The following is a 57,671-nucleotide window of genomic DNA, read 5'->3' as shown; positions in this document are numbered from 1 at the left end:
TTATTTTACTATTTCACCGGCAAGCATTTCGGTAGGCTTTCCGTCACAAGCCAGTCCGTTTACACAAGATTTTTGCTTTACACCCAATGGAAACCATTCAGATGTAGAGATAACAATAATCCCTATCACACCGGCACGACCAGGTTTTGATGCCGATTATAAAATCGTTTATAAAAACAAAGGAAACCAATTAGAAAACGGCACGGTTACTTTTTCAATATATAACCCAGAAGTTGTAGATTTTATTTCGAGTATACCAAATTTTGATTTACAAACAAATGCACCAAATATTGAGACTTTTACTTGGAGTTATAGTAATTTATTACCTTTTGAAACAAGAGATATCAATATTGTTCTAAACTTAAATTCCCCACAAGAAACTCCTGCTTTAAATGGTGGAGAAATTTTAGAATTCATAGCCATAGTTGATCCACTTTCGGGAGATGAAATGCCATCAGATAATACATCAACATTGAATCAGGAAGTCGTTAATTCCTACGATCCAAACGATAAAACCTGTTTAGAAGGTTCAGTGGTGAGTACAGAATTAATTGGTCAATACGTTCACTATGTTATCCGTTTTGAAAATACGGGAACATTCTTCGCTCAAAATGTTGTGGTTAAAGACGAAATCGATCTGTCCAAATTTGATTTGAATAGCTTGATTGTGTTAAATGCAAGTCACCAACAATGGACCAGAATCAATGGCAACAAAGTGGAATTTATTTTTGAAAATATCCAATTGCCTTTTCCACCTTCGGAAGACAGACATGGTTATGTTGCTTTCAAAATTAAGCTGAAGAATAACTTAACTGTTGGCGATACCTTCTCCAATTTTGCGAGCATTTATTTTGATTATAATTTCCCGATTATCACTGAACCGGCTACCACAACAATTGAAGCATTAAGTAATCCCGATTTTGAGTTTTCCAATTTTGTGAAATTATATCCTAATCCGGCCAGTTCAACAATTACAATTGAAAGTCAAAGAATCAATTTAAAATCAGTTGAAATTTTCAATAGTTTAGGTCAGTTGGTTCAAGCAATTCCTAACGAGAATAATCAATTAAATATTGATGTTTCGAATTTACAAACCGGAACGTATTTTGTAAAAGTGTATTCGGATAAAGGAGTAGGCGTTTCGAAGTTTGTGAAACAATAATTTTTTATAACCCTAAATCCTTTTGAACAGCAGGAGCTACTAGTTCATCAAAAGAAAGTAAGTTAGAATTTTGTTCTACAAATTTCCATTTCATAGTAGTTAAATTGGAAGAGACAGCAATCCATTGAATATTCTCTTCGATGTAAAAACTATTGCGTTTGTCTTCAAATTTTACTGACTTTATTTTTGGATTGGCTTGATAAAAAGACAGGTTTTTATTGATTTCTTCTTTCGTTAACGTGTTTTCAAAATTAACTCGGTATGTGTTTTTAAACGAAATCAAACAATAGGATGTACCTTGAATTTCTTTAATCGTTCCATAAGTAAAATTCATGTTCGGGAAAACGAATCGTATTCCTGTACGATCATTTTGAAATTGCTCATCTAGTTTAGCAATTAACTCTTCTTTCGCTATTTTTTCAAAATAATTCGGATGATAAAGCGAAGCTATTCCTTCAAAATCCATGTTGTAATGAGCATCGTACAATTTTTTGGTTTCCAATTTCAATTGCTCCAACGTTTGGGAATGACCATTCAAAAAAACTAATAGAAATAGGCAAACTATATTTTTCATTTGATGAGATTTTTAACAAATATAAAAATCCCCTGCAATTAATGTGCCGGGGATTTTAAAAAATGATTGTATTTTAAGTTTAAACCAAAACCCATTCACCACTTGCAATCAAACTTTCTGCTTTTTTGTATTTCATAGATTCTGTTTTGCCGCTCATGACGTGTTTAATCGTAACCGAATCATTTCGGTTGATTTTTGGCATTTCGCGAATAATTGTTTCGGTTACTGCTGGTCGCTGACTGGCCATTTCTCCGGCTTGTCTGTTGGCTTGAGCTCCATCGTTTATTTCAGTAGATGCTTTAGATTCTGTATAATTTTCTTTTTTACGTACTTCTCTTGCTTCTTGGATGTTTGCTTCGTTGCGATTCGGTAAATCTCCTTTGAACAAGAAAGAAATCACTTCTTTATTTACTTTATCCAGCATATTTCTGAACAGATTAAACGCTTCAAACTTATAAATCAATAACGGGTCTTTCTGTTCGTGAACCGCCAATTGAACTGACTGTTTTAATTCATCCATTTTACGTAAGTGTTTCTTCCAAGCTTCGTCCACAATGGCTAAGGTGATATTTTTCTCAAAATCGGCAACCAATTGTTTTCCTTCACTTTCATACGCTTTTTTCAAATCGGTCACTACGTTCAACGTTTTTTGTCCGTCACTAAACGGAACAACAATTCGTTCATAATGATTGGTAGGATTTTCATAAACGTTTTTAATGATAGGGAAAGCTTCTCGGGCATCGCGTGCATTTTTTTCTTCATAATGAGCCAAAACAGCTTTATATACTTTACCGGTGATTTCCATTTCATTCAACTTGTTGAATTCACTTTCTGTAATTGGAGAAGTGATGGAAAAATAACGAATCAATTCAAATTCAAAATTCTTAAAATTAGAACTCGCCTTGTTTTCATTTGTAATGTTTTCACACGTATCATACATCATGTTGGCGATATCCACTTTCAAACGTTCACCGTGTAGAGCATGTCTTCTACGTTTGTAAATTACTTCCCGTTGCGAATTCATTACATCATCGTATTCCAACAAACGTTTACGCACACCAAAGTTGTTTTCTTCTACTTTTTTCTGTGCTCTTTCAATCGACTTGGTCATCATCGAATGTTGAATCACTTCGCCTTCTTTCAAGCCCATTCTGTCCATTACTTTGGCTACACGTTCAGAACCAAACAAACGCATTAAATTATCTTCTAACGATACATAAAACTGCGAACTTCCCGGATCTCCTTGACGACCTGCACGACCGCGTAACTGTCTGTCTACACGACGCGAATCGTGACGTTCTGTACCAACAATGGCTAAACCACCGGCTGCTTTTACTTCCGGAGTCAATTTAATATCTGTACCACGACCTGCCATGTTGGTAGCAATGGTGACCACTCCCGGTTTTCCGGCTTCCGCTACAATTTCAGCTTCTTTTTTATGCATTTTCGCATTCAAAACGTTGTGCGGAACGTTTCTCATTTTTAACATTCTGCTCAATAACTCTGAAATTTCTACCGAAGTAGTACCAATCAATACCGGTCTGCCGGCCTGAGAAAGTTTGGTCACATCTTCAATAACCGCATTAAATTTCTCACGTGTGGTTTTATAAATTAAGTCTTCTTGGTCTTTTCTGGCAATCGGACGGTTGGTAGGAATTTCCACTACATCTAATTTGTAAATTTCCCATAGCTCACCTTCTTCTGTTACTGCTGTTCCTGTCATACCCGCTAACTTGCTGTACATACGGAAATAATTTTGCAAGGTAATGGTTGCAAAAGTTTGCGTAGCCGCTTCAATTTTTACGTTTTCTTTGGCTTCAATGGCTTGGTGTAACCCGTCAGAATAGCGACGGCCATCCATAATACGACCGGTTTGCTCGTCAACAATCATGACTTTATCTTCCATGATGACGTATTCCACATCTTTTTCAAAAAGCGTATAGGCTTTCAAAAGTTGTGTCAAGGTATGGATACGCTCCGATTTAATGGAGAAATCTTGAAATAGTTTTTCTTTTTCTTCGGCTTCTTCATCTTTGCTTAAATTTTGTTTTTCAATTCGAGCAATTTCGGTTCCAATATCCGGTAAAACGAAGAAGTTTTCATCTGTATCCGTTGATAAAAATTTAATCCCGTTATCAGTTAATTCAACTTGATTATTCTTTTCTTCAATCACAAAATACAAGGCTTCATCAACCTTTGGCATTTCACGATTGTTATCTTGCATATAAAAATTTTCTGTTTTTTGAAGTAATTGTTTGATACCTTCTTCACTCAAAAATTTAATCAAAGGCTTACTTTTAGGCATGGCTCTGTAGGCTCTTAACAGACTAAAACCGCCATCTTTCGTATTGCCTTCTTTGATTAGTCGTTTAGCCTCGGTTAAAAATTGAGTAGCTAAATTACGTTGTAAATTAACGAGATGATCAACTTTTGGTTTCAATTCATTAAACTCATGACGATCTCCTTGTGGTACCGGCCCGGAAATAATCAACGGTGTTCTGGCATCATCAATTAAAACCGAATCCACCTCATCTACTATTGCATAATTGTGTTTGCGTTGCACCAAATCTGACGGAGAATGAGCCATGTTGTCTCTCAAATAGTCAAAACCAAACTCATTGTTGGTTCCATATGTAATATCTGCTTCGTATGCCTTTCTTCGGGCATCGGTATTGGGTTGATGATTGTCAATACAATCAACGCTTAACCCATGGAATTCAAATAAGGGGGCTTTCCATGTGCTATCACGTTTGGCCAAATAATCATTCACGGTAACTAGATGTACACCGTTTCCGGTTAAGGCATTTAAATAGAGTGGAAGAGTAGCCACCAACGTTTTTCCTTCTCCGGTTTGCATCTCAGCAATCTTACCTTGATGCAATACAACACCACCTATCAACTGAACATCGTAGTGAATCATATCCCATGTGATTTCTTTTCCGGCAGCATTCCATGAATTAGCCCATATGGCATTGTCCCCTTCAATGGTGATGTATGATTTTAAAGCTGAAAGTTCAATATCTTTAGGCGTAGCTTTTACCGTAATACTACTATTGTCTTTAAAACGCTTGGCTGTTTCTTTGACAACAGCAAAGGCCTCGGGCAAAATTTCGTTTAAAACTTTTTCTGAAATTTCATAGGCTTCTTTTTCCAAGCTATCGATAGAAGTGTAAATTTCTTCTCTTTTATCAATGTCTACAGTTTTTTCAACTTCAGCCATTAAGGTTGCAATTTTGGCGTCTTTATCTGCACGAGCTTGTTTAATCTTTTCTTTGAAAGAAGTGGTTTTGGCTCTCAATTCGTCATGTGAAAGAGATGAAAGACTGTTTTCAAACGATTTTACTTTGGCAATAAGCGGTTGAATCGCTTTCACATCTTTTTCCGATTTATCTCCTACTAGTGCTTTGAGAATGCTATTGATGAAACTCATTTTATGTTGGTTTATTTATTTATAAAATCCCGACGCTCCGGGCGGTAAATTTATGCAAAAAAAAAGCCTCAAATGAGACTTTTTCGTGTGATTTTATTTTTGTTTAATATTCATCCTCGTTCCAAAGATAATCTTCGTCAGTAGGATAGTCAGGCCAAATTTCTTCCATCGATTCATAAATTTCGCCTTCGTCTTCTATTGATTGAAGGTTTTCCACTACTTCGAGAGGAGCTCCCGTTCTAATGGCATAATCAATAAGCTCGTCTTTGGTGGCTGGCCACGGTGCATCACTTAAATAGGATGCTAATTCTAATGTCCAATACATCTTCTATCGATTTAATTTTTTGCAAAAATAAATTTTCTACTGAAATAGTCAAGTAAAAAGTAATTTATTTTACCAAAAAGTAATTTTTCATACTTTTTAAAAGGTAAGAACGTGTTTTGGAAAGTGTTCAGTGTTCAGTCCCGAAGTTTAGAGATAGTTTTCAGATTTTACTGATTACTGAAAACTGCCAAACGCTTACTCCTTCCTCGGAATCCATTTAACTTCCTCCGCTTTTAAATCAGAAGACAACTTTCGTGCCAAGACAAAAAGATAGTCAGAAAGTCGGTTTAGGTATTTTAAGACCTGCTCATCTGTCGGTTCCAGTTCGTGAAGGTGTACCGATAGGCGTTCGGCTCTGCGACATACACAACGGGCAATATGACAATATGACACAGTTGGATGTCCGCCCGGAAGCACAAAATGCGTCATGGGAGGTAAACTATCATTCATGGTATCGATTTCGTTTTCTAACAATTGAATATCAGCTTCCGAAATTCGATTAATATTTAAACGCGGTTGACCGTTTTTTAAAACTTCTTTTTCCGGTGGTGTGGCCAAAATAGCCCCAACTATAAAAAGGCGGTCTTGCACATCAATAAGTACGTTTTTATAAAGTTGATTAATATCTTGGTCGCGAATTAACCCAATGTGAGAATTCAATTCGTCCACCGTTCCGTAACTTTCAATGCGAATATGGTGTTTAGGAACTCGAGTTCCTCCAAAAAGTGCGGTAGTTCCTTTATCGCCGGTTTTGGTGTAGATTTTCATAAGATAGTTGCTGAGGTTCTGAGTAGCTAAGTTGCTGAGTTTTTATTTGGCTAATTTACGAAGTTTTTTTTTTTCTCAGCCACTCAGTATCTCAGCTACCAATAACTTTTAAAAAAGCTTCCACAAATCGTTCTCTTGCTCCTGCAGCTAAATCAAAATACAAATCGGGTTCTATGAGTTCGATTTCCATTAAGTGAAGTTTATTTTCAATCACGATTCCATCGACACGAGCATAAAGTAATTTTTCAAGAATTTTTGATAAAACGAGTTCTGCTTGAAGCAGTAAATCTTCGTTGGGTTGTATTAATGTATATTTTCCACCGTATTGAATTTGAACTCTGAAATCATTTTCTACCGGTTTTTTATTCACTGCATGTGAAAATTTACTATTGAAAAAGATGAAAGATGTCTCACCCAATTCTTTTATTTCCGGACGAAATTCTTGTAGAAGAAAATCTTTGGTTGCAAAATGTTCTTTGAATTCATTTTGGATGGATTCAATTTCAGTTCGGTCAATTAATTTAGTCAAATAACTTCCGGCTGAAAAAGCAGGTTTAATAACAATTTTTTCCCAACTATTAGGGATTAAAGTTTGTAAATCTGAAGTTGAATTTTTTTCTAAAAAAATCGTCGGAAGTATTGAAATTCCTTCTTTTTCCAATTCTTTTAAATAAAATTTATGTTTGTTTTTTTGGATAACCGAAATCGGATTTAATGTTTTAATTCCTAACGATTCAATTTTATTCAACCACAAATTAAACGCAGTTTCTTTTTGATAATAATCCCATGTATTTCTAAAAATGAGGTATTCAAATTGAGTCCAGTCAATTGATTCATCATCCCAAACTACAGCTTTTGCATCAATTTTTTCATTTGCAAAAAGCGGAATTAATTTTTTATCAGACTCCAAAAGTTCAGGTAATCGAGCACATGTTAAAATGCCAATTTTCATTTTGAGTCTTTTCCCTTTTTGGAGTAATAATTGGTTTTGAAGCTACGATTACGACGATTTCCTCTTTGTTTGTTGGCCATTCGAGTGACAATGATAACCGCTACAAAAAGAATGACCATGACTATGATTAGGGTTTTCATAAGAGCTAAACTTTATGTAACAAAGTTACAAATTGTTTATTTTACCCGCTCATCTTTTTCTACAATTCCATCTCGTAATCGAATAATGCGATGTGCATAGGCAGCAATATCTTCTTCGTGAGTTACTAAAATTACGGTGTTTCCATTTTTATGAATGTCATTAAAAAGGCCCATAATTTCTTCAGAAGTTTTGGAGTCTAAATTTCCTGTGGGCTCATCGGCCAAAATGATTGAGGGTTTGTTTACCAAGGCTCTAGCTACAGCCACACGTTGTCGTTGACCACCCGAAAGTTCGTTGGGTTTATGGTCCATTCTATCGGCTAATCCCACTTGTGTAAGTACTTCAGATGCTCGTTCGTGTCGTTCTGATTTGGAGTGTCCAGCATAAACCATTGGCAGAGCCACATTATCCAAAGCAGTTGTTCTTGGCATTAAGTTGAAGGTCTGAAATACAAATCCGATTTCTTTATTACGGATTTCGGCCAATTCATCATCATGCATTTTGCTCACATCTTTACCATTCAAAATATAGGTTCCCGATGTAGGTGTATCCAAACAGCCCAATAGATTCATTAAAGTTGATTTTCCTGAACCCGATGGACCCATTAGAGCTACATATTCACCTTTGTTGATTTCCAAATCAATTCCTTTTAAAACATAAATCGTTTCACTTCCCAATACAAAGTTTCTTTTTAAAGCGGAGATTTTGATTAATGGATTTGCCATAGTTAATTGTGAATTTAGAAATTTGAATTCATAAAATAGGATGTTGTAATTTTCTTATGAGTAGAAAAAAAGCGGACTTTGTTACAAATCAAATTCGAATTCGTTCAAAAAGATGAGAACTAATGGTTTTGTTTGGATTAATAATGAAATGTTCCTTGGTTTGTTCTTTTCTGAAAAATACGATTCCCCATTGAAACGTATCAATTGTAACGGTCACTTTAGGATTATTTTTAATTACTTCCCAAGCTTCTTCCATATCTTTTGACCAATGAATATCATCAAAAATCCAAACTGAATCATTTATAATAGTTGGTAATAAAAGTTTAAAGTAGTCTAATGTTGCATTTTTAGAATGATTTCCGTCAAAGAAAATAAAGTTGTAAGTTGTCGGTTGTCGGTTGTCAGTTGTCAAAAAATCTTCAAATTTTGTGTTTACAAATTCAATGTTATTAAGATTTTGTAATTGACATTGATTTTTTGCTATTGAAATTGTTTGAGGGCAACCTTCCAACGAAGTAATTTTAGCATTCTTATTTCCTAACGACAAGGCAGATGTTGCTAATCCTAAAGATGTACCAATTTCCAGAATACTTTCAGGTTGAAAATAACGAACAATTCGAAACAATAATTCTGCATTTTTAGAAGAAATTCCGGCATTTTTTGCAATAGCGGATATTTTTCTTTGATTGTTTTTAAAAACACGTGAACCGGCACCAAAATCGGTTACTTCAATGGTATTTTGATTTTCTAAAAGTGATTTTCGGTAATCTTTTAAAATGGAATATTTGGGATAGTTCATTTCATCATAAAAACATTTTGTCACCAAATCAAACACAAACGGCGAATGCACTCCGTGTTCGTTCTTGGAGCGGAAAAGGAATTTTAGATATGATTTTATGATATGGAACATTTTTTTTTTTCTAAGTCACTAAGTAATTATTCCATTTTAGAACTCAATTCAAACCAACGCTCTTCTTTTTCTTCTAACTTTTTAATAATTATCTGCAATTCATTCGCTTTTTTCTCAATCTCTGCATCCACTACTTTTCCATCTGCAAATAATTGCTCAATTTGCTTTTTCTCGAATTCTAAGTCTTTGATTTCGCGTTCAATTTTTTGAAATTCTTTTTGTTCGTTAAATGTTAGGCCTTCTTTAACTTGCTTTTCTTTCCAGTTTGTTTTTTCGGTGCTAACATTCGATAGATTTTTTGGTTCAGCACTATCTTCATACGCTCTAAAATCGGAATAATTACCGGGAAAATCTTCTATGACTCCTTCGCCTCTAAATACGAACAAGTGATCGACGATTTTATCCATAAAATAACGATCGTGCGAAACCACTAACAAACATCCGGGAAAATCCAATAAAAAACTTTCTAAAACATTCAAGGTTACAATATCCAAATCATTGGTTGGTTCATCTAGAATCAAAAAATTCGGATTCTGAATCAAAACCGTACATAAATACAAGCGTTTCAATTCACCACCGCTCAATTTTTCAACAAAATCGTATTGCTTTTTTGCATCAAATAGAAAACGTTCCAATAATTGCGAAGCAGAAATAATTTTTCCTTTCGTGAGCGGAATATATTCGCCGTACTCTTTAATGATATCAATTACTTTCTGACCCGTTTTTGGGTTGATACCGCTTTGTGTATAATAACCGACCTTAATCGTATCTCCAATCACCACTTTTCCGGCATCAGGCAACATTGTTTTGGTCAAAATATTTAAAAAAGTTGATTTCCCGGTTCCGTTTTTTCCGATAATTCCTATGCGTTCGCCACGTTGAAAGTCATAAGAGAAATTATCCAAAATCACTCGGTCTTTAAACTTTTTATACAACTTGTGAAGCTCAATAATTTTGCTTCCCATGCGTTCCATGTTGATTTCCAATTCCACCACATTTTCTTTTCGGCGACTTTCGGCAACGGCTTTAATTTTATAAAAATCATCTTGACGCGATTTAGATTTGGTAGTTCTAGCCTTCGGTTGGCGACGCATCCAAGCCAATTCTTTCACAAAAAGATTCTGAGCTTTGTCGATACTAGCATTTTCAGAAGCAATTCGTTCTTCTTTTTTTTGTAAATAATAGGAGTAATTTCCCTTGTATTGGTATAATTTTCCGTTGTCTAATTCGATGATTTCATTACAAACGCGTTCCAAAAAGAAACGATCGTGCGTTACCATAAACAACGTGATGTTTTCTTTGGCAAAGTAACTTTCCAACCATTCAATCATCTCCAAATCCAAGTGGTTGGTTGGCTCATCCAAAATCAACAAATCCGGACGGTTAATCAAAATGATGGCTAATGAAAGTCGCTTTTTCTGCCCACCTGAAAGACTTTTGACTTTCAATTTAAAATCTTCCAACTTCAATTTGAATAAGATTTGTTTGAATTGCGTTTCAAAATCCCACGCATTGTGTTGGTCCATCAAATCAAATGCTTTTTGATACGCTTCTTCATCTTCCGGATTCAACAACGCTTTTTCATATTGTTCAATGATTTTTAATGTTTCATTATCACTGGCAAAAATGCTCTCCTCAATAGTCAATTCATCTTGCAAATTCGGTTTTTGCGATAAAAAAGCCATTCGGATATTTTTTCGAACGACAACTTGACCCGTATCCGGTTCATCAAAACCATTAATGATGTTCATAATAGTCGTTTTTCCCGACCCATTTTTGGCGATAAAAGCAATTTTTTGGTCTTTGTTAATGCCAAACGAAATGTTGTCAAACAAAACACGTTCGCCAAAGGATTTAGAAATGTTTTCTACTGATAAGTAATTCACAAGTGTATTTTTTGCAAAAGTACTATTTTAAAAAATGTAAAGTTTTTCAAATTATCATATTTTTAAACTGACAGATTTTCACATTATATTTGCCCTATGCAACTATCCGTCATCATTCTTAATTACAACGTTCGTTATTTCCTCGAACAATGTGTGCTTAGTGTGCAAGCCTCATTGCAAGACATTGATGGCGAAATAATTGTGATCGACAACAACTCCTCCGACGATAGTTGTCAGATGATGAAAACCCGTTTTCCGCACATCAAACTCATTGAAAACAAAGAAAATACCGGTTTCCCAAAAGGAAATAACATTGGAGTTGCTCAAGCAAGAGGCGAATATATATGCATTCTCAATCCCGATACGGTTGTCGCAGAAGATACTTTCGTAAAAATACTGAACTCCCAACTCCTAACTCCCAACTCCCAATTCGGAATAATCGGATGTAAGTTAGTTGATGGCACTGGAAATTTCCTCCCCGAAAGCAAACGTGGCATTCCAACTCCGTGGGTGGCGTTTACAAAAATATTCGGGTTGTATAAAATTTTTCCAAAAGTTCAATTATTCAATCAATATTATGCTCAGCAATTAAACGAAAATCATTCCGGAAAAGTCGAGATTTTAGTAGGAGCGTTTATGCTAGTGAAACGTGAATTATACAATGAAGTAGGTGGATTCGATGAGAATTGTTTCATGTATTCTGACGATATAGACTTGAGTTATATGGTTTTGAAAAAAGGAAAAGTCAATTATTATTTTTCCGAAACTACTGTTGTTCATTACAAAGGTGAAAGTACTGTAAAAGATGAAACATACATGAGCCGTTTTCAGGAGGCGATGAACTATTTTTATACTAAACATTTTAAAAAATCAACTTTTTTTAGTTTGTTTATGAAGTTGGGAAGTTTCCTTTTTACTAAGCTCAAAAAAAATAAAAAGACTACTTCCAAGCGAAAAATTGAATCTTACATTTTGATTTCTTCTAACGAGTTATTAAAAGAAAAACTCGAAAAATTGTTAGGAAAAAATGTGAAACAGCTTTCCACTAATTTTAAAAATGAATTACCTTCGCTTTTAAAAGGAATAAATTCTAATGTTGAAATCATTTTTGATCAGAATGAATTATCTTTTTTAACCATCATTTCAGCATTTGAAAAGTATAAATGTGAAAAAGTAACATTCAAAATCATTCCCAATCACTGCAATTTTATGATTGGAAGTAACAGTAGTAACGATAGAGGTGAAGTGATTTTGATTAACGATTGAAGAATTTTGAATGTTGATTTTTAACGTTGATATTGAAATTGATATTGATTTTTGAAATTGACATTGAAGTTTTGTTGATAATTACTAAAACCATTCTTTTTTTTAGTAAATTCGCAAACTAAAATAAAAAATAAACCTTTAGGTTAACGATATGGCAAAATTTGAGTTGAAATTACCCAAAATGGGAGAAAGTGTTGCTGAGGCAACTGTAACCAACTGGCTTAAAAAAGTTGGTGATAAAATTGAAGCCGATGAAGCAGTATTAGAAATTGCTACTGATAAAGTGGATAGCGAAGTTCCATCAGAAGTTGCAGGAACACTAACCGAAATTCTTTTCAATGTAGATGATGTGGTTAAAGTGGGTCAAACCATTGCCATTATCGACACCGAAGGCGGAAGTGCTCCTATAGAATCTCCAAAAGAAGAAGTAGTTGAGGCAGTAGCTCAAATTGAGAAAGCCATTGAAGTGGTTAAAGAAACGGTTCAAGCAGCACCTTCGGTAGAAGTAGATTTCTCTGCATCCGAAAAATTCTTTTCTCCTTTAGTAAAAAATATTGCCAAAGAAGAAGGCATTTCCATTGCTGAATTAGAAAGTATAAAAGGTACCGGTAAAGAAGGTCGAGTTACCAAAGACGATATCATTACTTATGTAAAAGACCGTGCCAACAAACCGGCTATTGCTCCAGCTCCAAAAGCAGAAACTGTTACGGTTGAAGCTCAAAAAGAGCAAGTAAAAGTTGAAACTCCAAAAGCAGATGCCTCAAAAGCTGAACCAACTTCGGAGAAAAAAATCCCCGTTTCCGTAAATGGTCAAGACGAAATCATTGAAATGGATCGCATGCGAAAACTGATTTCGGGTTATATGGTGGCATCTAAACAAACTTCTGCACACGTGCAGTCGTTTATTGAAGTGGATGTAACCAACATCGTAAACTGGAGAAACAAAGTAAAAGACGCTTTTGAAAAGAGAGAAGGCGAGAAATTAACGTTCACACCAATATTCATGGAAGCTGTGGCAAAAGCCATCAAAGATTTCCCGATGATTAACATTTCTGTTGAAGGCGATTACATCATCAAAAAGAAAAACATCAATTTAGGAATGGCCGCTGCGTTACCGAACGGAAATTTAATTGTTCCGGTTATCAAAAATGCCGATATGTTGAATTTGGTCGGATTAACCAAAATCGTTAACGATTTAGCCAATCGTGCTCGTAACAATCAATTGAAACCGGACGAAATTCAAGGTGGAACGTACACAGTCACCAATGTAGGGACTTTTGGAAGTGTTTTCGGAACGCCGATTATCAACCAGCCGCAAGTAGCCATTTTAGCTTTAGGAGCCATCCGCAAAGTGCCAGCTGTTATCGAAGCTCCAACTGGAGATTATATCGGAATTCGCCACAAAATGTTCTTGTCGCACAGTTATGATCACCGAGTGGTAGATGGTTCGTTGGGAGGACAATTTGTAAAACGAGTAGCCGATTATTTAGAAGGATTTAGCGAGAATAGAGAATTCTAAATCGAAAAATGATACACATTTACCAATCCTTTCAGGTGTTAAAATCTGAAAGGATTTTTTTATATAAAACTTAAAAAACTTCTAAAAAAAGTTAACTAATCGTTTAAAGGTTTTTTTAATGCCCTATATTTGCCTTCTAAATTTTCTAAATGGAACTCAAATTAAATCGACCCATCTGTTTTTTTGACCTCGAAACTACCGGAGTAGACGTTGCAAAAGACCGAATTGTAGAAATCTCAATCTTTAAAGTTTTTCCTAACGGAAATAAAGAAAGTAAAACATGGTTGGTTAATCCGGAAATGAAAATTCCGTTTCAAGTTTCTCAAATACACGGCATTACCGATGAAAAAGTAGCCAATGAACCCACATTCAAAGAACTTTCCGGTCAGATTTACACTATGATTAAAGATGCCGATTTAGCCGGATTTAATTCAGATCGTTTCGATATTCCATTATTAGCTGAAGAATTATTGCGTGCCGGAGTCGATTTTGACATGAAAAACCGCGTTTCTGTTGATGTTCAAACCATTTTTCATAAAATGGAGGAACGTACCTTGAGTGCGGCTTATAAGTTTTATTGCGGTAAAACTCTAGAAAATGCTCATTCGGCAGAAGCCGATACAATGGCAACGTATGAAATTTTGAAGGCTCAATTAGAACATTATCCAGAGTTGGAAAACGATATGAAATCGCTTTCTGAATTTACCACTCGTAAAAAAGCAGTTGATTTTGCTGGTTTTATTGCTTTAAATGATAAAGGACAAGAAATTTTTACTTTCGGAAAACACAAAGGAGCGTTAGTTGAAAAAGTACTCGAAGAAGAACCAGGTTATTTCGGATGGATTCAAAACGCAGATTTTCCTCTTTACACTAAAAAAGTATTAACCGCTATCAAACTCAGGAAATTAAACAATAAATTAACCTAATAAACCTAAGTTCCTCAGAACCTCAGCAACTCAAAAAATGAAAATCATCTGCATCGGACGTAATTATGCCAAACATATTGAAGAGCTTCAAAACGAACGACCTGATGAACCTGTCGTTTTTTTGAAACCTGACAGTGCAGTTCTACTCAAGCAACATCCATTTGTTATCCCAGAGTTTAGTGATGATATTCACCACGAAGTAGAAATTTTAGTCCGAATTAATAAAGTAGGTAAATACATCGATGTAAAATTTGCCTCTAATTACTATGATGAAATTGGACTAGGAATAGACTTTACTGCTCGTGATTTGCAAGCCAAACTAAAAGCTAAAGGTTTGCCATGGGAAAAAGCAAAGGCTTTTGACGGTTCAGCGGTTATTGGTAGCTTTTTATCGAAAAAAGATTTCAGTTCCACAGAAAATATTAATTTTGAATTGAAATCGAATGGAGTTTCGGTTCAAAAAGGCAATACGAGCCATATGTTGTGGAAAATTGATGAATTAATATCATATGTTTCTCAATTTTTTACACTTAAAATCGGAGACATTATTTTTACAGGAACACCGGAGGGTGTAGCAAAAGTAAACCCAAATGATGTACTCGAAGGTTTCGTTGAAAACAAAAAATTATTCCGAATTCAAGTTAAATAAAATGGCATTAAATTATAACTTAGCCAAAGTTTACGCACTCTCTGATAACGACCCTGAGTTCGTTTTACAGATTATAACATTGTTTGTGAGTGAAATCCCTGAAGATTTAAAGTTTGTTAAACAAGGCATTGAAGAAAAAAACCATAAATTAGCCTACAGTTATGCTCACAAAATTAAGCCTACGCTTGATTTATTGGGAATGAATGTGGCTTACGAAGAAATCCTTCAAGTAGAAGCTTGGACCAAACGCGAAGGGAAGCGTAAAGAAATCAAAGAGATTTTTAAAAGCATTGAAGACCAAGTAGAAAAGGCCGTTAAAGAAATTAATAAAGATTTCGAGTTATAAGAAGCTGTTCCCGCTATCCGCTACAAGTCCTCACAAAAAAACTATTTATCTAAACCCAAAAAAGAGCTTCCGATGGTCGCTTTTTTTGGCTAATAAAAATTAGTTTTTTTCTTTCCGGGCTTTTTGCTTCTATCAGGGCTTTGAAATTCTTCTTCAAATGAACCATTTTACACCATCCAAAAACTTAGAGCCTTAGTGACTTAGTCACTCAGCACCTCAAAAGAATGAAAGCAACCATCATCACCATTGGCGATGAAATTCTCATCGGTCAAATTACGGATACCAATTCAGGTTTTATTGCCAATGCACTGAACAAAATTGGTGTTGATGTATACGAAATGATTTCCATTAGTGATGATAAGAAACATATTTTGGAAACGTTTGCTAAAGTACAAAACCAAGTAGATTTTGTCATTATTACGGGTGGTTTAGGTCCAACCAAAGATGATATTACCAAAATTACTTTTTGCGAGTATTTTGAGGATAGTTTGCAACGAAATACAGTCGTTGAAGATCATATTATTGAACTTTTTGCAAAAATGAATTATGCCATTTCGCAAGTCAATCGCGACCAAGCATTGGTTCCTTCGAAATGTATTGTGTTGCCAAATCAATTTGGAACAGCTCCCGGAATGTGGATGCAAAAAGAAAAAACTGTTTTTGTTTCATTGCCCGGTGTACCCTATGAGATGAAAGCTATTGTAACGAATCAACTAATTCCTAAAATAGCAAATGAATACAAACGTCCTTATATACTACACAAAACCGTATTAACCTATGGGCAAGGTGAAAGTATTGTAGCGGAACGCATTGAAGAATGGGAAAATAGTTTGCCGTCGTTCGTGAAATTAGCTTATTTACCAAGTCCCGGTCGAGTCCGTTTACGATTAACGGCTAAAGGTAATGAGGCAACTGTTTTACAAAATACAATTCATAATTTAGTTCAACAGCTTTCAGAAATAATTGGAGACATTATTGTTGGTTTTGAAGAGGAAGAACAAATTGAAGTTGTACTTGGAAGGCTTCTTACAGAAAAAAGTCTCACCCTTTCTACGGCAGAAAGTTGTACTGGTGGGAAAATCTCCGAGCTAATTACGTCAGTTGCCGGTTCTTCATCCTATTTTAGAGGAAGTATTGTTTCCTATGCAACCGATGTAAAAGTTGCTCTACTAAACGTAAGTCAAGGCTCTATTGAGTCATTTTCGGTAGTGAGTAAGAAAGTTGCAGAAGAAATGGCAGTAGGTGTGCAGCAATTACTACAAACAGATTTCGCTATTGCAACCACAGGAAATGCCGGTCCAACTCAAGGTGATGCCGATGCTGCTGTTGGTACGGTATGTTTAGCAATTGCTACACCTAAAGGTGTTTTTTCGGAAGAATATAATTTTGGTCAACCTCGCCAAAAAGTGATAGACAGAGCTGCAAACAAAGGACTTGAACTACTTTTAAAAGAAATTTTAAAAAACTACTAAATTTTGTTTGTGTAATACATTAGTTTTTTGTTTCTTTGCACCCTGATTTTGAATAACGATAAAAGATAAGCATAATGTCAAGAGTTTGTGACCTTACTGGTAAAAGAGCGATGGTAGGAAACAATGTTTCTCACGCAATGAACAAAACCAAGAGAAAGTTTTCTGTAAACTTAGTTAAAAAACGTTTCTATCTTGCTGAAGAAGACAGATGGATTTCGCTTAGAGTAGCAGCGTCTACGATTAAAACAATAAACAAAAAAGGGTTGGCTGCCGTATTAAAAGATGCGAAAGCTAAAGGATTTATTTCATAAATTTCAACCTTCATAAACATACAGAGAAATGGCAAAGAAAGGCAATAGAATCCAAGTAATTTTAGAGTGTACAGAGCACAAGACTTCCGGTGTTCCAGGAACTTCTCGTTATATCACTACTAAAAATAAGAAAAATACTCCGGATAGATTAGAGATTAAAAAGTTTAATCCAATTTTAAAGAGAGTAACTGTTCACAAAGAAATTAAATAATATAAGCAATGGCAAAGAAAACAGTAGCAACGTTACAAACAGCGTCAAAAAGATTAACGAAAGCCATTAAAATGGTAAAATCTCCCAAAACAGGAGCTTATACATTTGTTGAATCAGTAATGGCACCTGAGATGGTTGATAATTTCTTGAAACAGAAATAATTCAAACTTCTTCTACAATATACTAAAGCTACTTTTCCTGAAAGTAGCTTTTTATTTTTATATTTGCCTTTTCAATAAATTTTATAAATAAATAAATATGAGTTTTTTCAAACGAATATTTTCCACTGAAAAAAAGGAGTCGCTAGACAAAGGATTAGAACAAACAAAAACCTCTTTTTTTGCAAAATTAACTAAAGCTGTGGCCGGAAAATCTTCGGTTGATGAAGATGTTTTGGATAATTTGGAGGAAGTTTTAGTCACATCAGATGTTGGTGTAAAAACGACACTCAAAATAATCGATCGAATTGAAGATCGTGTAGCTCGTGATAAGTATTTAGGGACGGAAGAACTCAATAAAATTCTTCGCGAAGAAATTGCCGGTCTTTTATCGGAAACGAATTCAGGAGAAGCAACTGAATTTGAAATCCCGCTTAATAAAAAACCGTATGTTATCATGGTTGTTGGCGTAAACGGAGTAGGGAAAACAACAACTATTGGTAAATTAGCTTATCAATTTAAAAAGGCCGGACACAAAGTTGTTTTAGGTGCTGCTGATACGTTTAGAGCTGCCGCTATTGACCAATTACAAATTTGGGCTGACAGGGTTGGTGTGCCAATTGTTAAACAACAAATGGGAAGCGATCCTGCTTCTGTGGCATTTGATACATTACAAAGTGCTGTAACACAAGGTGCAGATGTGGTTATTATTGATACAGCAGGTCGCCTTCACAACAAAGTGAATTTAATGAATGAGTTAACCAAAGTAAAACGTGTTATGCAAAAAGTGGTTGATGATGCACCCCATGATGTATTGTTGGTTTTAGACGGTTCAACCGGACAGAATGCATTTGAACAAGCCAAAGAGTTTACAGCAGCCACAGAAGTCTCTTGCTTAGCAGTTACAAAATTAGACGGTACCGCAAAAGGTGGTGTGGTTATTGGAATATCAGACCAATTTCAAATTCCTGTTAAATATATTGGAGTAGGAGAGGGAATTGAAGATTTACAAGTTTTTAATAAATATGAATTTGTAGATTCATTTTTTAAATAATTATTCTACAACCGCATTAATCTTCTCCCAAAGTTGATTGTCAAAATCTGACAATGCAAAATTTTCGCCGTCAGCTACTTCTCCTAAGCGAATAACGACCATCTTTTTACTTGGAATAACATATAATTTTTGATCGTTTTTACCCAAACCACAGACCATATCGCTCGGTGCATTGGGGATTAAACTTCCGGGAAACTGTAACTGTGTTTGCGGTAAACGGTAATTGGCTTTTCCGTTTAACCACCACAAATAACCATAGGCATTATTTATGTTTTGAGAAGGAGAAATTGATTCAATCATAAAGGCTTCAGGAATAACAAGTTCGTTTTCCCATTTTCCTTTGTTTAAACATAAAAGACCAAAACGGGCCATACTTCTTGTTGTACTCCAATAGACATTGAATTCATCAACATCTATCCATGTGCCTGTCATACCAATTTTATTTTTTAGTGTAGTGGAAAAATACGTATCAAAAGTTTGATTAGTAGCTTCAGCAATCACATCTTGCAATTTTTCAAAAACGTTGTGATAAGCCCAACGTGTACCGGCATCGGCTAAATATTGCAATTCCACTGGATTATTTCCATTTCCCATACTGTCATCTAAACCCGAAGTCATAGATAATAAATGTTTATTTGTAATCAAATTTTCTTTTTCTAATGGTGCAGATGTCCAACCTATCCCCAAATAATCGGAGACTTTATCATCAATATCAAGCAAACCCTCTTCTTGAGCGATGCCAATAGTAGCAGTAGTTAACGTTTTTCCGGCACTTGCCCAATACCAAGGAGAACTTGCTGTGTGACCATTGAAATAATTTTCCATTACAATCCTACCGTTAACCAAAATTATGAATCCTTTGGTGTGCTTTTCTTCCAAAAAGGTGAGTAATGATTGAACTTCATTTTCATTCCAACCCAATTCATTCATTGGCTTTGTTTCCCATATATCTCCTGATGTTGGGGGAAAATACAGATTATCAGTTATTGGTGCATTACTATCATTGTCTGATGAACAATTCAGAAGAAGAAAAAGTAACAATATAATCGGAAATAGCTTTTTCATAAGTTTAATATTATCTTCCATTAGACATACAGCGTGTAAAAAGGTTTAATCAAATTTACTTTTTATTCCTTCAAAATAATTGTAATTTTAAACTTTATTTTTTTATTGTATGAAACATTTTAAATCTACCTTTTTGCTTTTCGTTGCCTTGATTTCCTGCCGTGAAGAAGTTTCGTCTGATTCTTTATCAAAATTAAATGGTTACTGGGAAATTCAAAAAGTGCAATTACCCAACGGTGAGCAAAAGGAATATACGATAAACGAAATGATTGATTATGTAGAATGGAATGGCAAAGTTGGTTTAAGAAAGAAAGTATTACCTCAATTAGACGGAAAATTTCTGATTAATGATGAATTTGAGCATATAAAAATTTTAGATAGTTCGGGGCGTTTTTATATTAACTACCAAACTAAATATGCTAAGTGGAAAGAAGAGATAATTGTTTTAGAAGACAGTGTTTTAGTATTAAAAAACGATCAAGATTTAGAATATCATTACAAGCGATTTAAACCTATTCTTATTCAATAATACTGAAATAAATTTAATTAAAAATGGCTAAACGATTAAACAACGACAGCCCTATTTCAGAAGTTCTCAAAGCTTTTATTAAGGATAACAACCTTCAATCCGGAATGGATAAAATTGATGTTGAAAAGGCTTGGAAAGAAATTATGGGAAAGGGTGTAAATACATATACCAAAGAAGTCTTTCTTAAAGAAGAGACGCTTTATGTTTCGCTCTCTTCTTCAACTTTGCGAGAAGAACTTAGTCATGGTAAACAGAAAATCATCAAAATGCTCAACGATGAATTACGAAAAGATGTAGTAAAAGAGTTGGTTTTGAGATAGTGTTCAGTTGGAGTTTTCAGTCGCAGTCACGGTTTTCAGTTTTAGTATTGCTCATACTATAAATTAAAACATAAAAAATCCCTTTTTACTTAAAAAAAGGGATTTTCTGTATGTTGTCAACTGTGACAGAAAACTGCGACTGCCGACTAAAACATCTCTCTTCCGGCAAAATGAAAAGCTCCTTCAATAGCTGCATTTTCATCAGAATCTGAACCGTGAACAGCGTTTTCACCAATCGAAGTGGCATATTTTTTACGGATAGTTCCCTCTGCTGCTTCCGCAGGATTAGTAGCTCCGATTAATTTTCTGAAATCTTCTACTGCATTATCTTTTTCTAAGATAGCTGCCACAATTGGACCTCTTGTCATGAACTCAACTAATTCACCAAAAAATGGTCTTGCTGCGTGAACTGCATAGAATGCTTGAGCGTCTGCAACTGTTAATTGAGTCAATTTCAAAGAAACAATTTTGAAACCACCTTCTGTAATCATATTTAAAATTCCTCCGATGTGTCCTTTTTCAACCGCATCAGGCTTAATCATGGTAAATGTTCTATTTGTAGCCATTTTTATATTTTTTAATTCGGGTGCAAAGGTACAATTTTAGTTTGAAGTTTCAAGTTTCAGATTTCAAGTTTTTTTCTACAAAACCACCACTTTAAATTCCTGTTCCAACGGTTTCAATTCCGTCAATAATTTTTCAATCAACTCTTCACCAAATTCAACATAAAATTCAGAGAAATTTACTTTTCGTTCCTGTAAACTTTGGTTTGGGAACAATTCATTTTGCAATGCAATAGTGCGGTTTAATTGTTCTTGGTGGACGCGTTTTTCAGCTTTCAACAACCGTTTTTCTAAATTTTCTAATCCTTTAATTTGCTTCGCTTCCTGAGCTTTTACAGCTCCTAAAAACGATTTGTCTGTGGCTTTTGCTATTTTGTGTAAGTCTTCAAATTGTTTTTTCAAAGCTTCTTTTTGGACAAAAAAATCAATTGTAAATTCAGAAAGTAATTTCGTTTTTTGAGTAAATAATGCTTGTTGATTTAAAAACAAATCTCGCCAAGTCAATTGCAATTTATCCGCTTTTTTGGATTGTTTTTCAGTAGCCAACAAAACCGAATTACGCAGTAATAATATCGGAAAAGTTACATTTTGACTTTCAAAAAACGATTTTAATTCCAGCCAATACGCTAATTCTCCACCACCACCAATGTAGCATAAATTCGGCAAAATAACTTCTTGATATAACGGTCTTAGCAACACGTTTGGACTAAATTTTTCCGGATGGTTTTCTACTTCTTTAACTATTTCATCTTCCGAAAAGGTCAGTTTTGTGTTGAGTATGGCAAATTTTCCGTTTTCAAAAACAATTCGCTCACGTAAATTATCTTCTATATAAAATAAATTAATTTCCCGTGGATTCACTTGCACCGAATACGATTCCAACAAAGGTGTAGTTTCATTTACTTCAGCAAAAGCCGTTTGATGTAACAATTCATTTTTAATATACGGAATAAATAATTTTTTCAAATCAGCATCATCACCATCAATAATCACCAAGCCTTCTTTGGCAAACAATTCGTTCGCTAAAAACCGAGTAGCATCAGCTAAATTTGTATGTTCCAAATACGCTTTTTTGAATAAATTCTTCAAATACTCTGCATTTTTTCCTAAACCAATTTCTGATTCAAATACAGCCAAAACATCACTTAAACCTTCGGTTGATAATCGTCCAACCGGTCCAAAACTTTCCCGGTTCCAACTGATTTTTTTATGTTTAAAAGTGAAATAATTTATTTCTTCAAAATCGTGATCTTCCGTTGCCATCCAATAAATGGGTACAAAATTGTTTTCTGGAAATTCACTTTTTAACTCTTTACACAAATTTATGGTGGAAAGAATTTTGTACAAAAAATACAACGGACCGGTAAACAAATTTAACTGATGTCCGGTTGTAATCGTGAAAGTGTTGGATTGGTTTAAAAGTTGAATGTTGTTTAAAGTCGTTTCAGATGCCTGAATTGACTCATATTGCTTTTCCAAAACAGAAACCAAGATTTCCCTCTTGAAATTGTCATTGCCATTGAAATTTTTTCCTTTCTCTTCCAACTGTAACTTAAAATTTTCCAAGTTCGGAAAACGATGATACAACGCTTTCAACTCCGGTTTTTCATTCAGATAATCGTTGATTAACGAAGAAAAATACCCGGATTCTTGATAGCTGATACAGTCGGTTGGCATAGGTTAAAAAGTTTTCGTAAAAATAACGAAAATAAAAGTAGTGAAAAGGGGTTTAACAAATGGTTAGGAAATGATAAATTACCTTTTCAAAGAAAAATGCCCACGGTATTCTTTTCCATTTTCACGTATAACAACAAACCAATAATCGCTTGATGGAAGATGACTTCCAACAAATGTTCCATCCCAACCTTCAGAATTAGCACTCAATTGTTTGATAAATTTTCCATGTCGATCAAAAATTTTAATACTCAAATTGGGTTCTACTTCAGAAAATTTAATTTTCCATTTGTCATTATAACCATCTCCATTTGGTGTAAAAAACAGAGGATACATCAACAAGTAAACTTCTTGATCAACTGTACCACAATCATTTTTGTCACGAACATAAACTATATATTCTCCACTTGGTAAATTGGTGAAAATGTTGGAATCTTGAAAGTTTACATTGTCTAACGAATATTCATAATCACCTAATCCTGTGGTTGCAATTTGAATAATATTTTCACTGATTGTCCAATCTTTAGTTTCAATATTTGTAATTGTGGCTGGATTTGATAAAACTACAGTAAAGTTTTTTGTAGAAGAGCAAATCAACGTCCCATGCGTTTCGGTAACAGTGACATGATAATTTCCAGGTTGAGAAACGATGATGGAAGATGTATTTTCTCCCGAAGACCAAGTGTAGCTGTCAAAACCATTTCCAGCATTGATTGTTATTTCATCGCCGTCACAGATTGGCATAATTTCATTAATTTCGATTATGGGTTTACTATAAAGTGTCAAATCCAATTCTACAATTTGAAAACAAGTGTTTGGAGAATCAATCCGAACATAGATAATTTTATTTCCGGTTACAAGTTCAAAATTGGTTGTATTTGCAATTTCATCTGAACTAATTTGATTTTCAGCACCATTTAATGAATTATAATATTGAAAAACATTTCCGTTAGAAGCTATTAATTCAGAATTATAACTTGTTAAATCAATTATTTCAACATCATCATTTAAATCATCACAAATAGATTGTGAATAATCATTGGCATTTAAAGTGTTGATTAAATTTATTGTCACAGCCAATCTAGTTGTACTTTCACAACCGTTTAGGGTTTGCGTAGCATAATAGGTTGTGTTGTCAATCAACAAAGTAAAATCAGGAAGTGGTGTTGTGCTTGTATTGCTTCCATACCAAAGAATGTCTGTGCCGTTGACAATTATTGATTGTAAAGTGGCGTTTTCAGTAGAGCAGAAATTTTGGTTTGTTGAGCCAGTTACTGGTGCGGTATTGTTTATGACGACTGCTATTTCTATTCTATCACTTTCACATCCGTTGATTGTTTGAGAAGCATAATAGTTGGTTGCGTTTTGTAAAGGAGTATTGTTAGCTAAGATATTTCCATTTAATTGACTGTCATACCAAGTGATATTTTGACCATTAATCAAAATGTCATTTAAAGTAGCATTTTCTTGGATGCAAAAGGTTTGTTGTGAGGTTCCGGTTGGAAGAGATACTTGATTTATAACAATATTTTGTGTCTGAGTACTGACATTTCCGTTCCCGTCATTATAGTTCCAGATAACACTGTAATTTCCTGGATTTGAAAAATCTAGTGAAGAAGTTGTTGTAGCGATAATAGTTCCCGAGCAATTGTCATTGGCTGTAGGAATGTTTGTAATTACGGTATTGCAATCACCGTTTATGACTGGTAAATTAGAAAGATTGGGTATTGGAGCTAGAGTATCTCCAACTATAACATCAATGGTTATTGTATTATCACAATCTCCAGTACCGGTAATTTCACAACTGTACTGTCCGCTATGACTTGAATTTACATTTGTTATGATTGGATTTTGCTCAGTAGAAGTAAAGCCATTTGGTCCATTCCAAAGGTAATTAGTACCACCTGTTGCGTTAAGTTCAAGGTTACTACCGATGCAAGTTGGGGTATTGCTGGTTGCATTGGTTGATGAAAGACAATCTTTAAATTTATTAATAAAATAATTAGGGTAAAAATTTGTAAATTGTTGATGCGAATTAGGGGTAGTAATTCCACTTGAACTGTAACTATAACCTCTAATAAAAATACCTCCGTTATAATCTAATTTAATGTTAGTATTATAATCATCATTTTGACCACCAAAGTAGGTTCCCCAAATTCTATTTCCAAATTTATTAAATTTGGCTATAAAAGAATCATAGCCTCCATTCAAATTTTCTGAATAGGCGTCAATAGTAGAAATATTTGAAAGACTCCACGAACTGCCTGCAAGGAAGACATCGTTATTCAAATTTACATCGATAGTGTATCTACCCCAATGTTCTAATTCCTCCCCACCATAATACGTTCCCCAAACTAATAGTCCAGATTGATTAAATTTAGCCAAATATGCATCAGCATCGGTCAATACACCTCCTTTTATTTGTTGATGAGCATCAGTTGATGCAATAAATTCATTACTTCTTGTATGTCCAGAAATGTAAATATTGTCTTCAAAATCGACAATTAATTTGTTGTTGTATTCGGCTTCATAGCCTCCATAATATGTACCCCAAATTCTTTCTCCATCAGGACTGAATTTATTTATAAATGAATCTAAATATTGAACTCCAGTTTGTGTATTATAGCTAAAGATTGGTTGATGAGTTTGTGGAGTAGCAATATTATTATTTGATGAGTAAACATCCCCTGAAAAGAAAATGTTCATATTACTATCAGTGTCCACACCCCTAATTTCACAAAGTCCAAAATAAGACCCCCAGATTCTATTTCCTAAGCTGTCAAATTTTACTATAAATCCTTCACCAGTAGTGTTGTAGTTAACAGGTTGTGTTCTATTTTCTTTAAAACTTCCAGACGTTGAAATTCCATTCACACTGTATGTGTTGCCAACTATTATGATGTTGTTATTTAAATCTATACTTAAAGCAAGTGCATTGTCATCAGCCTCTCCACCTAAATACGTACCCCAAATTCTTATTCCGTCAAGATTAAATTTTGCTATAAAGCAATCGTTTCTTCTAAAAGGATCACCATTTCCTGGATTGTAAGTAACACTATGCGTATTTGGTGTTGCAATATTAAATTGACTCCACGTTACACCAGTAACAACCAATTCATTATTTCTTAAATCTGAAGCATAAATATTGTCCCTATCTTCACCACCGAAATAAGTACTCCAAATTCTATTTCCATCAGGATTAAACTTAACAATAAATCCGTCTGTCAAACCGCTTAAAGTTGTTTGATGAGATCCTGTAGTAGCAATATTATTACTACTTTTTGTGCCGCCACAGTAATATAAATTGTTATTATTATCAACAGATAAGCCTATTAACTGACCATCATTTGGTGCATGACCATAATATGTCCCCCATAATCTAATAGGGACTGGATCAATGATTATAGTATTATCATAATTAATATTCGTTTTACTTTCAAAGCCATAAACATTCTTTTTAATCTTTTTGTAATTAATATTAATCAGACTCTTTTCATTATTGTTTTCAATCCAACTCATAGGGATTATTTCTTCCATCTCACCAAAACGAAGTTGCATTCTGATTTTGTTTTCAATTAACTCTGATTTTACTCCTTTGATATTTAATTGGATGTCAGAAATTTTTCCTCCTGGTTTTACTATGAAATTATATTCAACTGTCTTTGTAGAATCATTTGGTATTAAGAAAACAATATCAATCTCATTATAAATATTATGGTAAGTAACAGACTGATATTTATAAACATTTGTTATACCTCTTGTTGTATGAATTAAATTATAGTAATTATCATAGTCTAATGATTTCTGTTCAGATGTTAATTTTATATTTTTATTTGAGTTTAAGAAATCAATGTCAATTCTATGGAAATTTCTTTTTGTTGAATAGTCAAGAGATTTAGTTCCTTTGTCATTATTTAAGCTATATGAATAAAATGCTTTATCATTTTTCGTTAAAGCAACTTTTTCAACCTCATAAACATCATACGAAAATCCATTTTCTCTCAATTGAACATTCAAACCGTTTGTATTCAAAAGATATTTTACTGCCGGATTAGGTTTTCCTTTCTGATCAACAATTTGTCCTTTATTTTCAATAAAACCTATTGAAGATGATTTATTTTGTCCCAAAACAATACTGGAAACTAATAATAGAATGGTATAAACTAATGCTTTCATTAGCAAAAAAATAGAAATAATTACAAATATACTTATTTTCTTATTAAAGAAACGTTATGAAAACTATATGTAAAAAAATCTATTTTTGTAAAAAAATCCCTTTTGAAAAACCTACTCCTCATCACCCCGCCTTTCACTCAACTGAATACGCCGTATCCGGCAACTGCCTATTTGAAAGGTTTTCTAAATACCAAAAACATTTCCTCTTTTCAGATGGATTTAGGTATTGAAGTGATTCTTGAAATTTTTTCAAAAAAAGGATTGGAAAAAATGTTTCAAGTTTCAGGTTTCAAGTTTCAGGTTGATGAGAATTGTCAAAGGATTTATGCGTTAAAGCAAGATTACATCCAAACAATTGATTCTGTAATTTCTTTTCTTCAAGGAAAAAATCCAACTTTAGCACGACAAATTTGTTCCGGAAATTTTTTACCTGAAGCCTCTCGTTTTGAGCAGTTGGATGATATGGAATATGCCTTCGGAACGATGGGAATGCAAGATAAAGCCAAACATTTAGCGACATTATATCTTGAAGATTTATCTGATTATATTGTGTCGTGTGTGGATGAAAATTTTGGTTTCAGTCGCTACGCTGAACGATTAGGGCGAAGTGCCAATTCCTTTGACGAATTATACCATCAATTGAATCAAAAACCAACGTATATTGATGAAATTACGCTTTCCATTCTCAATCAGAAACTGATTGAAATTCAACCTAAATTGGTATGTTTTTCCGTTCCGTTTCCCGGAAATTTGTACAGTGCTTTTCGATGTGCTCAATTCATTAAAACCAATTTTCCCAACATCAGAACAGCTATGGGAGGCGGTTTTCCAAACACCGAATTACGTGATGTAAAAGACAAACGCGTCTTCGAATTTTTTGATTTTATTACGTTGGATGATGGTGAATTGCCGATTGAACTTCTGGCTTCCAGCATCCAACTTCCGGCATCCAACCAATACAAACGTACTTTTCTCCTCGAAAACAACCAAGTCGTTTACAAAAACAATTCAACTCAGCCAGACTATAAGCAGTCCGAAGTCGGCACACCCGATTATTCCGATTTGCAGTTGGATAATTATATTTCGGTTATCGAAATTGCGAATCCAATGCACAGTCTTTGGAGCGATGGCCGTTGGAATAAACTCACCATGGCTCACGGTTGCTATTGGGGAAAATGTACGTTTTGCGATATTTCACTTGATTATATCAAATTATACGAACCCATTGCTGCCAAAACTTTGGTAGATAGAATGGAAGAACTCATTGCACAAACCGGCGAAAACGGTTTCCATTTTGTGGACGAAGCAGCTCCTCCGGCTTTGATGAAAGAAGTGGCGTTGGAAATTCTCCGACGAAAATTAACGGTAAGTTGGTGGACAAACATTCGCTTTGAAAAAAGTTTTACTGCCGATTTGTGTCAGCTACTTAAAGCTTCCGGTTGCATTGCCGTTTCCGGTGGATTGGAAGTGGCTTCCGACCGATTATTAGAACTCATCAAAAAAGGAGTAACAGTCGAACAAGTGGCTCAAGTCACTCGAAATCTTACTGAATCTGGCATTATGGTGCACGCTTACTTGATGTATGGCTATCCTACACAAACCATTCAGGAAACGATAGATAGTTTAGAAATGGTTCGACAATTATTTGAATTGGGCATTTTACAATCGGGTTTTTGGCATCAATTTGCTATGACTGCTCATAGTCCGGTAGGCATGTTTCCCGAAGAATTTGGCGTCATACCGCAACATAATGAAATCACTTTTGCCAATAACGATATTCAGTTTACCGACAAAACCGGCATCAATCATGATAAATTCAGCTTTGGATTGAAAAAATCACTCTTTAATTATATGCACGGCATTTGCTTTGATTATGAGTTACAGGAGTGGTTCGATTTTAAAATTCCTAAAACCAAAATTGCCCCGGATTATATTCTTTCTTGTTTAGAAAAAGAACATAACTTTCACATAAAACCAACGGCAAAAATAGTTTGGATAGGGGGGAAGCCTTCCTCTGAATCATTTATTAAATCTAAAAAAGGACAATCATGGGAAATGATGAAATTGACTTTCCACTCTAAAATTGAAACAGTTGAAATTACATTAGAAAAAGAAATAGCATTTTGGTGGATTGAAATCTTGGAAAAAATTTCGGTTACAACTGCCAAAACATTGACTTTTTCTCAAATAAAACAAGATTTTGAAACGTACTTCGAAGATTTCGAATTGTTTTGGTACTCCAAACCAATTAAAACGCTTCAAAATGTTGGGTTACTGGTTTTGTAAATTACAATCTTAATGAATCTTAATTACTTAATGGTTTAAATAATTAAGATTAAATTTTTGGATTGACTATACTAATTTAGCGAAATTCTCTCTTTTTACCTTTACGAAAACGTTTTAAATATGTATTTTTACCACATTCAAAAATACATGTATGAATCAAAAATTCAGACTTTCTGTCAATCAAAGTGAAGCCTTTGAAAAAACTAAACAGGATATTGCCCAATTTGATGGCATCAACACATCTTCCAATTCTTTTCATATTCTACATCAAAACAAACCTTTTTTGGCAAAAATTACAGCAGCTGATTTTCTCAAAAAAACGTACACAGTTGAAGTAAATCACAATTCCTATACCGTTGAAATTGCCAATGAATTGGATATTTTAATCAAAGAAATGGGATTTGAAGTGGGTAAAACCAAACAAATCAATGCCATCAAAGCTCCAATGCCGGGATTGATTCTGGAAATCAATGTTTCGGTTGGTCAGGAGGTAAAAGAAAATGAAAACTTACTGATTTTAGAAGCCATGAAAATGGAAAACAGTTTTGCTTCCCCTCGTGATGGAGTAATAAAATCGATAGCAGTTGCCAAAGGCGATGCGGTAGATAAAGGCCAATTGTTGATTGAGTTTGAATAGAAAGTATTAAGATAAAAGTAGTAAGTATCAAGACGGATTAGTGAGTTGAGATGCAAGATAAATTCATAAAAATGAAAAAAATCACAAAAATACTAGTTGCTAATCGAGGAGAAATTGCCATTCGAGTAATGAAAACCGCTCAAAAAATGGGAATCAAAACGGTAGCCGTGTATTCTACAATTGACCGAAATGCTCCTCATGTAAAATTTGCCGATGAAGCCGTTTGGATAGGCGAATCACCTTCTAATCAATCTTATTTATTGGGAAATAAAATCATCGAAGTAGCCAAGTCGTTGGGTGCAGATGCTATTCATCCAGGTTACGGATTTTTAAGTGAAAATGCTGCTTTTGCTGAAGAAGCAGAGAAAAATAACATCATTTTCATCGGTCCAAAATCAAAAGCCATTCATATCATGGGAAGTAAATTAGCAGCAAAAGATGCTGTGAAAGCCTATAATATTCCAATGGTTCCCGGGTATGACCAAGCGATAACCGATGTTGAAAAAGCAAAACAAGTAGCTACACAAATTGGATTTCCCATTTTAATCAAAGCTTCTGCCGGTGGAGGTGGAAAAGGAATGCGAGTGGTAGAAAAAGAAGCTGATTTTGAAGCTCAAATGAATCGTGCCATCAGTGAAGCTACATCTGCTTTTGGCGATGGTTCTGTGTTTATTGAAAAATATGTTGCTTCGCCTCGACATATCGAAATTCAGATAATGGCGGATGAGCATGGTAATATTTTGTATTTATTTGAAAGAGAATGTAGCATTCAACGTCGTCATCAAAAAGTGGTGGAAGAAGCACCTTCTTCGGTTTTAACGCCCGAATTGCGGAGAAAAATGGGTGAAGCGGCTGTTCTAGTAGCCAAATCGTGTGATTATCTCGGAGCCGGAACGGTTGAATTTTTGTTGGATGAAAACTTGAATTTCTACTTCCTCGAAATGAATACCCGCTTGCAGGTGGAACATCCGGTAACGGAAATGATTACGGGTGTGGATTTGGTTGAAATGCAAATTCGGGTGGCTCAGGGAGAAGTTTTATCTGTTAAACAAGAAGATTTGAAAATCAATGGTCATGCGTTGGAATTACGAGTGTATGCCGAAGATCCGCTGAATGATTTTCTCCCGAGTGTTGGCTTTTTAGAAGAATATACCTTGCCTGAAGGCGAAGGAATTCGTGTAGATAACGGTTTTGAACAAGGCATGGATGTGCCGATATACTATGATCCAATGTTGGCCAAATTAATTACGTATGGAAAAACACGTTCGGAAGCCATTCAACTGATGAGCAAAGCAATTGATGCTTACAAAGTGAAAGGTGTACAAACTACCTTACCATTTGGAAAATTTGTGTGTGAGCACGAAGCCTTTCGTTCGGGAAATTTTGACACCCATTTTGTCAAAAAGTATTATGATGCCGATAAACTTAAGTCAAAACACAGTGAAGAAGCAGAAATTGCTGCTATGGTAGCGTTAAAGCAATACCTGGAAGATCAAAAAATGGTTCGATTACCAATTCAATAAGCATGGAAAAAAAGATAAAAGTATTACAAGATAAACTAGCCGAAGCAAAACTTGGAGGAGGAAAAAAAAGAATCGAAACCCAACATGCCAAGAAAAAATTAACGGCTCGCGAACGTGTCAATTATTTATTGGACGAAGGTTCATTTGAAGAAATTGATGCCTTAGTCACTCACCGAACTACTGATTTCGGAATGGAAGGTGAACAGTATTATGGCGATGGAGTAATTACCGGTTATGGAACAGTACACAGCAGATTAGTTTTTGTGTTTGCACAAGATTTCACAGTTTTTGGCGGATCATTATCCGAAACCCATGCTGAAAAAATCTGTAAAGTGATGGATATGGCACTCAAAAACGGAGCACCCATGATTGGTTTAAATGACTCAGGTGGAGCGAGAATTCAAGAAGGGGTTCGTTCACTGGGTGGTTATGCCGATATTTTCTTTCGAAATGTAAAATCAAGTGGAATCATTCCGCAAATTTCTGCTATTATGGGACCTTGTGCGGGTGGAGCGGTATATTCTCCTGCTATGACCGATTTTACGATGATGGTGGAAAATACCAGTTATATGTTTGTTACCGGTCCAAATGTGGTAAAAACGGTCACCAATGAAACGGTAACTTCTGAAGAATTAGGTGGAGCAAGTACGCATTCTACCAAATCAGGGGTCGCACATACAACCTCAGCAAATGATGTGGAATGTTTGGAAGATGTAAAAAAGTTGTTAAGTTATCTTCCACAAAGTAATAAAGAAAAAACACCAAAAGTTCCTTATGAATTGAAAGACGAAATTCGGGAACAATTGATGACGATAATTCCTGATAATCCCAATAAACCCTATGATATGCATGAAGTGATTCAGGGAATTATTGATGAAGAATCATTTTTTGAAATTCACAAAGATTATGCCGAAAATATTATTGTAGGATTTGCTCGTTTGGGTGGAAGAAGCATCGGGATTGTGGCAAATCAACCGTTATATTTAGCAGGTGTTTTGGACGTAAACAGTTCAGTAAAAGCTGCACGTTTTACTCGTTTTTGTGATTGTTTTAATATTCCGCTTTTAGTTTTGGTAGATGTACCCGGATTTTTACCCGGAACCGATCAGGAATGGACAGGAATCATTCGTCACGGAGCTAAATTATTATATGCGTTAAGTGAAGCAACGGTACCTAGGGTAACGGTTATTACACGAAAAGCATATGGTGGAGCCTATGATGTAATGAACTCGAAACACATTGGTGCCGATATGAATTTTGCTTGGCCAACCGCAGAAATTGCGGTGATGGGTGCAAAAGGAGCTAGTGAAATTATCTTCAAAAAAGAAATTGCCGAAGCCCTTGACCCGGCTGCCAAATTGATTGAAAAAGAAACAGAATATGCAGAAAAATTTGCTACACCTTATTTAGCAGCTCAACGTGGATTTATCGATGAGGTTATTATACCAAATGAAACCAGAAAAAAGTTGCTAAAAGCCTTCAGTATGTTGGAACATAAAGAAGTGGAATTGCCGAAAAGAAAACACGGAAATATACCATTATAATGTTAAAATATTAATTTAAAAAAGTCAGGAAGAAATAAATCTTCCTGACTTTTTTAGTTTTTTTGAAGAAAAGTATAAATCTCATCTTTCAAAAAAACGCGATCTTTTCGTTTGTGTGTTAATTCATCATCATTGAGCGGAATTTCTCCTTTTTCAATTTCAAAAATTTCGGTGTCCAAAGTATTATATGAACTCATAAGTACTTGAAATTCTTCATTGTGATGATATAAATCTTTGATTTTTTCGGCAAATTCCGGAAATTCTTCAAGTAAAGGATGTTTGCTAATCATGGGTAAAAATTTTAGTTACTATTTATACCCCTAAGTTACTCTTTTAAATCCGGCAAATTAATGACATTTGTCAGGAAACAAAGAGAAATTAGTTTTTCTTTTTCTTTTTAGACTTATTGTTGTTTTTATTTTTTAATTCTTCAAAAATAATAATCTGTTCAGGGTTTAATATTTTTAAAATATTTTCATCAAAATCTTTAACAGCATCTTCAAATTTTATTTTCTTTTCATTATTCGAAATATCACTGGCATGAATTTTTTCAGCACTTTTTTGATTTTCCATCAGATAAACTTTTACAGCAGCTTCTTGAAAAGAGTCTAATGAAAGCTCTTCTTTTAAATAAGCCAACGTTAATTCAACAGGATCCTTTTTAGCTCCTTTAGGTTTTTCTGTATGATAGTTTGGAGTCCTTCCAACAGATCTGTCAACTTGAGCATTGACTTTGTTGAATATCAGAAATAGAACAAATAAAAAACTAATTTTTTTCATATTTCTACTCATTTAAAGGCTCTCCATATAAGTCAAACTCGGTAGCATCTATAATAGTAATCATACAAAAATCACCCACCTTTAAATAAAATTTTGAGGCATCAATTAACACTTCATTGTCTACATCCGGACTATCAAATTCTGTTCTTCCGACAAAATACGGACCTTCTTTTCTGTCAATAATACAACGGAAATGTTGACCTATTTTCTCTTGATTTAACTCCCAAGAAATTTGTGCTTGAATATCCATGATTTCAGCAGCACGTTGTTGTTTAACTTCAGTAGGAACATCATCTTCTAAAAGATAAGCATGAGTGTTTTCTTCATGCGAATAGGCAAAACAGCCTAAACGTTCAAATCGCATTTCTGTCACCCAGTCTTTTAGGATTTGAAAATCTTCTTCGGTTTCACCGGGATAGCCAACAATCAATGTGGTTCTGATAGCCATTCCTGGGACTGCTTTTCTGAAATCTTTTAAAAGGTTGGTGGTTTTTTCTTGTGTGGTTCCACGACGCATTGATTTCAAGATGTTATCTGATATATGTTGCAGCGGTATATCAATATAATTGCAAATTTTTGGTTCGTTTTTCATCAATTCCAACACATCCATCGGGAATCCTGAGGGGAAGGCGTAGTGAAGACGAATCCATTCAATTCCGTCAATTTTAACTAAGTTTTCTAAAAGCTCTGCTAAATTTCTCTTTTTGTATATGTCTAAACCATAATAGGTGAGATCTTGTGCAATTAAAATCAATTCTTTTACTCCATTTTTGGCTAATCCTTCGGCTTCTTTAACCAATTTTTCAATAGGTTGCGAAACATGTTTTCCTCTCATGATTGGAATAGCACAAAAGCTACACGGGCGATCACATCCTTCTGCAATTTTTAAATAGGCATAGTTTTTTGGAGTGGTGGTTAATCGCTCACCCAACAATTCATGCTTGTAATCAGCCCCAAGTGTTTTAAGTAAAATGGGCAAATCGGTAGTGCCAAAATATTGATCTACATTTGGGATTTCTTTTTCTAAATCGGGTTTATATCGTTCAGACAAACAGCCGGTAACAAAGACTTTATCAACAATACCTTGTTCTTTTTTTTCTACATACTCCAAAATCGTATTAACAGATTCTGCTTTGGCATTATCAATAAACCCACAAGTATTGATGACTACAATATTACCTTCTTGTTCATGAACCACATCTTTTCCACTGGCCTTTAGTTGCCCCATAAGAACCTCACTGTCGTAGACGTTTTTTGAGCACCCTAGTGTAATGACGTTAATTTTGTTTTTCTTAATCGATTTGGTTCTCATTGTGTATTGTCTTTTACTCCTTTATGCGGTGCAAAATTACAGTTTTATTTATGATTAATTGTAATAAATAAAAAAACCATCTACAAGAAGGTAAATGGTTTTTGATACTTTTTGAAGCCTTTTAAAATTTTATGGTATAGCTTAATGTTACATTGTTATTAATAGCTGTGAGTCGAGAAGCATCATTTAATCCGGAACTGATTAAATCAAAGTTCATTTTTCTTCTACTATAGGCATAGGCTAAATCTAATCTTGAAATTCCAAAATCAAATCCAATACCACCAGAGTAACCTGTTAAATCTCCCATAGCAGTATCAATTTTATATGGACTTTCTTCAAAACGATAGCCACCTCTAAAACTCCATCGTTTATGCTTTATTTCTCCACCCACTTTAATTTCTGCAGCGGTATCTAAATTTGCCGACATGAAACTGTTAATTGATTCTAATTGACTATCACTTTTTGGCCTAAATGTTGTTTTGCTGTAATCTTTCATGGCATAATCAATACTAATCAGAGCTTTATCTCCAAAAACATAGGCAAAACTTCCGGTTAATTTGCTTGGTGTTTGAATTTTATATGATTCAAAAACCATAATGATGTTCGGATCAAAAATAACCGGATTTAGATTTGGGTCACAATCTGCACAGTAGGTAATTGTTCTTTGACTGACTTCATCGTTCAAACTATACCAGGTAGGTGATTCATACGCTAAACCGAGTCTTAATCCTTTCGTTATTTTTCCAATAACACCAACACCAAAGGAAAATCCACCACCGTAAGTATATGTTTCTGTATCAAATTGAACGGAACGAAGTCCTGTTGAAGAATTATTATCGTAACTTTCGTATATAGAAATTGTATTAGTCAAATCTGTAAAGTGAGCATTCAAATTAAGCCCGATAAAGAGTCTGTCTTTAAATGACGTGGCAATATTACCGGTTACTTTTCCATTATAACCTGTTGCAAAAGTGTAATTTTCTTGGTAATAATTGCCATCTGTGGGGACATTGGAAACATAAACGCTATTTTCCGGATTTTCATTATCAACTGGATTGAACATATAAGCATTATAACCCAAAAAAGCTTGTTGATCAATAAAGTTCAGTTCATCAAAAAAAGCTGTGTCGAGAACATTCAAAAATATTCCTCCTTCATTAGGCAAACCATTAGCAAATCTCAAGAAATACCCATCAATAGAATTAGAAGGATTGATACCTCGCGTGTAAAACTGATTGTCAAAATTCGAATTATTTTCATAATTCAATGCCAAGTTAAACTTGTTCCAACCACTTGAGGAGTTATTATTTTTAAAAACAAAAACACCACCGGCTTGGTTGATATCTAAATCATGGTCACTTTCAACGGTTCGGGTTCCAAAGTAGGAAGAACTATTTCTGATGTTAAAATTACTAAAAGAGACAGAAGCCTGATTATAACTAAAAATAGCAGAACCGGCTGGATTTACATTTATAGCAGACAAATCTCCTCCAACAGCCCCAAACGCTCCGCTCATCGACCTAAATCTGGCAGAACCGGTTAAATTATCGATAGCATAACGTAATCCTTCATTTGGTGTTATTTCTTGCGAAAGGGATATAAAGGTTGTAAATAAAAAACAACCGTAAATTAAAATCTTTTTCATAGGTTTTTATTTTTTCATACAAATACCTATGCAACCCGTAGAGATTCAACATAGGTATTTTAATTATTTATTTAAATTATCCTCTTCCTCTACCACCACCTGACGAACGTCCGCCACCGCCACCACTTGATGATCGACCTCCACTAAAGGAACCACTCGAATTGGAACGAGAGCCTGAATAAGATGAAGAAGACGAACTTCGGGTAGAGGAATTGTTTCTTACACTTGTTGAAGATGAGTTTGCACGAGTGTTATTTCTTGTACCAACATTGTTGCTATTATATTCTCTAGTACTGTTTGAGTTACGTGGAGAAATTTGGTTACTTCGTGTAGAAGAACTTCTGGTTCTTGTCCCAAAGTTACTACGTGTGGATGTTCGTCCATTTGTTGTATAAGATGTTCGTCCATTATATCTCCCTTCAGAATATCTGTTTCCATAATATCCTCCTGTTCTTCTACCTCTTGTGTAAGCATAGTTGTTTCCATACCAACCATATCCCCAAGGATTTCCATACCAATTATTCCATCCCCATCCCCAACCTGGGCCGTACCAATTATACCACCCCCAACCGGGTCCATACCAATTGTTCCATCCCCAGCCAACATTCCAACCCCAACCTGGGCCGTACCAGCTATTCCACCCCCAACCGGGTCCATACCAGTTATTCCAATAATTCCACCCCCAGTTATTGTCATAAACGTTAACTGTAACAGAGGTAGGGTTTGATCCCCAAGCAGCGTAAGCATCGTAGTTGCGTTCTGAAACAGCGGTAGTGTCTTCTACAGAAGAGTAGTTTTCTACGTCTGTAAAAACCTGTTCGTCAGCGATTAATTGTTTCGATTTAAAATAATTTTGATACGCTTGATTCGTATTGTTTTGATCATCATTATTCGTTGCCACTTCGTTATTTCTTTGCGTGTTCCCATACACACCGTCATTATCATAATATGAAGCATTTTGATAGGAACCACATGATACTAATAACACACCTGAAAAGAAAAATACTAAACGGGTAATGTTTTTTGTTGTGAGGTAATAATTAGTTTTCATATTCAGAGCATTTTTATTGTTGTTATTACAAAAATAGTTAGTTTTGCCGAACTATTTAGTTAAAATAAGTTAAACAATTTTTATGCCAAATTATTCAAAATGAGTAAGAACCTTACGAAAAGATCCGAAGATTATTCAAAATGGTACAATGAACTTGTGGTTAAAGCAGATTTAGCTGAAAACTCAGGGGTTAGAGGTTGTATGGTTATTAAGCCCTACGGTTATGCTATTTGGGAAAAAATGCAGGCTGAATTGGATCGAATGTTTAAAGAAACAGGACATTCAAATGCTTATTTTCCATTATTTGTGCCCAAAAGTATGTTTGAAGCAGAGGAAAAAAATGCAGAAGGTTTTGCCAAGGAGTGTGCTATTGTCACACATTATCGTTTGAAAAATGATCCGGATAACAAAGGCAAATTGATGGTTGATTCTAATGCAAAATTAGAGGAAGAACTAATTGTTCGTCCAACTAGTGAAGCCATTATTTGGAGCACTTATAAAAATTGGATACAATCTTATCGCGATTTACCTCTTTTAATCAATCAATGGGCAAACGTGGTAAGATGGGAAATGAGAACCCGATTGTTTTTGCGAACAGCTGAATTTTTATGGCAAGAAGGTCACACGGCACACGCCACACAAGCTGAAGCAATAGAAGAATCGGTAAAAATGATGAATGTATATGCAGATTTTGCTGAGAGTTTTATGGCTATTCCTGTTGTGAAAGGTGTAAAAACAGAATCAGAACGTTTTGCGGGTGCCATTGAAACGTATTGTATAGAGGCTTTAATGCAAGATGGAAAAGCTTTACAGGCAGGGACTTCTCACTTTTTAGGACAAAATTTTGCTAAAGCGTTTGATGTAAAATTTGCCAATGCAGAAGGAAAACAAGAGCATGTTTGGGGAACATCCTGGGGGGTGTCAACACGCTTAATGGGGGCGTTAGTAATGACGCATTCAGATGATAAAGGGTTGGTTTTACCACCAAATTTAGCTCCAATTCAAGTGGTAATTGTCCCGATTTATAAATCCGATGAACAATTGGAAGCTATTTCAGTTGAAGTTGAAAAATTAATGGTTGCTTTGAGAAAACTAAGTATTTCTGTGAAATTTGATAATAGAACCACGCACAAACCCGGTTTTAAGTTTAATGAGTATGAATTAAAAGGAGTTCCTGTTCGAATTGCTGTTGGTCCAAATGATTTGGAAAACGGAACATATGAAATTGCCAGAAGGGATAATTTAACCAAAGAAGTTGTTTCTAAAGAAGGGATAGAAATTTATATTCAAAATCTATTGGAAACAATTCAAAAAAGTTTGTTTGACAAAGCTTTTGAATATCGGAATAATCATATCACGGAAGTAAACAGTTTCGAGGAATTTAAAAATTTGCTCGAAACTAAAGGTGGTTTTTTTGCGGCTCATTGGGACGGAACACCTGAAACAGAGGAAAAAATAAAAGAGTTAACAAAGGCTACTATTCGTTGTATTCCGTTAAATAGAAAAGAAGAGACGGGTGTTTGTATGTTTAGCGGAAAACCATCCGAAGGGAGGGTACTCTTTGCGAAAGCATATTAAAAAAAATAAAAAAAGTAATTTTAACTATTGTGAGTGTAAAAAATAGTTGTATTTTTGCACTCGCAATTGATAAATGGCCCGTTCGTCTATCGGTTAGGACGCCAGGTTTTCATCCTGGTAAGAAGGGTTCGATTCCCTTACGGGCTACAAAACATGTTCTGAATTGAAACTGAAAAGTTTATTGGTCCGTTCGTCTAGGGGTTAGGACGCCAGGTTTTCATCCTGGTAACAGGGGTTCGATTCCCCTACGGACTACAAAATTAGTTGTAAATTAGTTTTATAAAATAAAAATCAGTGTCTCGGTTTTTATTTTATTAGTTAAAACCAAAGTGTTCGCCTTGGCAAATGTGGGAGGTTTTTCTTTTTGAACTAGTATTTTTATAAATTACATCTAAAATTAAAAGAAAAATGGCAAATCATAAGTCAGCTTTAAAAAGAATCAGAAGCAACGAAAAGAAAAGAGTATTAAACAGATATCAGCACAAAACAACCCGTAATGCAATTAAAGCATTACGATTAACAACTGACAAATCTGATGCATCCGCAAAACTTTCGGCAGTTATCTCTATGATTGATAAATTGGCAAAGAAAAATATCATTCATGATAACAAAGCGTCAAACTTAAAATCAAAATTAACGAAGCACGTTGCCAAGTTATAATTACTAAGTTATATAATAAAAAAAGCTTTCCGAGAGGAAAGCTTTTTGTTTTTATGAGTAAATTGGTTTTAAGTTTTCAAGCATTTCAACCGTTATGGGTTTAGATAAAAAATGGGATACCACGTCATATTGTTTCGCTTTGTTGTAATCGGAAGGATCGATTGTAGAAGACAAGATGATTACTTTTGTTTGTGCGAATTCGTTGGAAAAATGCTCCTTAAAAGATTCAAGGAATTCCCAACCATTCATTATTGGCATGTTTAAGTCTAAAAAAATAAGTTGCGGTAATTGATACTCTTCTGCACTATTTTTTTTACTGACTAATGACTGAAAAAAGTCAAAAGCTTCCTGACCATTATTTGCAAATAATACATCCTTGCTAAATTCAGCTTTTAAGATTACTTTTTTACAAAGCATTAATGTAATGGGGTCGTCGTCTACGCACAAGATTGTTTTCAACATTATTCTTTTTTAAATGTTAGTGTAAATTGAGTTCCTTTACCGACTTGACTTTCTACTTCAATTGATCCGCCCATGGCTTCAATCTGTGATTTTACAAGATATAATCCTAACCCTTTACTGTCAGGGTAATTGTGAAAGCGTTGGTATAATCCGAAAATTTTATCTTTGTTTTTATCTAAATCAATACCAATTCCATTGTCTTTGATAATCAAATTTACAAAATTTTCTTTTTCTACTGCCTTAATCATAATTTTAGGTGCTTTGTCTTGTGATCGGTATTTTAAAGCATTCGACATTAAATTTAGTATGATACTTTCCATATACGCTTTGTTAATATGTATTGATAGCGTATCTTCTATATCGAACTTAATGGTTGGTTTGTACAAGTTAATTTGGTTGTTCAACTGAAAAAAAACGTTTTCAAAAATTTCTTTAATGGAAATGTCTTCTTTTAAAATGGATGGATTATCTTTAATAATTACTACCTTAACTAAATCTTCAATTGTTTCATTTAAAAGATGAGTAGATCGTTTAAATCCATTCAGAATTTCTTGAAGCTCATCGTTTTCAATTGGAACATCTTCTAACAAGTTTAACAGACCCGTTAAGTTAGATAAAGGTGCTCTGAAATTGTGTGAGGTGATGTACGAAAATTGTTTTAAATCTTTATTGTTTTGTGTCAATTCGCGAATAAGTTGTTCTCTTTCTCGTTCCTGATTTTTTTCTTTTGTTACATCACGTTGAATTGAAATCCAATGCGAATGCTCGCCTTCCTTGTTTGTAACCGGAATCATGGAAAAATTAACCCAATATTCTTCACCGTTTTTTTTGTAACTTACTGTTTCAACAAAGCATTCTTTGTAGTTTTGAATTGCTGTTGAAAGTTTTTCTAATTCATTTCTGTCCGATTTTTCTCCAACAAACATAATTGGCGATTTCCCAACAACTTCTTTAGGTTTGTAGCCGGTCATTTTAGTGAAAGCTTGATTGACGAAAATAATGTTTGGAATAGGATTTTTTGAAGTATCAGTATCCGTAATTAAAACGGCATCTTTGGTTTGTGTAATTACCGTTTCAAGTAATTTTAATCGCTGTTCTTCTTCTTTTTGTTTGGTCACATCTTGAATAGCTCCAATCATTCGAACCGCTTTACCTTCCTCATCTTTTACTAAAAATCCTCTGTCAAAAACATATTTATAACTTCCGTCGGCACATTTAAATCGGTACTCATCTTGCCATCGTTCAGTTTTTTGTTCTAGAATAGAATATAATTTAACGGACATTTTTAAACTATCTTCGGGATGAATCCGGTCAAACCACCAACTCGATGTGGTGCCAACATCTTCTTTTTTATAACCGAATATGCCTTGAATTCCTTTATTCCACACAAACTCATCTTCTTGAATTTTCCAATCCCAAATGGTATCACTCGTTGCTTTTGCTACAATATCATAACGCTCATTAGATTCTTTAATCTCCGTATTAATCGTTTGAAGTTGTTCTAATATAGAACTGCTTCTTTTGTCATTTCGTTCGATAATGAATCGCAAAAATAATCCAGCAGCGATAATGAAACTAACATCTTTGATAAAATGAAACGTAATAAGACTTTGAAAATCATCTTGAAAACGACCTCTTAATATCAAATGCATGATAATAGCTAAAAAGAGCGAAACAATGATAAAAACAAAAGCAATTATATTTGATTTACTTTTCATTACCCAAATATAAAAAATTTAATTTCTTTTTTAATTTAGTGATTGGGTTGAATTTGAGCAGTTGAATTTGAATCATAAAATGTGGTATTTAGTTGTTTTTGGAATTTGATTTGGTTAAAAATTCTTTTAATTCATTATAGGATTTAATTTTTATTTTCTTTATTTCTTTGTTGAGTACACCTTCAATTTGTTTTGGAATAGGGAGTTTTATTTTCAACTCAGATTCAACAATGGTAGCAAATTTTATTGGATGTGCGGTTTCTAAAAAAACACCTATATGGTCTGCATAATTGTCAAGTTCTTTTTTTAGCCCCATATAGCCAACGGCACCGTGAGGTTCTAATACATAGTTGGTTTTAAGGTGAACAGTTTGCATACACGCTATTGTTTCATCATCTGAAAAACAATAGGAAGAAAAATCCTTCTGGAAATTATTTAAGTCATAGTCATATAATTCCTGAATTCGAATAAAATTACTTGGATTTCCAACATCCATTGCATTTGATAGCGTGGGTTTTGAAGGTTTAGGTAAATATGAACCGGTAGCCATAAAACGTGGTACAGTATCATTTTGGTTGGTAGAGGCTACAAAATGTTCGATTGGTAAGCCAAGTTTTTTTGCTAAAATTCCGGCACAAATATTTCCAAAGTTTCCACTGGGTACGGAAACAATTATCGGTTGATTAAACTTTTTTAAGGATTTGTAAGCAAAGAAAAAGTAAAACATTTGAGGTAACCACCTGGCTATATTGATAGAATTGGCAGAAGTTAAATTTTTATCTTTTAAATCAGAATCTAGAAAAGCATTTTTAACCATATCCTGACAATCATCAAAAACGCCATCAACTTCTAAAGCGGTAATATTTTGCCCTAATGTGGTGAGTTGCCTTTCCTGAATATCGCTCACTTTGCCACTAGGATATAAGATTACAACATCAATATTGTGTACACCTAAAAAACCACTTGCCACAGCACCACCGGTATCACCGGAAGTGGCCACCAAAATGGTATTTGTTTGAGTCGGATTTTTTTGATTGAAATAAGCTAAACATCGTGCCATAAATCGAGCACCTACATCTTTAAAAGCCATTGTTGGTCCATGAAATAATTCCAACGAGAAAACAGAATCTTCCATTTGAATTAAAGGAAAATCAAATTGTAAAGTTTCCGTAAGAATTTGTCTTAAATCATTTTCCGGAATTTCTGTTCCTACAAATTGTTTTATTGCTTCCAAGGCAATTTCAACATTACTTAACGTTTCGATTTTTTCAAAAAAGGAGGGGAGAAGAGGACTGACTTTTTCCGGAAAATATAAGCCTTTATCCGGTGCAAGTCCTAAAATGACCGCTTCTTCAAAAGAAACAGATGGAGCAATTTGATTTAAGCTTTTGTAGAGCATCTAAAAAAAAACAGTTTTTTATGGTATAAAATCAATATAACAATAACGTAAAAGTAAAATAAAACTTTTAATCTTCACAAAAAGTTATAAAATTTACGGAATGTAGAAAACTAAAAATTTTGTTAGCTTTGTAAATAAAAAAAGATGAGACTTAAATCTAAAGCGTTCTTGTATCAATTGATTTCTTTTGTAGTTTTTTTTATTCCAATTAGATTTTTAATTGATTACTATACTTCGTTGGATAGTTTTTGGCCTTCTTTTTTTGCTTTTTTAGCCACATTGGTTTTGGCTCCTAAATTTCAGGCCATACAGACAAAAGAAGGTGAAAAACTTTTTATGAAATGGATTTTTATTAAAGGAATTCGATCTATTTAGTTTTACTTTTTTTGTATTTTCTTTTTATAAATCGGAATAAAATAAGAAAGTGTATAATTAAAGCCAACTCCAAATTTCCCTTCGTATTTTTTATTAAATCCGGGAATATACAAATTTTCAAATTCTGAAGATTCCTTGTTTCCAATCAGATAATTTATTCTACAACTGAAACCGGCATAAAAATTTGAAAATAATTCTGCTTTTACTCCGGCAACAAATTCTCCCCATTGAGCTGAACGGCCTTCAAATTTTCTTCCGGAGATAACTGTGGGTGATTCTCCAAAGTAAGGGTTTGGATTATATACACGATAACTGTTTAATTCTTGACTGAAAGTACTGGCTCCAAAACGTAAACCTATATAAATAAGGTTTTCCATATCTAACCAATTTTCGTAGGCGTTATAATCAAATCCAACTTTAAAATAAGTGCCTGATGTTGTAAAGTTTACACGGTCTTCGTCTATTGTTCTTTTTTCATTTCCGATTTCCCCAGCCAAATAGTATTTTTTTGTCAAGCGATAATCACCCACTATTTCCAAACCTCTATAATCATCTTCATAAAAACTTCGTGCTAATTTAAAGGCATCAATACCTACCCGCAGACCATATCGTTCTGTTTTTATTGGAACAATAATACTGTCGTTCTTCCTATTCTGTGCCCAAAGGTTTTGCCAGAACACAAACAATAAAAAACTAAAAATACATTTTGATATGGACATCTTCTTCAGTTTCAACGTTACTCTTTATTATTTCTATGTTTTTTATCCAAAATACATCATCACCTTCAGGGTTTGTTTGTTCAACCCCATTAGCTAAGTTTAACGTAAAATGACTTTTAAATCCACAGGCTCTGGATACATAAATATCAGCTACGCTATAATTAAATCGAAGCAAATCGGTGTTATTCACTTCTGTACTCGAGGTAGAATTAATATTTAGGCTATAATTGGTGAAATTTTCATTGGTTTTGAGGGGTAATTCAATAGTATCAACCTGATTAAAATCTAGAGCGGTGTTGGCTCCCTCTCCTTGAACTTTTAAATTTGCTACTAATTTTCTGAGTGTAGTGTTATCATTACTATAAAACTCAATAATTAATCGAGGTGTAGTAGGTGTTCCTTCAACGCAAATATCATCTTTTTCACAACCTGAAAAAAAATAAGTTGTAACCAAAAGCAAGAGAATTAGTAAACTGTTTTTCATTGTTTTTTTTCTAAAAGTACAACATTTTCTACATGATGCGTTTGCGGGAACATATCAACGGGACGAACACGCTTTACTTTATATAGCGAATCCATCAAGGCTAAATCACGTGCTTGCGTAGCCGAATTACAACTCACATAAACCACTTTGTCCGGTGCAATTTTCATAATTTGTTCTACCACAGCAGCATGCATCCCGTCTCTTGGTGGGTCGGTAATAATAACATCCGGTTTACCGTGCGTTGCAATAAATGTAGCATTAAACACATCTTTCATATCGCCAACAAAGAACTCACAGTTAGTGATGTTGTTCCGTTTAGCATTTTGTTTTGCATCGGCTATGGCTTCCGGTACAGCTTCTACTCCAATTACTTTTTTAGCATTTTTTGAAACAAATTGTGCAATGGTCCCGGTACCAGTATATAAATCATATACTAACTCATTTCCGGTTAATCCGGCAAATTCCCGGGTTATTTTATATAGTTCGTATGCTTGTTCCGAATTGGTTTGATAGAATGATTTGGCATTAATTGAAAATTGTAAACCTTCCATTTCTTCTAAAATATATTCTCTGCCTTTGAATAATTTGATGTCTTGATCGTATAAAGTATCGTTTGCCTTTCCATTAATTACATAAAGTAGCGAAGTGATTTCAGGAAATTTTTCCGAAAGAAAATCTAAAACCAATTCACGTTGTTTTTTATCTTCTTTAAAAAATTGGATAAGCACCATGATTTCCCCAAGGGAAGTTGTTCTAATCATCAATGTTCGCAGTAACCCAGTATGATTTCTTGCATTAAAAAAAGGAATATCATTTTGCGTTGCAAATACTTTGATACTGTTTCGAATGGCGTTAGACGGATCTTGTTGCAAGTGACACTTTTGAATGTCTAAAATTTTATCCCACATCTTTGGAATATGAAAACCTAAGGCATTTCTATTTTGGATTTCATCGTTATTTTGAATTTCATTTTCTGTCAACCATCGACTGTCGGAAAAAGAAAACTCCATTTTGTTACGATAAAAAAACTGTTTTTTTGAGCCTAAAATTTCTTCAAATTCAGGAAGTTCAATTTTTCCTATTCGCTTTAAAAGATTATAAACCTCATTGTTTTTATAGACTAATTGTTGGCTGTATTTCATATTTTGCCACTTACAGCCTCCACAAACACCAAAATGTTCACATTCGGGAGTAACACGATGTTCAGACAATTTATGGAAGTGTATAGCTTTACCTTCAAAATAAGCTTTTCTTTTTTTGAAAGTTTGTATATCCACCACATCGCCCGGTACAACATTGGGGATAAATATTACCCTGCCGTCTTCGGCTTTGGCCACAGAGACACCTTTTGCACCGGCATCTAAAACAAGAACTTCTTTAAAAATAATTTTGTCTGTATTCTTTCTTCCCATGGAGCAAAAATAAGTTATTCAATAGTAAAATTTCAGTATGTTGTGAAATTTTTAAAACAAAAAAAACGTCTTTCTATGAAAGACGTTTTTTAATTGATTCGAATTGTATTTTTTAATAGATTATATCGAAAGAACCTTCTGTGATTGACATTGTATCACCACCTTCACTACTTAAAGTACATGAGAAAGTACCTTTGTATCTTCCTAGAGAATTTTCTGTAACATTAGAATTTTCCGAATCATTTTCATAATAAACGCCATCGTTCGTGTAATACATACCCCAAATAATATCTGCTCCGGTAACACCAAATTCAGATTTGAGAATCAAAATTTTTGTAGCATCACTACTCATTGTAGCGGTAACTTCAACGTCTGAGTATCCCTCCTCTGGATAATCAACTTTATCTACACTGATAATGTTAAATTTTTGTTCAACACCGTCAAATTTAGCACGAATAAAATTTACATCAGATTTACTGTCATCGGATGAACAAGAGATTAATCCAACAAGGACAAAACTCAAAACAACTAGAAACTTTGCTTTCATAAAAAAATAAAAAAAGTTAAAAAGCAAATATACTATAATACTAGTAAGTATTTTGCTTTTGTTAAGTTAAAGTTAAGAATTTTTCCTGAAAATAGGAAACTTTTTTTGATGAACTAGATAAAGTTTGTCATTTAAATACTCTTTTATAAAATGAAAAAGACAATCAAAAGTAGTTGTTATTTAAAAAAAGCATACAATAACGTAAATGAAATAATTAGAATTGGTCCTACTAATCCAACAAAAAATCCACCAATTCTAAATTCAGATTGTTTAATCAACCCTGTGCTGTAAGCGATAGCATTAGGTGGCGTAGAAACAGGCAACAATAAGGCACAAGAAGCACTTAATCCAATTACAAAGGGTAGAATAATTGGGTCTATTCCTTCTGTTATACTCAACATTGATATTCCAACCGGAATTAAAATGGTTGTTGCCGCCGTATTGCTCATAAAATTAGATAATGTAACCGTAGTGATTGAAAATATTAAGAGTAAAAGGTAAAAGTTAATTTGTATAGAACTGATTGTAGATATAAAATAATCCGCTAAACCCTGCTCTTGAATAGCAATTCCTAATGCCAAACCACCTGCAACCAACATCAAAGTATCCCAAGGTAGCGAACGTACATCATCAGCATCTATTATACCTAACATGGTTAGTGCTACTATTGGAAGACCGGAAACGGCAGCCACCGGAATTTTAGTCCATTGAGAAGTCAACCACAAAGACAAAGTGGTAGCCATTACGATTAAAACGATTCTCTTGCGAATTTTATCTTCTTCCGCATATTCTTCTTCCAAAGGAATATCGTTTTGTAGAAAATCAAGCGAAAGGGTCTCTTTTTTAATAGCATACTTTATTACTAAGACTTTCCAAAACATAAGGGTAAGTAAAAAGGCAACCGGAACTCCAACAATCATCCACTCAATAAAGGTTATTTTTACACCTATACCTTCTAATGCACCCACCGCAATTGCGTTTGGGGCAGATCCAATAATAGTTCCCATACCACCAATAGAAGCAGCAGCCGGAATTCCTAACAAAAGTACTTTTGAAATTTTAGAATCTCTACCTAATTGTGTGAATAAAGGCGTAACAGTGGCAATCATCATGGCAGTAGTTGCCGTATTACTCATCAGCATAGATATGGTTGCAGTAGTCATCATTAAACCTAAAGTAATGTATTGAGCTTGTGAACCAAATTTGGGAGCCGCAAGCTTGAGGAGAAGAAAATCCAATTTCGTTTTTTTCATTCCTTCAGCTAAAAAGAATCCACCTAAGAACAACCAAATTACACCATCTGACCACGTTTCTACATATCGCTTGGCATCCATCGAGTTTTCCTGGCCAACAATAAAAACCATAAAGCCTACAATTAAAATGCCTACGGCAAAAGGAGGAATTGCCTCTGTAACCCATAAACCGATTGAGAAAAACAGTAAAAACATGACATAGTTTTGAGTATCTGTAAAGTTTGGGTCACGCAAAAGGAGCACCAGTAGCATAGAAGTTACAGCAGAAAGCAAAAATAAAATAGTTCTGCTTTGACGTGCCACTTTTAACTGAATTTTGGTCAGTTGTTTGATAGAATAATTTCTTGAATCTGACATGATGAACAAATTTTTTAGTAAAAGTAGTAACATTATCGATGAACCAAACTGATGAATGTCATTTTATTTTAACTGTTCACGCAAACGTTTTCAGAGAATATTGCTTATTTTTGTTACTTTATTTGGATGATTTCTCTCCATCAAGAAGGAATTGATAGGTATCGCATTTAAAATTTATTACAATGTCAGTTTTAGAAAAAATCAATTCAGAAGAATTAATTGCTTTAGAAGATCAGCATGGGGCACATAATTATCATCCGCTTCCGGTTGTGTTAAGCAAAGGAGAAGGGGTTTATGTTTGGGATGTGGAAGGTAAAAAGTATTATGACTTTCTTTCGGCTTATTCAGCCGTCAATCAAGGTCATTGTCATCCAAAAATTGTAAATGCTTTGATGGAACAAGCTAAAACATTAACGCTAACTTCAAGAGCATTTTATAATGATAAGCTCGGTAAATATGAAAAATTTATCACCGATTTGTTCGGATTTGATAAAGTGTTACCTATGAATACCGGAGCTGAGGCAGTTGAAACGGCACTTAAAATTTGCCGAAAATGGGCTTACGAAAAAAAAGGTATCGATGAACATCAAGCAGTAATAGTGGTTTGTGAAAATAATTTTCACGGTAGAACTACTACAATCATTTCTTTTTCAAATGATGAAAATGCTCGTAAAAACTTTGGCCCATACACCGAAGGATTTATAAAAATTCCCTATGATGATATTCAATCACTTAAAAATGTTTTAGAGAATAATAAAAATATAGCCGGATTTTTAGTAGAACCCATTCAAGGGGAAGCCGGAGTTTATGTTCCGTCTGAAGACTTTATTTCAAATGCCAAAGCATTGTGTGCTAAGCACAACGTGTTATTCATTGCCGATGAAGTGCAAACCGGAATTGCAAGAACAGGCTCTTTGTTGTCGGTTTGTGGTGATTGTGGATGTGAAAGCAAATGTGAAAGAAATCCCGAAACCTATTCAAAACCTGATGTTTTGATTCTTGGGAAAGCCATTTCAGGAGGTGTTTATCCAGTTTCTGCTGTTTTGGCTGATAATGAGATTATGAACGTGATTAAACCCGGTCAGCACGGCTCAACTTTTGGTGGAAACCCGTTAGCTGCTGCAGTAGCAACAGCAGCGTTAGAAGTGATTCAAGAGGAACAATTAATTCAAAATGCTCGTAGATTAGGAAAACTTTTTAGAAGTGAATTAGGCAAATACATTCAAAACAGTAATATTGTTACTTTGGTAAGAGGAAAAGGTCTTTTGAATGCTATCGTGATTAATGATTCCGAAGAAAGCTCAACTGCTTGGGATATTTGTATGAAATTGGCAGAAAACGGTTTGTTAGCCAAGCCAACACACGGAAATATAATCCGTTTTGCACCACCATTAGTGATGACCGAAGAACAGCTGCTCGATTGCGTTTCGATAATCTGTAAAACGCTGAAAGAATTTGAGAGATAAAAAAAAGCCACTGAAAAGTGGCTTTTCTTTTGTATTTAAATCTTAATTTATTGATTTTGAAATTGATTCATCAATTCTTCATATTGCTCCATGCTTTCAGCAAATTTTCCTGTAGCTAATAAATAAATTAAGTAAAGCACAAAAATCGCACTAATCACTAAACTGATGATGTTAATGGTTTTCCAAGTTTTTAGCGAACCTAAATCATAAATATCAGGGTTTTCTGCATGCATTTTCTCATCTTTCTTGGCTAGATGCAATCCAATACCGGCTAAAATAAGTCCTAAAACACCATTTGTACAGCAACAACCAATAAATGATGTTATTCCTAAAATCATAATTGCCGTTTGGTTAGGTAATTTTTGTTTTTCCATAATGTTAAGTTTAATTTGATTGTTGATTAATAATATAAAAGTTTATAAAAATAAGAAAATACCATTATAAATGCTGTAATAACTCCTAAAAACACAATAAGTTTATGATAACTTCTCGATTTGTCTATCAAGCTTATTCCAATAAATAAAAAAAACAATATCATCGTATATATTGCCGGATACATATAAAAAGCAGCTTCAAATTCACCTTGCAATAACAACGCCAAGGAGCGTTGAATACCACAACCGAAGCAGTCTATACCAAACAATTTTTTCGATAAACAGGGAAGCATATATTCTTCCATAAAGCATTCTTCTTTTTACTTATACAATTTTACAAAAAAAAGAGATTATATTTTCATTGTTATGATTGTAATTTTAATCTTTACCTTTGAAAACTAAACTTTCTCTATGAAAAAGCTATTTTTTCCAATCGTTTTAATTGCCATTTTTTTTGCTTTTTACACTCCCAAGGAGAGTAATTATGCAATTTATATTAAAGTTGTCGCTATCATAATTATTATGATAGGTGTAATGAAAATTATGCAAAAAGTACCCAGTAGAAATCAAGATAATAAAGATGATGAAATTTAATATTGGAGATAAAGTAGCAGCGTTGGATGAAGATATTTCCGGAGTGATAGTTTCAATTAAAAATGAACAAATTGAAGTAGAAACTACAGATGGTTTCTTGATGACATATTTTGTCAACGAATTAATTAAAGAAAACAATTCCAATGAGTTAAAAGGATTTATTTCTAGAGAAAAAGTAAGTCATGCTATCAAAGAAAAAGTTGAGCCAATCAAGCGAAATTTTTCCAAAGAAAAGAAATCTAAGAAGGATGAATTTGTGTTAGAGGTCGATTTGCACATCGAAAAATTAGTGTCCTCCAAACGCGGAATGAACAACTATGATATTCTAAATCTTCAAATAGAAACAGCCAAAAGGCAACTCGAATTTGCTCAAAAAAACCGCATGCCAAAAGTCGTTTTTATACACGGTGTTGGCGAAGGCGTTTTAAAAGCCGAACTCGATTTTTTATTAGGCAGATACGATAACATCACATTTCAAGATGCCAATTACCAAAAATATGGCTTAGGGGCAACCGAAGTGTATTTTATCCAGAAAAAAATGATGTAGTTTTTACAAAAGAACAACAAACTCTCCAAATTCATAAATAGAACCTAAATTAAAAGAAACTTCTAATTCAGGCGAAGTGGAAACTTTTGTCATCGTTACATTTTTCAATGTAATTTTATGACGGTGACCAATAATTGGACTTTGGTCATCCGTTGGAATCTCGTATTCAATGGTTGTTGTTACTTCAATAATCCCACTTATATTAGTAATTCCGTTTGCTGCATTAAATTCTTCAATGGGAATAGGAAAAGTAGGTGTTTCGCTTGCACATAAAAACTCATTGCTGATTATACCGTTGTAATAAACAAGTCGTAGAAAATTTGATGAACCATTCATCAAGGCTGTTCGGGGTTGATTCTCGGGTGTAACTTCAGCAACAAATAAACTTGGATCAATCCGTAAAGTCATTGCTTGAGGAGGAACATTGGCAGGCGTAGAAGAACCAATTACCGGAATTTTAAACAAAAACGAATTATCACTACCACATTGAGCAATATTCACATCAAAATCTCCCTGTCGCAAAGAAGAAGTAACAAAATCACCAAATACTAATTCAGTAAACAATTGTTGGTTACCATTTCCGGTATCAAAATTCACATTACGTAAAACAATAGTATGGGTATAACCGGTAATTTCGGTAGCATTTGTGTTTTCATCAACCTGTTTGTTCACGGATGTACTAATTTCAATATTTCCCGAAAGGGCGTTCCATTCTTTTGTAACGGTTGGATTGGCCGGAGGAATAGTGGTACAAATCACATTGTTTGACAAACTGCCATTATACAATCGATAAATAACTTTGTTCGTACTATTGATACTTATAATTCTGGGCTCACCTAAAGGCGTAATTGTGTTTACAAAGCTTGCTTCAGGCAGTTGAAGAATCAACGTTTCATTGTCACTAATTTTATAGATAAAAAAACCGGATTCACCACTATTACATGAATTTGTTGTAGCGTTTGTAAAATCAAATGATTCAATGGTAAAGTCACCATCATCACAAGCGTTTAACAAAAGTAGTAGCCCAAAAAAAACAATTATTTTTCTCATACAAATTTCAAAATTATACACAAAAATAGGATTTTTAATTGCTCTAAAAAGCATTTGGTTTTAATTAGGATGATTTTAACCATATTTCTTATCTTTGGTAACTTCTTTTAAACTACACAAATGAAAAAATCAGTTTGCTTTTTATCACTTTTTTTTACACTATTTATGTTTGCTCAACAATTAAAATCACCTGATAATAATCTTGAGCTAAATGTTACTCTGACAGCCAATGGAAAGGTACAGTACAATGTAAAATATAAGTCAAAGGCAGTTATCCATAACAGTAATTTAGGTTTGATTTTAAAAAATTTAGAACCTTTAAATGAAAATTTTGAATTAATGAATCACAAAACAATGACTTTTTCTGAAAAATGGTCTCCTGTTTTGGGTGAAGAAAAAGAGGTTCTTAACCAATACAATCAATTAAAAGTTGAGCTACTCCAAAAAACAACCGGTCGAAAAATAAATCTAGTTTTTCGTTTATTTAATGAAGGATTAGCTTTTCGGTATGAAATTCCTACGCAAGAAAAATTGAATTATTTTATCATTTCGGATGAAGAAACACAGTTTGCTTTAACCGGAGACCACAAAGCATTTTGGATTCCGGGGGATTATGACAGCCAAGAATACAGTTATAATGAAACGAAATTATCACAAATTGATGTGTATAAATTGGATATGAACAACGGAATTGGAATGAAAGGACCTATGACTAAAAGCAGAATTCAATCTCCGGTTATGATGAAATCTACTGATGACCTATACCTGAACATTTTTGAAGCGGCTGTTGTTAATTATCCGATTATGCATTTGGATGTAGATTTAAAATCATTTGTAATGCAATCGCATTTGGTACCCAACGCCATTGGTGACAAAGCTTATTTACAAGCTCCAGCCAATTCCCCTTGGCGAACCATTATGATGAGTGATGATGCGAGAACAATCTTATCCTCAAAAATGGTTTTAAATTTGAATGAGCCATCAAAAATTGAGGATACTTCTTGGATAAAACCGATGAAATACGTTGGCATTTGGTGGGAAATGCACGTTGGAAAAGCCACTTGGGATTATGCCGGTTCACAAAATGCTCAAATGGCTCAGGATGCCGAATTAAAACCAACCGGAAAACACGGAGCAACCACTGAAAACACTAAAAAATACATCGATTTTGCTGCAAAACATGGTTTTGACGGTGTTTTAGTAGAAGGTTGGAATGTAGGCTGGGAAGATTGGTTTGGTAACTGGAAAGAAAATGTATTTGACTTTGTTACGCCATACCCCGATTTTGATGTGGAGGAAGTACAAAAATATGCTGAATCAAAAGGTGTAAAAATGATTATGCACCACGAAACCTCTGGTTCCGTTTCCAATTACGAAAGAAGATTAGACCGAGCTTTTTCCTTTATGAAAAAGCACAATTATGATGCTGTGAAAAGCGGTTATGTTGGAAAAATTATTCCTCGAGGCGAGTGGCATGATGGACAAGCCATGGTGAACCATTTTAATTATGTGGTGGAAAGAGCAGCAGAATATAAAATCATGGTCAATTCACACGAATCTTCTAGACCAACCGGTTATCACAGAACATATCCAAATTATATCGCAGCAGAAGCTGCTCGTGGTAACGAATTCAATGCGTGGAGTGTTGGTAATCCTCCTGCTCATGAAACGATTTTACCGTTTACACGTTTTCTTGGTGGTCCGATGGATTATACGCCTGGAATTTTTGAAATCAAAATGAGTCATTACGATGCAACGAAAAAGGAACAAGTGCATACCACCTTGGCCAAACAGTTGGCTTTGTATGTAACAATTTACAGTCCGCTACAAATGGCGGCCGATTTACCGGAAAATTACGAACGTTATCCGGATGCTTTTCAGTTTATAAAAGAGGTGGAAGTAGATTGGGATAAAACCGAAATTCTGGAAGCTGAGCCCGGAGATTATGTCACCATTGCCCGAAAAACTAAAGGAAAAGAATCATGGTTTTTAGGAGCCATTACTGATGAAAATCCGAGAAGTACTGAAGTTGCACTAAACTTTTTAACGCCCGGAAAAAAATACAAAGCCACCATTTACCAAGACGGTAAAGACGCTCATTGGGAAAAAAATCCAAAAGCCTATTCCGTCAAAACTATCGTGGTAACTGCTAAAACAAAATTAAAATTGAATTTAGCCGCCGGTGGTGGAACAGCGATTAGTTTTTTCCCACTTTAAAAATGGTGATAGGTAGATTGGTAAAAGATAATTTAATTTCTTTTTGTCATTCCGCAAGATGACGAAGTCGAAATAGGAATCTCCCGCCAAGGCAGGTCAAAAAGCAACGAATTAAATAATGAACAAAATATACCTCGATAACGCCTCCACAACCTCAATCCGTCCCGAAGTAGTTCAGGAAATGGCCCATGTGATGCAAACCGAATTCGGAAATCCGTCTTCCACACACAGTTTTGGGCGAGGAGCAAAAGTGATCTTGGAATCGGCCAGAAAAAGTATAGCGAAACAATTAAATTGTGCTGCACAAGAAATTATTTTCACCTCTTCCGGAACCGAAGCCAATAACTGGATTCTGAGAAATGCCGTCACTAAAATGGGTGTAAAACGAATTATTTCAACCAAAATTGAACATCATGCTGTTTTATATCCTATTTTGGAATTACAAAAAGAATTTGGTGTAAAGGTTGAATTCTTAACGATCTTACCTAACGGACATATCGATTATTTGCAATTAGCAACATTGTTGGAAGATCCAAAACCTACTTTAGTAAGTTTAATGCATGTGAACAATGAAACCGGAGTAGTGCTCGATTTGAATCGGGTAGGAGCATTGTGCAAATCTGTTAATGCCTATTTTCACTCTGATACTGTTCAATCCATCGGTAAAACTGAAATTGATTTACAAGAGATTCAAGTTGATTTTTTAGTGGCCAGTGCTCATAAATTTCACGGACCTAAAGGAGTTGGATTTGCTTACGTAAAGAAAAATACAATTATTTTACCCATGATTTTTGGTGGCGAACAAGAAAAAGGCCTTCGTGCCGGAACAGAAGCTGTTCATCAAATAGCCGGGATGGCGAAAGCTTTAGAAATGGCGTATCAAAATTTGGATGCGGAAAGGAATGTTGTTTTTGAATTGAAAAAATATACTATTGAGAAATTAGTAAATCAATTTCCTTCAATAAAATTCAATGGCGGATTGGAAACGTTTTATTCAATTTTGAACATTCAATTGCCATTCGCACCTGAAAAAACAGCGATGATTTTATTTGAATTGGATATGAAAGGTATTGCGGCTTCACGAGGAAGTGCTTGTCAGTCGGGAAGTATCAAACCCTCGCATGTGTTGGCGGAAATTTTATCAGAAGAAGAGCTCAAAAAACCAAGTCTTCGCATTTCTTTCAATCATCAAAATACGAAAGAAGAAATCGATTATTTTGTTTCGTGTTTGGCAGCGATGTAAGTTAGAATGATTATTTTTGCTCAACAACGCAACACACATGTATAAACTACTTATTCGACCCATTTTATTTTGTTTCGATCCGGAACAAGTGCATCATTTTACGTTTTCACTGATTCGTTTTTTGAATAGAATTCCCGGATTTGGAAAGCTTTTTCAATCGATTTATGAAGTGAAAAACTCAAAATTAGAGCGAGAAGTATTTGGTTTGAAATTTAAAAATCCGGTTGGTTTAGCAGCCGGTTTTGATAAAGATGCCAAATTATACCAGGAATTATCCAATTTTGGATTCGGTTTTATTGAAATTGGAACTTTAACACCAAAGCCACAAGATGGAAATCCCAAAAAACGTTTGTTTCGATTAAAAGAAGATGCCGCCATCATAAACCGAATGGGTTTCAACAACGGTGGTGTTTTGGAAGCGGTGGAACGATTGAAAAAAAATGATGGTGTTTTAATCGGTGGAAATATTGGGAAGAATAAAAACACGCCCAACGAAGCAGCTACTGCTGACTACGAAATCTGTTTTGAAACCTTATTTCCGCATGTGGATTATTTTGTGGTGAATGTGAGTTCGCCCAACACACCCAATTTGCGAGCATTGCAAGACAAAGAACCGTTGACACATTTATTACAAACACTTCAAAATCTGAATTTACAAAAACCAAAACAAAAACCAATCTTACTCAAGATTGCCCCGGATTTAACCAACGAACAATTATTGGACATTATTGACATTGTCAATGAAACCAAAATAGCCGGAGTAATTGCTACGAATACGACACTTTCACGCGAAGGCTTACAATCTGAAAATAAAACAGAAATGGGCGGACTTAGTGGAAAGCCATTGACAAAACGTTCCACTGAAGTGATTCGTTTTTTGAGTGAAAAAAGTAACAAATCTTTCCCAATTATTGGTGTTGGCGGAATTCACTCAGCCGATGATGCGATTGAAAAATTGAATGCCGGAGCTAGTTTGGTGCAACTTTACACAGGCTTTATTTATGAAGGACCGAAGTTGATTAAGGAGATTAATAAACGGATTTTAAGTAATAATTAAAGTTGTCTGTTTTCAGTTGTCTGTTAACCGTAAATTATAATGAGTACTACTACTGCAAACGATGATTACCACTTTCCTCCTCGCATCCATCGCCTTAACACTTTCTCCCGGACCGGATATACTTTACGTTTTATCCCAAAGTATCTCCAACGGAAAAAAGTTCGGAATTGTCACTGCAGCCGGTTTGGTTACCGGTATTTTAGTGCATACCACGTTAATTGCATTAGGCGTTTCGGCAATCATCAAACAGTCAGAGCTACTGTTTACTG

At 34.4% G+C, this 57,671-nt stretch carries 56 protein-coding genes and 2 tRNA genes (2 of these 58 cut by a window edge); 29 read left to right on the top strand and 29 right to left on the bottom strand.

Annotation, left to right across the window (positions count from 1 at the left end; translation table 11 throughout):
• Positions 1 to 1,162, top strand: the end of a protein-coding gene (locus R2782_RS02980) for a T9SS type A sorting domain-containing protein (RefSeq protein WP_371266574.1). The gene continues 1,211 nt to the left of window position 1, outside the view; only the last 1,162 of its 2,373 coding nucleotides appear in the window; its start codon lies beyond the left edge, outside the window; its stop codon occupies positions 1,160 to 1,162.
• A gap of 4 nt (positions 1,163 to 1,166) precedes the next feature.
• Here R2782_RS02980 and R2782_RS02975 read toward each other — a convergent pair whose 3' ends face one another.
• The 9 genes from R2782_RS02975 to R2782_RS02935 all read right to left on the bottom strand — a co-directional run bounded on the left by R2782_RS02975 (position 1,167) and on the right by R2782_RS02935 (position 10,873).
• Positions 1,167 to 1,736, bottom strand: coding sequence for a hypothetical protein (locus tag R2782_RS02975; protein ID WP_371266573.1), 570 nt, complete (start codon positions 1,734 to 1,736; stop codon positions 1,167 to 1,169).
• 79 nt (positions 1,737 to 1,815) lie between these two features.
• Positions 1,816 to 5,166 (bottom strand): preprotein translocase subunit SecA, encoded by a 3,351-nt coding sequence (secA, locus tag R2782_RS02970; protein ID WP_371266572.1) that lies wholly within the window; start codon positions 5,164 to 5,166, stop codon positions 1,816 to 1,818.
• A 103-nt stretch (positions 5,167 to 5,269) separates the two neighbouring features.
• Positions 5,270 to 5,491, bottom strand: coding sequence for a DUF2795 domain-containing protein (locus tag R2782_RS02965; RefSeq protein WP_002986941.1), 222 nt, complete (start codon positions 5,489 to 5,491; stop codon positions 5,270 to 5,272).
• 195 nt (positions 5,492 to 5,686) lie between these two features.
• Positions 5,687 to 6,259 carry a cob(I)yrinic acid a,c-diamide adenosyltransferase gene (locus R2782_RS02960; RefSeq protein WP_371266571.1) on the bottom strand — a complete coding sequence of 191 codons (573 nt, stop codon included), beginning with the start codon at positions 6,257 to 6,259 and terminating at the stop codon, positions 5,687 to 5,689.
• A 91-nt stretch (positions 6,260 to 6,350) separates the two neighbouring features.
• Positions 6,351 to 7,211, bottom strand: a complete 861-nt coding sequence (locus R2782_RS02955; RefSeq protein ID WP_371266570.1) for a RimK family alpha-L-glutamate ligase — start codon at positions 7,209 to 7,211, stop codon at positions 6,351 to 6,353.
• On the bottom strand, positions 7,208 to 7,351 hold the full coding sequence (locus R2782_RS02950) for a hypothetical protein (protein ID WP_371266569.1): 144 nt from the start codon (positions 7,349 to 7,351) through the stop codon (positions 7,208 to 7,210). The genes R2782_RS02955 and R2782_RS02950 overlap by 4 nt, the downstream gene beginning before the upstream one ends.
• A 36-nt stretch (positions 7,352 to 7,387) precedes the next feature.
• The gene (locus R2782_RS02945; RefSeq protein WP_371266568.1) at positions 7,388 to 8,077 is read right to left on the bottom strand and encodes an ABC transporter ATP-binding protein; all 690 of its coding nucleotides are present in this window, start codon (positions 8,075 to 8,077) and stop codon (positions 7,388 to 7,390) included.
• A gap of 88 nt (positions 8,078 to 8,165) precedes the next feature.
• Positions 8,166 to 8,987, bottom strand: coding sequence for an O-methyltransferase (locus R2782_RS02940; RefSeq protein ID WP_371266567.1), 822 nt, complete (start codon positions 8,985 to 8,987; stop codon positions 8,166 to 8,168).
• A gap of 26 nt (positions 8,988 to 9,013) precedes the next feature.
• Entirely contained in the window at positions 9,014 to 10,873 is a 1,860-nt protein-coding gene (locus tag R2782_RS02935; protein WP_371266566.1) for an ABC-F family ATP-binding cassette domain-containing protein, read from the bottom strand.
• A gap of 96 nt (positions 10,874 to 10,969) precedes the next feature.
• Here R2782_RS02935 and R2782_RS02930 point away from each other — a divergent pair, with 96 nt between their 5' ends.
• From R2782_RS02930 to ftsY, 10 genes are all read left to right on the top strand, one after another.
• The gene (locus tag R2782_RS02930) at positions 10,970 to 12,139 is read left to right on the top strand and encodes a glycosyltransferase family 2 protein (RefSeq protein ID WP_371266565.1); all 1,170 of its coding nucleotides are present in this window, start codon (positions 10,970 to 10,972) and stop codon (positions 12,137 to 12,139) included.
• A gap of 151 nt (positions 12,140 to 12,290) precedes the next feature.
• Positions 12,291 to 13,658: a dihydrolipoamide acetyltransferase family protein gene (locus R2782_RS02925; protein ID WP_371266564.1), complete on the top strand. Its 1,368-nt coding sequence runs from the start codon at positions 12,291 to 12,293 to the stop codon at positions 13,656 to 13,658.
• A 149-nt stretch (positions 13,659 to 13,807) separates the two neighbouring features.
• Positions 13,808 to 14,584: an exonuclease domain-containing protein gene (locus R2782_RS02920; protein ID WP_371266563.1), complete on the top strand. Its 777-nt coding sequence runs from the start codon at positions 13,808 to 13,810 to the stop codon at positions 14,582 to 14,584.
• Positions 14,585 to 14,621: 37 nt separating this feature from the next.
• Complete coding sequence (locus tag R2782_RS02915; RefSeq protein ID WP_371266562.1) at positions 14,622 to 15,233, top strand: fumarylacetoacetate hydrolase family protein; 612 nt, start codon at positions 14,622 to 14,624, stop codon at positions 15,231 to 15,233.
• A gap of 1 nt (position 15,234) precedes the next feature.
• Positions 15,235 to 15,579: an Hpt domain-containing protein gene (locus R2782_RS02910; protein WP_248434786.1), complete on the top strand. Its 345-nt coding sequence runs from the start codon at positions 15,235 to 15,237 to the stop codon at positions 15,577 to 15,579.
• 224 nt (positions 15,580 to 15,803) lie between these two features.
• On the top strand, positions 15,804 to 17,051 hold the full coding sequence (locus tag R2782_RS02905; protein WP_371266561.1) for a CinA family nicotinamide mononucleotide deamidase-related protein: 1,248 nt from the start codon (positions 15,804 to 15,806) through the stop codon (positions 17,049 to 17,051).
• Between the two features lie 74 nt (positions 17,052 to 17,125).
• A complete protein-coding gene (gene rpmB / locus R2782_RS02900) occupies positions 17,126 to 17,362 on the top strand; it encodes a 50S ribosomal protein L28 (protein WP_112087259.1) in 237 nt (78 codons plus the stop codon).
• A gap of 28 nt (positions 17,363 to 17,390) precedes the next feature.
• A complete protein-coding gene (gene rpmG / locus R2782_RS02895) occupies positions 17,391 to 17,573 on the top strand; it encodes a 50S ribosomal protein L33 (RefSeq protein ID WP_008253902.1) in 183 nt (60 codons plus the stop codon).
• A gap of 8 nt (positions 17,574 to 17,581) precedes the next feature.
• Positions 17,582 to 17,734, top strand: coding sequence for a DUF4295 domain-containing protein (locus R2782_RS02890; RefSeq protein WP_371266560.1), 153 nt, complete (start codon positions 17,582 to 17,584; stop codon positions 17,732 to 17,734).
• A gap of 97 nt (positions 17,735 to 17,831) precedes the next feature.
• Positions 17,832 to 18,785 (top strand): signal recognition particle-docking protein FtsY, encoded by a 954-nt coding sequence (gene ftsY, locus R2782_RS02885; RefSeq protein WP_371266559.1) that lies wholly within the window; start codon positions 17,832 to 17,834, stop codon positions 18,783 to 18,785.
• Here the strand turns inward: ftsY and R2782_RS02880 are convergent, their stop codons facing one another.
• Positions 18,786 to 19,850 (bottom strand): serine hydrolase domain-containing protein, encoded by a 1,065-nt coding sequence (locus R2782_RS02880; protein ID WP_371266558.1) that lies wholly within the window; start codon positions 19,848 to 19,850, stop codon positions 18,786 to 18,788. It abuts the gene before it with no gap.
• A 109-nt stretch (positions 19,851 to 19,959) separates the two neighbouring features.
• Between R2782_RS02880 and R2782_RS02875 the strand changes: the two genes are divergently transcribed.
• Positions 19,960 to 20,379: a hypothetical protein gene (locus R2782_RS02875; RefSeq protein ID WP_371266557.1), complete on the top strand. Its 420-nt coding sequence runs from the start codon at positions 19,960 to 19,962 to the stop codon at positions 20,377 to 20,379.
• Between the two features lie 23 nt (positions 20,380 to 20,402).
• Positions 20,403 to 20,699 carry a DUF721 domain-containing protein gene (locus R2782_RS02870; protein WP_371266556.1) on the top strand — a complete coding sequence of 99 codons (297 nt, stop codon included), beginning with the start codon at positions 20,403 to 20,405 and terminating at the stop codon, positions 20,697 to 20,699.
• Positions 20,700 to 20,845: 146 nt separating this feature from the next.
• Here R2782_RS02870 and R2782_RS02865 read toward each other — a convergent pair whose 3' ends face one another.
• From R2782_RS02865 to R2782_RS02855, 3 genes are all read right to left on the bottom strand, one after another.
• A complete protein-coding gene (locus R2782_RS02865) occupies positions 20,846 to 21,265 on the bottom strand; it encodes a nucleoside-diphosphate kinase (protein WP_371266555.1) in 420 nt (139 codons plus the stop codon).
• 75 nt (positions 21,266 to 21,340) lie between these two features.
• Complete coding sequence (gene bshC / locus R2782_RS02860; protein WP_371266554.1) at positions 21,341 to 22,939, bottom strand: bacillithiol biosynthesis cysteine-adding enzyme BshC; 1,599 nt, start codon at positions 22,937 to 22,939, stop codon at positions 21,341 to 21,343.
• A gap of 78 nt (positions 22,940 to 23,017) precedes the next feature.
• Positions 23,018 to 27,112 carry a T9SS type B sorting domain-containing protein gene (locus R2782_RS02855; RefSeq protein WP_371266553.1) on the bottom strand — a complete coding sequence of 1,365 codons (4,095 nt, stop codon included), beginning with the start codon at positions 27,110 to 27,112 and terminating at the stop codon, positions 23,018 to 23,020.
• Between the two features lie 102 nt (positions 27,113 to 27,214).
• Here R2782_RS02855 and R2782_RS02850 point away from each other — a divergent pair, with 102 nt between their 5' ends.
• The 4 genes from R2782_RS02850 to R2782_RS02835 all read left to right on the top strand — a co-directional run bounded on the left by R2782_RS02850 (position 27,215) and on the right by R2782_RS02835 (position 33,102).
• Positions 27,215 to 29,398: a radical SAM protein gene (locus R2782_RS02850; RefSeq protein WP_371266552.1), complete on the top strand. Its 2,184-nt coding sequence runs from the start codon at positions 27,215 to 27,217 to the stop codon at positions 29,396 to 29,398.
• 151 nt (positions 29,399 to 29,549) lie between these two features.
• On the top strand, positions 29,550 to 30,035 hold the full coding sequence (locus tag R2782_RS02845; protein WP_371266551.1) for a biotin/lipoyl-containing protein: 486 nt from the start codon (positions 29,550 to 29,552) through the stop codon (positions 30,033 to 30,035).
• 80 nt (positions 30,036 to 30,115) lie between these two features.
• The gene (accC, locus tag R2782_RS02840) at positions 30,116 to 31,558 is read left to right on the top strand and encodes an acetyl-CoA carboxylase biotin carboxylase subunit (protein ID WP_371266592.1); all 1,443 of its coding nucleotides are present in this window, start codon (positions 30,116 to 30,118) and stop codon (positions 31,556 to 31,558) included.
• Between the two features lie 2 nt (positions 31,559 to 31,560).
• Positions 31,561 to 33,102, top strand: coding sequence for an acyl-CoA carboxylase subunit beta (locus R2782_RS02835; protein WP_371266550.1), 1,542 nt, complete (start codon positions 31,561 to 31,563; stop codon positions 33,100 to 33,102).
• A gap of 53 nt (positions 33,103 to 33,155) precedes the next feature.
• Here R2782_RS02835 and R2782_RS02830 read toward each other — a convergent pair whose 3' ends face one another.
• The 5 genes from R2782_RS02830 to R2782_RS02810 all read right to left on the bottom strand — a co-directional run bounded on the left by R2782_RS02830 (position 33,156) and on the right by R2782_RS02810 (position 37,890).
• Positions 33,156 to 33,392 (bottom strand): YdcH family protein, encoded by a 237-nt coding sequence (locus R2782_RS02830; protein ID WP_371266549.1) that lies wholly within the window; start codon positions 33,390 to 33,392, stop codon positions 33,156 to 33,158.
• A gap of 88 nt (positions 33,393 to 33,480) precedes the next feature.
• Positions 33,481 to 33,882: a hypothetical protein gene (locus tag R2782_RS02825; RefSeq protein WP_371266548.1), complete on the bottom strand. Its 402-nt coding sequence runs from the start codon at positions 33,880 to 33,882 to the stop codon at positions 33,481 to 33,483.
• Between the two features lie 4 nt (positions 33,883 to 33,886).
• Positions 33,887 to 35,194, bottom strand: coding sequence for a 30S ribosomal protein S12 methylthiotransferase RimO (gene rimO, locus R2782_RS02820; RefSeq protein ID WP_371266547.1), 1,308 nt, complete (start codon positions 35,192 to 35,194; stop codon positions 33,887 to 33,889).
• 121 nt (positions 35,195 to 35,315) lie between these two features.
• Entirely contained in the window at positions 35,316 to 36,839 is a 1,524-nt protein-coding gene (locus R2782_RS02815) for a transporter (RefSeq protein ID WP_371266546.1), read from the bottom strand.
• Positions 36,840 to 36,915: 76 nt separating this feature from the next.
• The gene (locus R2782_RS02810) at positions 36,916 to 37,890 is read right to left on the bottom strand and encodes a hypothetical protein (protein WP_371266545.1); all 975 of its coding nucleotides are present in this window, start codon (positions 37,888 to 37,890) and stop codon (positions 36,916 to 36,918) included.
• A gap of 99 nt (positions 37,891 to 37,989) precedes the next feature.
• Here R2782_RS02810 and proS point away from each other — a divergent pair, with 99 nt between their 5' ends.
• The 4 genes from proS to rpsT all read left to right on the top strand — a co-directional run bounded on the left by proS (position 37,990) and on the right by rpsT (position 40,128).
• Entirely contained in the window at positions 37,990 to 39,468 is a 1,479-nt protein-coding gene (gene proS, locus R2782_RS02805) for a proline--tRNA ligase (protein WP_371266544.1), read from the top strand.
• 75 nt (positions 39,469 to 39,543) lie between these two features.
• Positions 39,544 to 39,615 (top strand) — tRNA-Glu (locus tag R2782_RS02800).
• A gap of 36 nt (positions 39,616 to 39,651) precedes the next feature.
• Positions 39,652 to 39,723: transfer RNA gene (locus tag R2782_RS02795), tRNA-Glu, on the top strand.
• Between the two features lie 153 nt (positions 39,724 to 39,876).
• Positions 39,877 to 40,128, top strand: coding sequence for a 30S ribosomal protein S20 (gene rpsT, locus R2782_RS02790; protein ID WP_371266543.1), 252 nt, complete (start codon positions 39,877 to 39,879; stop codon positions 40,126 to 40,128).
• A 51-nt stretch (positions 40,129 to 40,179) separates the two neighbouring features.
• On the opposite strand, the gene R2782_RS02785 is transcribed toward rpsT, so the two are convergent.
• From R2782_RS02785 to thrC, 3 genes are all read right to left on the bottom strand, one after another.
• Positions 40,180 to 40,590, bottom strand: a complete 411-nt coding sequence (locus R2782_RS02785) for a response regulator (RefSeq protein ID WP_371266542.1) — start codon at positions 40,588 to 40,590, stop codon at positions 40,180 to 40,182.
• Positions 40,590 to 42,308, bottom strand: a complete 1,719-nt coding sequence (locus R2782_RS02780; RefSeq protein WP_371266541.1) for a PAS domain S-box protein — start codon at positions 42,306 to 42,308, stop codon at positions 40,590 to 40,592. The genes R2782_RS02785 and R2782_RS02780 overlap by 1 nt, the downstream gene beginning before the upstream one ends.
• A gap of 88 nt (positions 42,309 to 42,396) precedes the next feature.
• Positions 42,397 to 43,707, bottom strand: coding sequence for a threonine synthase (thrC, locus tag R2782_RS02775; protein ID WP_371266540.1), 1,311 nt, complete (start codon positions 43,705 to 43,707; stop codon positions 42,397 to 42,399).
• Between the two features lie 144 nt (positions 43,708 to 43,851).
• Between thrC and R2782_RS02770 the strand changes: the two genes are divergently transcribed.
• On the top strand, positions 43,852 to 44,082 hold the full coding sequence (locus R2782_RS02770) for a hypothetical protein (protein WP_371266539.1): 231 nt from the start codon (positions 43,852 to 43,854) through the stop codon (positions 44,080 to 44,082).
• 2 nt (positions 44,083 to 44,084) lie between these two features.
• Here R2782_RS02770 and R2782_RS02765 read toward each other — a convergent pair whose 3' ends face one another.
• From R2782_RS02765 to R2782_RS02745, 5 genes are all read right to left on the bottom strand, one after another.
• Complete coding sequence (locus tag R2782_RS02765; protein WP_371266538.1) at positions 44,085 to 44,801, bottom strand: DUF6048 family protein; 717 nt, start codon at positions 44,799 to 44,801, stop codon at positions 44,085 to 44,087.
• Positions 44,776 to 45,285 (bottom strand): DUF6452 family protein, encoded by a 510-nt coding sequence (locus R2782_RS02760; protein ID WP_371266537.1) that lies wholly within the window; start codon positions 45,283 to 45,285, stop codon positions 44,776 to 44,778. Before R2782_RS02760 ends, R2782_RS02765 begins: the two co-directional genes overlap by 26 nt.
• Positions 45,282 to 46,697, bottom strand: a complete 1,416-nt coding sequence (gene rlmD, locus R2782_RS02755) for a 23S rRNA (uracil(1939)-C(5))-methyltransferase RlmD (RefSeq protein WP_371266536.1) — start codon at positions 46,695 to 46,697, stop codon at positions 45,282 to 45,284. Before rlmD ends, R2782_RS02760 begins: the two co-directional genes overlap by 4 nt.
• 112 nt (positions 46,698 to 46,809) lie before the next feature.
• Positions 46,810 to 47,220 carry a hypothetical protein gene (locus tag R2782_RS02750; protein ID WP_371266535.1) on the bottom strand — a complete coding sequence of 137 codons (411 nt, stop codon included), beginning with the start codon at positions 47,218 to 47,220 and terminating at the stop codon, positions 46,810 to 46,812.
• Positions 47,221 to 47,420: 200 nt separating this feature from the next.
• Positions 47,421 to 48,854, bottom strand: a complete 1,434-nt coding sequence (locus R2782_RS02745; RefSeq protein ID WP_371266534.1) for a DASS family sodium-coupled anion symporter — start codon at positions 48,852 to 48,854, stop codon at positions 47,421 to 47,423.
• Positions 48,855 to 49,036: 182 nt separating this feature from the next.
• Here R2782_RS02745 and rocD point away from each other — a divergent pair, with 182 nt between their 5' ends.
• Positions 49,037 to 50,320, top strand: coding sequence for an ornithine--oxo-acid transaminase (gene rocD / locus R2782_RS02740; protein WP_371266533.1), 1,284 nt, complete (start codon positions 49,037 to 49,039; stop codon positions 50,318 to 50,320).
• Between the two features lie 47 nt (positions 50,321 to 50,367).
• On the opposite strand, the gene R2782_RS02735 is transcribed toward rocD, so the two are convergent.
• Together R2782_RS02735 and R2782_RS02730 are read right to left on the bottom strand one after the other, a co-directional pair.
• The gene (locus tag R2782_RS02735) at positions 50,368 to 50,694 is read right to left on the bottom strand and encodes a CCC motif membrane protein (protein WP_371266532.1); all 327 of its coding nucleotides are present in this window, start codon (positions 50,692 to 50,694) and stop codon (positions 50,368 to 50,370) included.
• Positions 50,695 to 50,720: 26 nt separating this feature from the next.
• The gene (locus R2782_RS02730; RefSeq protein ID WP_371266591.1) at positions 50,721 to 50,987 is read right to left on the bottom strand and encodes a DUF2752 domain-containing protein; all 267 of its coding nucleotides are present in this window, start codon (positions 50,985 to 50,987) and stop codon (positions 50,721 to 50,723) included.
• A 118-nt stretch (positions 50,988 to 51,105) separates the two neighbouring features.
• Between R2782_RS02730 and R2782_RS02725 the strand changes: the two genes are divergently transcribed.
• Together R2782_RS02725 and R2782_RS02720 are read left to right on the top strand one after the other, a co-directional pair.
• Complete coding sequence (locus R2782_RS02725) at positions 51,106 to 51,288, top strand: hypothetical protein (RefSeq protein WP_371266531.1); 183 nt, start codon at positions 51,106 to 51,108, stop codon at positions 51,286 to 51,288.
• Positions 51,275 to 51,835, top strand: coding sequence for a Smr/MutS family protein (locus R2782_RS02720; protein WP_371266530.1), 561 nt, complete (start codon positions 51,275 to 51,277; stop codon positions 51,833 to 51,835). The genes R2782_RS02725 and R2782_RS02720 overlap by 14 nt, the downstream gene beginning before the upstream one ends.
• A gap of 3 nt (positions 51,836 to 51,838) precedes the next feature.
• On the opposite strand, the gene R2782_RS02715 is transcribed toward R2782_RS02720, so the two are convergent.
• A complete protein-coding gene (locus R2782_RS02715; protein ID WP_371266529.1) occupies positions 51,839 to 52,885 on the bottom strand; it encodes a hypothetical protein in 1,047 nt (348 codons plus the stop codon).
• 120 nt (positions 52,886 to 53,005) lie between these two features.
• Here R2782_RS02715 and R2782_RS02710 point away from each other — a divergent pair, with 120 nt between their 5' ends.
• The 4 genes from R2782_RS02710 to R2782_RS02695 form a co-directional block, all read left to right on the top strand.
• Positions 53,006 to 55,102, top strand: coding sequence for a glycoside hydrolase family 97 protein (locus R2782_RS02710; protein WP_371266528.1), 2,097 nt, complete (start codon positions 53,006 to 53,008; stop codon positions 55,100 to 55,102).
• Between the two features lie 118 nt (positions 55,103 to 55,220).
• Positions 55,221 to 56,345, top strand: a complete 1,125-nt coding sequence (locus R2782_RS02705) for a cysteine desulfurase family protein (RefSeq protein ID WP_371266527.1) — start codon at positions 55,221 to 55,223, stop codon at positions 56,343 to 56,345.
• Positions 56,346 to 56,382: 37 nt separating this feature from the next.
• Complete coding sequence (locus R2782_RS02700) at positions 56,383 to 57,402, top strand: quinone-dependent dihydroorotate dehydrogenase (RefSeq protein WP_371266526.1); 1,020 nt, start codon at positions 56,383 to 56,385, stop codon at positions 57,400 to 57,402.
• Between the two features lie 61 nt (positions 57,403 to 57,463).
• Positions 57,464 to 57,671, top strand: partial view of a LysE family translocator gene (locus R2782_RS02695; protein WP_371266525.1) — the start only. 398 nt of this gene lie beyond the right edge of the window; the window shows 208 of its 606 coding nt (coding positions 1–208); the start codon lies at positions 57,464 to 57,466; its stop codon lies beyond the right edge, outside the window.

The sequence above is a fragment of the Flavobacterium sp. genome, from assembly GCF_041392085.1.
In the GTDB taxonomy this organism is placed as follows: Bacteria; Bacteroidota; Bacteroidia; order Flavobacteriales; family Flavobacteriaceae; genus Flavobacterium.
Note: the sequence above shows the minus strand (reverse complement) of the source record. Positions and strands in the feature narration are given on the sequence as shown.

What these genes read in the sequence shown, in the direction of transcription:
- R2782_RS02785 (WP_371266542.1), bottom strand. Translation starts at nt 40,590, where the DNA reads ATGTTGAAAACAATCTTGTGCGTAGACGACGACCCCATTACATTAATG.
- R2782_RS02905 (WP_371266561.1), top strand. Translation starts at nt 15,804, where the DNA reads ATGAAAGCAACCATCATCACCATTGGCGATGAAATTCTCATCGGTCAA.
- R2782_RS02705 (WP_371266527.1), top strand. Translation starts at nt 55,221, where the DNA reads ATGAACAAAATATACCTCGATAACGCCTCCACAACCTCAATCCGTCCC.
- R2782_RS02760 (WP_371266537.1), bottom strand. Translation starts at nt 45,285, where the DNA reads ATGAAAAACAGTTTACTAATTCTCTTGCTTTTGGTTACAACTTATTTT.
- R2782_RS02940 (WP_371266567.1), bottom strand. Translation starts at nt 8,987, where the DNA reads ATGTTCCATATCATAAAATCATATCTAAAATTCCTTTTCCGCTCCAAG.
- R2782_RS02975 (WP_371266573.1), bottom strand. Translation starts at nt 1,736, where the DNA reads ATGAAAAATATAGTTTGCCTATTTCTATTAGTTTTTTTGAATGGTCAT.
- rimO (WP_371266547.1), bottom strand. Translation starts at nt 35,194, where the DNA reads ATGAGAACCAAATCGATTAAGAAAAACAAAATTAACGTCATTACACTA.
- R2782_RS02920 (WP_371266563.1), top strand. Translation starts at nt 13,808, where the DNA reads ATGGAACTCAAATTAAATCGACCCATCTGTTTTTTTGACCTCGAAACT.
- bshC (WP_371266554.1), bottom strand. Translation starts at nt 22,939, where the DNA reads ATGCCAACCGACTGTATCAGCTATCAAGAATCCGGGTATTTTTCTTCG.
- R2782_RS02930 (WP_371266565.1), top strand. Translation starts at nt 10,970, where the DNA reads ATGCAACTATCCGTCATCATTCTTAATTACAACGTTCGTTATTTCCTC.
- R2782_RS02710 (WP_371266528.1), top strand. Translation starts at nt 53,006, where the DNA reads ATGAAAAAATCAGTTTGCTTTTTATCACTTTTTTTTACACTATTTATG.
- R2782_RS02875 (WP_371266557.1), top strand. Translation starts at nt 19,960, where the DNA reads ATGAAACATTTTAAATCTACCTTTTTGCTTTTCGTTGCCTTGATTTCC.
- secA (WP_371266572.1), bottom strand. Translation starts at nt 5,166, where the DNA reads ATGAGTTTCATCAATAGCATTCTCAAAGCACTAGTAGGAGATAAATCG.
- R2782_RS02915 (WP_371266562.1), top strand. Translation starts at nt 14,622, where the DNA reads ATGAAAATCATCTGCATCGGACGTAATTATGCCAAACATATTGAAGAG.
- proS (WP_371266544.1), top strand. Translation starts at nt 37,990, where the DNA reads ATGAGTAAGAACCTTACGAAAAGATCCGAAGATTATTCAAAATGGTAC.
- R2782_RS02735 (WP_371266532.1), bottom strand. Translation starts at nt 50,694, where the DNA reads ATGGAAAAACAAAAATTACCTAACCAAACGGCAATTATGATTTTAGGA.
- R2782_RS02825 (WP_371266548.1), bottom strand. Translation starts at nt 33,882, where the DNA reads ATGAAAAAAATTAGTTTTTTATTTGTTCTATTTCTGATATTCAACAAA.
- R2782_RS02720 (WP_371266530.1), top strand. Translation starts at nt 51,275, where the DNA reads ATGATGAAATTTAATATTGGAGATAAAGTAGCAGCGTTGGATGAAGAT.
- R2782_RS02815 (WP_371266546.1), bottom strand. Translation starts at nt 36,839, where the DNA reads ATGAAAAAGATTTTAATTTACGGTTGTTTTTTATTTACAACCTTTATA.
- rpsT (WP_371266543.1), top strand. Translation starts at nt 39,877, where the DNA reads ATGGCAAATCATAAGTCAGCTTTAAAAAGAATCAGAAGCAACGAAAAG.
- R2782_RS02835 (WP_371266550.1), top strand. Translation starts at nt 31,561, where the DNA reads ATGGAAAAAAAGATAAAAGTATTACAAGATAAACTAGCCGAAGCAAAA.
- rpmG (WP_008253902.1), top strand. Translation starts at nt 17,391, where the DNA reads ATGGCAAAGAAAGGCAATAGAATCCAAGTAATTTTAGAGTGTACAGAG.
- R2782_RS02855 (WP_371266553.1), bottom strand. Translation starts at nt 27,112, where the DNA reads ATGAAAGCATTAGTTTATACCATTCTATTATTAGTTTCCAGTATTGTT.
- thrC (WP_371266540.1), bottom strand. Translation starts at nt 43,707, where the DNA reads ATGCTCTACAAAAGCTTAAATCAAATTGCTCCATCTGTTTCTTTTGAA.
- rpmB (WP_112087259.1), top strand. Translation starts at nt 17,126, where the DNA reads ATGTCAAGAGTTTGTGACCTTACTGGTAAAAGAGCGATGGTAGGAAAC.
- R2782_RS02730 (WP_371266591.1), bottom strand. Translation starts at nt 50,987, where the DNA reads ATGCTTCCCTGTTTATCGAAAAAATTGTTTGGTATAGACTGCTTCGGT.
- R2782_RS02910 (WP_248434786.1), top strand. Translation starts at nt 15,235, where the DNA reads ATGGCATTAAATTATAACTTAGCCAAAGTTTACGCACTCTCTGATAAC.
- R2782_RS02745 (WP_371266534.1), bottom strand. Translation starts at nt 48,854, where the DNA reads ATGTCAGATTCAAGAAATTATTCTATCAAACAACTGACCAAAATTCAG.
- R2782_RS02770 (WP_371266539.1), top strand. Translation starts at nt 43,852, where the DNA reads ATGAGACTTAAATCTAAAGCGTTCTTGTATCAATTGATTTCTTTTGTA.
- R2782_RS02870 (WP_371266556.1), top strand. Translation starts at nt 20,403, where the DNA reads ATGGCTAAACGATTAAACAACGACAGCCCTATTTCAGAAGTTCTCAAA.
- ftsY (WP_371266559.1), top strand. Translation starts at nt 17,832, where the DNA reads ATGAGTTTTTTCAAACGAATATTTTCCACTGAAAAAAAGGAGTCGCTA.
- R2782_RS02955 (WP_371266570.1), bottom strand. Translation starts at nt 7,211, where the DNA reads ATGAAAATTGGCATTTTAACATGTGCTCGATTACCTGAACTTTTGGAG.
- R2782_RS02725 (WP_371266531.1), top strand. Translation starts at nt 51,106, where the DNA reads ATGAAAAAGCTATTTTTTCCAATCGTTTTAATTGCCATTTTTTTTGCT.
- R2782_RS02830 (WP_371266549.1), bottom strand. Translation starts at nt 33,392, where the DNA reads ATGATTAGCAAACATCCTTTACTTGAAGAATTTCCGGAATTTGCCGAA.
- R2782_RS02960 (WP_371266571.1), bottom strand. Translation starts at nt 6,259, where the DNA reads ATGAAAATCTACACCAAAACCGGCGATAAAGGAACTACCGCACTTTTT.
- R2782_RS02880 (WP_371266558.1), bottom strand. Translation starts at nt 19,850, where the DNA reads ATGAAAAAGCTATTTCCGATTATATTGTTACTTTTTCTTCTTCTGAAT.
- R2782_RS02890 (WP_371266560.1), top strand. Translation starts at nt 17,582, where the DNA reads ATGGCAAAGAAAACAGTAGCAACGTTACAAACAGCGTCAAAAAGATTA.
- R2782_RS02810 (WP_371266545.1), bottom strand. Translation starts at nt 37,890, where the DNA reads ATGAAAACTAATTATTACCTCACAACAAAAAACATTACCCGTTTAGTA.
- R2782_RS02945 (WP_371266568.1), bottom strand. Translation starts at nt 8,077, where the DNA reads ATGGCAAATCCATTAATCAAAATCTCCGCTTTAAAAAGAAACTTTGTA.
- R2782_RS02845 (WP_371266551.1), top strand. Translation starts at nt 29,550, where the DNA reads ATGAATCAAAAATTCAGACTTTCTGTCAATCAAAGTGAAGCCTTTGAA.
- R2782_RS02715 (WP_371266529.1), bottom strand. Translation starts at nt 52,885, where the DNA reads ATGAGAAAAATAATTGTTTTTTTTGGGCTACTACTTTTGTTAAACGCT.
- R2782_RS02700 (WP_371266526.1), top strand. Translation starts at nt 56,383, where the DNA reads ATGTATAAACTACTTATTCGACCCATTTTATTTTGTTTCGATCCGGAA.
- R2782_RS02765 (WP_371266538.1), bottom strand. Translation starts at nt 44,801, where the DNA reads ATGTCCATATCAAAATGTATTTTTAGTTTTTTATTGTTTGTGTTCTGG.
- R2782_RS02865 (WP_371266555.1), bottom strand. Translation starts at nt 21,265, where the DNA reads ATGGCTACAAATAGAACATTTACCATGATTAAGCCTGATGCGGTTGAA.
- R2782_RS02780 (WP_371266541.1), bottom strand. Translation starts at nt 42,308, where the DNA reads ATGAAAAGTAAATCAAATATAATTGCTTTTGTTTTTATCATTGTTTCG.
- rlmD (WP_371266536.1), bottom strand. Translation starts at nt 46,697, where the DNA reads ATGGGAAGAAAGAATACAGACAAAATTATTTTTAAAGAAGTTCTTGTT.
- R2782_RS02925 (WP_371266564.1), top strand. Translation starts at nt 12,291, where the DNA reads ATGGCAAAATTTGAGTTGAAATTACCCAAAATGGGAGAAAGTGTTGCT.
- R2782_RS02965 (WP_002986941.1), bottom strand. Translation starts at nt 5,491, where the DNA reads ATGTATTGGACATTAGAATTAGCATCCTATTTAAGTGATGCACCGTGG.
- R2782_RS02950 (WP_371266569.1), bottom strand. Translation starts at nt 7,351, where the DNA reads ATGAAAACCCTAATCATAGTCATGGTCATTCTTTTTGTAGCGGTTATC.
- rocD (WP_371266533.1), top strand. Translation starts at nt 49,037, where the DNA reads ATGTCAGTTTTAGAAAAAATCAATTCAGAAGAATTAATTGCTTTAGAA.